Consider the following 57,142-nt stretch of genomic DNA (forward strand, 5'->3'; position numbering starts at 1 on the left):
GATGCGGCTTCAGGTCTACTCGCCCGAGGCGGCGTTCAGCCCGCAGTCAGCATGATGGCGGTTTCCCAGGGATCGCGCAGCACCCTGGTCTCACCCTCAGCCTCGACGCCCAGACTCGCTGCCCGCGCGCGCACTTCGATGGCCGCGCGCGCCGTGCCATCGCGGAGCACCAGCTATACAGCGTTGAGGCCAGCCATGCCCTCTGTGCACGGTACGGCGCGGCGCTGGGACCGAAGGAGGAGTAGGACATGGCGTGGCCGTCCCGTCCCATTGAACGTCCGAGGGCGCGGCTGGACTGCCTCACCCGGCCTGGGCAGGGGGCGGACGACCCGCCAACTGCTGCAACTGCTTGACCAAGTCAGTGTTGCGCTGTTGCGGCCTCTCCGGGCCAGGCGCTCCTTGCGCCGCGCCACGGCTCAGCCGCCCGAAGGGTCATCCATGATCATGACCGACACACTCGACCGCTACGCTCCCCACGCGCTCGCGGTGCTGCGCATCGCGACCGCCATCATCTTCATGTTGCACGGCACGCAGAAGCTCTTTGGCTTTCCCGCCCCGCCCAGCAGCGGACTTCCCGAGGTCTTTCCCCTGTTCTGGATCGGAGCGGTGCTGGAATTCGTGGGGGGGTTTCTCATCCTGCTTGGACTGCTCACACGGCCGGTAGCGTTCTTCCTCTCGGGCGAGATGGCCGTGGCCTACTGGATGTTCCACGCGCCGAGAAGCCTCTACCCCACGCTCAATGGAGGCGACGCCGCCATCCTCTACTGCTTTGTCTTCCTGCTCCTGGTCTTCACGGGACCGGGCGCCTGGAGCCTGGATGGTGCGCGTGGGGTGCAGGACGGCCGGGCGGCCAAGATGAGCTGACACGGGATGATGTGCAGGGATGCTAGGTTGTCCTAATTGGGCAGGGTAACCGCTGGGCTGCGAATTTGCGGGGCGAGGGCATCAGGACATCTCGGTGGCGTGGACAGTGTCGAGAAGCAACTCAGCCTTGCTGCCACCTTGCATCTTGTTCCCCTTTCGTTCCTCGCGCAAGTGCGAGGCACTACCGTCAGCTACCTCCGATCAGGCGAAGGCCTTGGGCCCCGCGCCTGTTGGTTTCTGCCACCCTGTAGACGGGTGACGACCCCCTTTCCGAAGGCCTGTCCGTCAGCCAGCCCGGAGTCGGTCCAAACCGCCACCTTCCGCCACGACGCCAGGATAGCTTGGTCCTCCTGATACTTTGCCTCGATCGCCACCACCGTATCGCTGCCGAGACGCAGACGGATCGGCAGGGCCGGCGCGTCAGTGCAGGCGAGCAGCACCTCCGCGAGACGCGCGGGATCGCCAAGCTGACGGTGGCTCAGCCTCGTCGCCATGGCACGCATCGTTCCGGCCGATCCGTCGCAGTCGGGGAACCGGGAGGGGCTGACCGACGACGAGGTGCCGAGGAAGTCGGTTCGGAAATAGCCGGGCTCCACCACGGTGACATGGATGCCGAGCGGCGCCACCTCGGCATGCAGCGCCTCGGACAGTCCTTCAACTGCGAACTTGGTGGAGCAGTAGACCACAGAGCCGGGTCACGGTCGGCGCGAGGCCCTCCTTCTGAGACAGGCTGCCCTGCGCGCAAGCGCTAACAGGCTCCAGGCCAAGTTTGGCACCGTCCAGCCCTCACGGTCAGGGCCGAAGACGATCCTCTTCGCACGCGATGCAAGACCGAAGACCGTGATCTTCATTCCCGTCAGGCTGCTGCCCTAGATCTGCGAGATCTCAGCAAAACTGGCCGTGCCTTCCAGAAGGCTGCCGTACCGGATGTTGTCCGCTGGCCGCGCCGCATGAGACCGGCTATGCCGGTGAGGCTGCGGTCAAGCCCTCAGAGTACATCCCAGTTGGCACCACTTCCGCAGCGCGTGCCACCGGCCGTGTGCGAGGCATCCAGGAGGCCCTTGCCCCATGAAGTTCCGATTCCTTGGGCTCAATGCCTTCGAGTGGAACTTCACGCTTCGCATGCCGTTCCGCTTCGGCGTCATCACAGTGCGCGATGGGATCCAGTGCGTGGTGCGCGCGCGCATCCGCACGGAGGATGGCCGCGAGAGCGAAGGCATGGCCGCCGAGACGCTGGCCGCAAAGTGGTTCGACAAGAACCCCGGCCTGAACGATGCCGACAACCAGCACCAGCTTCGCCGAACGGTCGAGATCGCGATGACGGAGGCGCTGGCCGCGCCAGCGCATACGGCCTTCGGTCACTTCGTCGCCAGCTATCTCCCGCATGTCGTGGCCTGCGGCGCGGAGGGGCTCGATCCGCTCGTAGCGAGCTTTGGCCGGGCGCTGGTAGACCGCGCCGCATTCGACGCGCTGCTGCGCCTCGAGGGCCTTGCCTTTCACGAGGGGCTGCGTGCAGATCTGGGCGGCTTCGAACCCGCGCGCTTAGCACCCGAGTTGGCGGGCTTCGACGCGCGCGCGATGCTCGCCGCCACGCCCGCGCCATCGCGGATCCACGCGCGACATACCGTTGGCCTGCTTGATCCCATCACCAACGCGGACCTCGCTGAGCGCGTGGATGACGGCCTGCCGGAGACGCTTGAGCAGGTTGCTGGAACTTACCGCCACGTCTGGTGGAAGCTGAAGGTCGGCGGCGACATCCATGCTGACGTGGACCGGCTGTGCCGCATTGCCTCCGTGCTTGATCGGCTGGACCGATATCACGTCACGCTCGACGGAAACGAGCAGTACGAGGATGTAGCCGGTTCGCTCGCGTTGTGGCGCGCCATGCAGGCGGAGCCGCGCCTGAGTCGGCTCTGCGCCTCCGTGGCTCTGATCGAACAGCCCGTGAAGCGGGCCCGCGCTCTGGAGAAAGGCATGGATGCGCTCGCCGCCGAGCGGCCAGTGATCATCGACGAAAGCGACGGGCCTCTTGATGCCTTCGTCGTAGCGCGTGGGCTCGGCTATAGTGGCGTTTCGACAAAGGCGTGCAAGGGGTTCTGGCGCTCCCTGATCAACTTGGCGCGCTGCCGCGCTTGGAACGCAGATTTGGGCCACGCACGCTACTTCCTTTCCGCCGAGGACCTGACGACCCTCGCCGGTCTTTGCGTGCAGCAGGATCTCGCCCTCGTCAGCGCGCTTGGTCTGCCGCACGTCGAGCGTAACGGCCACCATTTCATCGCGGGCTTCGCGGGGCAACCGAAGGCCGATGCGGCGCGCTTCCTGGCGGCGCATGCGGACCTATACTCGGACACGCCACGCGGCCCGCACTTGTCGATCCGAGCCGGCGAGATCGACATCGGAAGCCTCGCTGCGCCGGGTTTCGGCAGCGCTGTCTTGCCTGATGTCTCGACGATGCGACCGATGGCGAAGGCCGCCTGGCCGGTCAGTTCACAGTGAGGCGCGCCTCGCGCACCACCCGCCCCCATTTTTCGGTCTCGGCGCGGAGGTAGGTGGCAAGTTCCTCAGGCGTCGAGGTCAGTGCATCCGCGCCCACCTGCGTCAGCCGGTCCTTCACGGCCTGAAGGCCGAGCGACTCCCGCAGCACCACGTTCAGCCGCTGGACCACCGGGGCGGGCGTGCCGGAGGGCACCAGCACCGCGCCCCACGAGGAAGCCTCAGCACCGGGTAGGCCGAGTTCCGCCATCGTCGGCACGCCAGGGAGCGCCGCATGCCGCCGTGCGCCGGTTACTGCCAGAGCGCGCACGCGCCCGGCCTGGATCATCGGAAGCGCGCTGGCCATTTGATCGAGCATCACCTGCACATTGCCGGCAACCGTGTCGTTGAGCGCAGGAGCCGAGCCGCGATACGGAACGTGCTGGATGTCCGCGCGTGCGACGAGTTTGAACAACTCCGCCACCGTGTGCGTGGAGGTGCCGTTCCCGCCCGAGCCATAGGAAAGCCGGCCCGGCTGGGCGCGGACGAGGGCCAGGAACTCTTGCGCGTTCTGCGCCGGCACGCTCGGGTTCACGATCAGCACGTGATCCGTCCCGAAGGCGAGGCCAACCGGAGCGAGGTCGGTCAGCGGGTTGAAGCCCATGTTGGTGTAGAGATGCGGGTTGATCGTCAGCGTACCCGTGGTTCCCATCAGCAGGGTGTGGCCATCTGGCGCGCTGCGCGCCACGGACTCGACGCCGACATTTCCGCCCGCACCGGTGCGGTTCTCCACCGCGACGGCCTGGCCGAGCCGCTCGCCCATTGGCTCGGCAAGCACGCGCGCGACGATATCGGTGGCACCGCCGGCCGCGAAGGGCACGACGAAGCGAAGCGGGCGCTGGGGCATCCAGCCCTGCGCAAGCGCGGGCTGCGCCAAGGTGGGGATCGCGAGTGCGGGCAGCGCCAGCGCGGCGCGGCGGGTGAGAGACATCTGCGTTTCCTCCTCGTGCTGCGGCCGTTCTCCTGGACCGCTTCTCGGAATCAACTGCTTTTCGCGTGCCGCTCCTTGATCACCGCGAGCACGTGATCCGGCTCCTCGCCCCACCAGCGGCGGGAGAGAAGCTCGACTTCCGTGAATCCGTTATAGCCGGCTGCTTCCGCCATGCGCCGGATGGCCGCAATGTCGATCACGCCATCGCCCGGCATGCCGCGATCGAAGACAAGGTCGGTCGTCGGCACCAGCCAGTCGCAGGCATGAAACGCGGCGATCCGCCCTTCCGCACGTCGCATCTGCTGCTCGAGATCGGGATCCCACCAGACGTGATAGACATCCACCGCCACGCCGAGGCCCAGGCCCAGCCTGTCGCACAGATCAAGCGCCTGTCCGAGGGTCGAGAGAACCGACCGGTCCGCGCAGGTCATGGGATGCAGCGGCTCCAGCGCGAGCGTGACGCCCGCCGCGCGCGCCGCTGGCAGGATGGCCTCGATCCCCTCCCGCACCATTGCGCGCGCTCCCGGCAGATCCTTGGAGCCAGGTGGCAGCCCGCCGCAGACCATGACGAGGCACCTTGCGTTCAGCGCATGCGCCTCGTCAATCGCGCGCAGATTGTCCTCGATCGCGGCGGCGCGGCCGGCAGGGTCGGCTGCGGGGAACATGCCGCCCCGGCACAGCCCCGTCACCACCAGGCCCGCGTCGCGGATGCGCCGCGCAGCGGCCTGCACGCCCATCGCGTGCAGCACGTCGCGCCACGGCGAAATTCCAGGGATGGCGTGCCGGGCGCATCCCTCGATGCAATCCGCAAGCCCCCAGCGCTCCTTCACCGTGACGGTGTTGAGCGAGAGCGGGATCGTAGCTCCGTGCGGGATGTTCACGGGCTGCTCCTGACCGCGCCGTGGCTCCGGTGCGCCGTGCTCGCGCACATCATGCCAGCCCGTGGAGCGCGAGAAGCTGGCGCATCCGCGAGACGGCGAGATCCGGGTCGCGCAGCAGGCCGGCCTTGTCCGCCAAGCGGAACAGTTCGGCGAAGTGCTGGATCGAGCGTGTGCTTTGCTGGCCGCCAACCATCACGAAGTGGTCCTGATGGCCATTCAGCCAAGCCATGAACACGACGCCTGTCTTGTAGAAGCGTGTGGGTGCCCTGAAGATATGGCGGGAGAGCGGCACCGTTGGCGCCAGGATGCCGTGGAAGGTCGAAAGGTCGTTGCGCGAGAGCGCGGCGAGCGCCCCGCCCACGGCTGGCGCAATCGGGTCGAAGATGCCCAGGAGCGCGTCGGAATGGCCTTGTGCGTCGCCCGCGATCAGCTCCGCGTAGTTGAAGTCGTCGCCGGTGTACATGCGCACGCCCTTGGGAAGACGGCGGCGCATGGCAATCTCCTTCTTGTCGTCCAGAAGGGAGATCTTCACGCCGTCCACCTTGTCGGCGTGGGCGGCGATGACGTCGAGCGCGACCTCCATCGCCTTCATGTGGTCGGCGTGACCCCAATAGCCTTCGAGGGCGGGGTCGAACATCTCGCCGAGCCAGTGGATGATCACTGGCTCCTTCACCTGTTGCAGCACGCGGTCATAGACGCGGACGTAGTCGTCGGGCCCACGTGCGGCCTTGGCCAGGGCGCGCGAGGCCATGAGGATGATCCTTCCGCCCATGCCCTCCACGGCGGCGCATTGCTCTTCATAGGCACGGATCACGTCGTCCACCGATACGTCCGGGCCGGGTGTGAGGTGGTCCGTGCCGGCACCGCTGGCGAGCACGGCGCCGGGGGTATCCTTTGCGGCGTCGAGGCTCAGGCGGATGAGCTGCTGAGCCGCTGTCCAGTTCAGGCCCATGCCGCGCTGCGCCGTGTCCATGGCCTCCGCAACGCCGAGCCCGAGCGACCAGAGATGTTTGCGGAAGGCGATGGTGCGGTCCCAATCCACCTTTGCGTCGAGCCATGGATCCTGCTCGGCGAGGGGGTCAGCCACCACATGTGCGGCGGCGAGGGCCACGCGTGGGAAAGGCGGTGTGGCGCGCGGGAAATCGCGTCCAGGCGAGAGTGTAAAGGCTTCCACGCCCCGCTCCGTGGGCAGGCGGATCGTCGCCATGTTCAGGCCTCCAGGTTCGGCAGGTCCACCCAGCGACGCTCCTTCCAGGATTGCAGCCCCGCCATCGCGAGTTGCACGCCCTTGGCGCCGGCGAGCAGGTTCCAGGGATACTCCGCGACCTCACCTGCCACGTAGCGCAGGAACAGCTCCCATTGCACACGGAAGCCATTCGGATAGGACTGCGTGTCAGGCACCTTCTGCCAGCCTTCGAAGAAGTCGATGGCCTGCGGGACGTCCGGGTTCCAGACGGGCTTGGGCGTATTCACCCGTGCCTGTGTCCAGCAATCGGTGAGGCCCGCGACCGCACTGCCATGTGTGCCATCGACGTGGAAGGTCACGAGGTCGTCGCGGCGCACGCGCGTGCACCAGGAGGAGTTGATGTGCGCGATGGCCCCGCCCTCGAGCTGGAAGGTGGCGTAGGCCGCGTCATCGGCGTCGGCGTCGTAGAAGCTGCCATCCTCCTGAACGCGGCGCGGAATGTGCACCGCCCCCAGGCAGGAGACGCTCTTCACGTTCCCGAAGAGGTTGTCGAGGACGTATCGCCAGTGGCAGAGCATGTCGAGGATGATGCCGCCGCCCTCGGCGAGTTTGTAGTTCCACGAAGGTCGCTGCGTCGGCTGCAGGTCGCCTTCGAAGACCCAGTAGCCGAACTCGCCGCGGATGCTGAGGATGCGTCCAAGAAAGCCGCTGTCGATCACCATCTTCAGCTTGCGCAACCCCGGAAGAAACAGCTTGTCCTGCACCACGCCGTGTTTGATGCCGGCTTCCTGCGCGAGGCGCGCAAGGTCGAGCGCGTCCTCCAGCGTATCGGCCGTGGGCTTCTCGCAATAGACATGCTTGCCGGCCGCGATGGCTTTGCGGATGAGGCCTGCGCGCATCTGCGTGGTGGCAGCGTCGAAGAAAATTTCGTCCTTCGGGTCGGCGAGACAGGCGTCCAGATCGGTGCTGACGCGGCTGATGTTGTGCGCCTTGGCGAGCGCTTCGAGCTTCGCGCGGTTGCGCCCGGTGATGACCGGGTCGGGCATCAGCACATCGCCATTCGCGAGCCGGACCCCACCCTCGGCGCGGATCGCGACAATGGAGCGGATGAGGTGCTGGTTCATGCCCATGCGCCCAGTGACGCCGTTCATGATGATGCCGACGCGCCGTTCGGCCATGGCCGTTTCCTCCGAAGTAACTAGTTGGTTACTTCGGAGGAAACGACTTCTGATGTCAAGGACGAAGGTATCCGAGCACCATCTCCACCGCGTGCGCCTCCCGCGCCGCGAGCGCGGCCTCGCTGCCAAGGTCCTGGCCGAATATCGTTGAAAGGGTGTGCCGGTTGGCGACGGTGAAGTGCCCTAGTGCAACGATGGAGAGGTAGAGCTGCAGCGCATCCACGTCGGCGCGGAACTGGCCCTGGGCGGCACCGCGCGCGAGGACGTCGCGCAGCATATCGGTTAAGGGGGAGTAGAGGGCGGGCACGTCGAGGCTGCGACGAAGATAGGCGGCCTTGTGCAGGTTCTCCTGGTTGAGCAGCGCGACGAATTCCGGGTGCCGGGCCGTGTAACGCAGGTTGAACGCGACGAGCCGCGCCATCGCCTCTCGGGGCGGCAGGTGCGCCACGTCGAGCGCCTCCTCCTCCGCGCGCTTCGCCGCATAGGCGGCCTCCAGGGCGGTGAGCCACAAAGCCTCCTTCGCACCGAAGTACGCGTAGAGCATACGCTTGTTCGTCCCAGCGCGTGCCGCGATCTCGTCCACCCGCGCGCCGGCAAGACCCTTGGCGGCGAACTCGGCCAGCGCGGCCTCGAGGATCCTTTGGCGCGTCGCGATCGCACGAGCGGAGAGGGGGGCAGCAGACATCATGCGGCTGATGTGACCCCAGTGTCGTGCGGACGGAAAGGCCCTGGTAGTTCTTGCCCGCGTCTTCGAGCCGTTCTTCACGACGAAGGCGTTGGGCAGCGATGCGGTGGAATGTGTGCTTTGAAGCGGCGCGAAACGTGCTCGCCTAACCACCGCCGGCCTCTGGAGATCTCAGCTTCGACGAAGCCCCACCGAGCGCCGGCGGTGCTAAGGTCGGCTCGGTTCGAACACGATGGGGCGTGCGGTGCGGCGTCGAAGGACTATCCCGTGACCATGGCCCCGGTCATGCCGGGCGCCCTCCCATGGCTCGGCAAACTGCCAGCGCTTGCGCGCAACCCGCTCGCCGTGTTCGAGCAGGCGAGGGCATTCGGCAACGTTGTCCGGATCCCCACCCCGCTGCACTTCCCGCTCTTCGTGTTGGCGGATCCCGCGCATATCCGCCGCGTACTGCAGGAGAACGCTGCCAACTACCGCCGGACACCGTTCCACGACCGCCTCAAGTCGGTGCTGGGCGAGGGCGTCCTCACCAGCGAAGGGGCGCTCTGGCAGCGGCAGCGCCGCCTGCTGCAGCCCACCTTCCGGGCCGAGCGGATCCGGCGCTTCGTCCGTGTCATGGCGGATGCGGCGGCTGAGCTGGCGGACCGATGGGAAGGGCAGGTGAGCCGGACGATCGACGTCTCGCAGGCCATGTCGGACCTCACCCTCGACATCGCCATTGGCTGCTTGTTCGGTGGGCAGCAGCGGGGCGGCGACGCGCGGATCACCGCTGCCGTACAGGAGGTCCAGCGATGGATCTCGGTCCGTTTCTGGTCGCTCGCGCCGGCGTGGACGGAGCGCCTGCCCACCCCGGCCAACCGGCGCTTCCGCCGCGCCCTGGCCGTGCTCGATGAGGCGATTGGCCGCATCATCTCGGCCCGGCTCGCTTCGGGGGAACTAGGGGACGACCTTCTCGGCATGCTGCTGGCCGCGCAGCAGGATGGCGGGACGGGCGTCGACGCACGGCAGGTGCGCGACGAGGCGATGACCATGATCCTCGCCGGACACGAGACCTCCGCGGCCGCGCTCAGCTGGGCCTGGCACCTCCTCGCCCTTTGCCCTGACGCCGAGGCTGCCATCCGGGACGAAGTGGCGCGCGTGCTCGGGCCCCGCATGGTCCCGATGCCCGACGACCTCGGTCAGCTGAAGTTCACGGAGGCGGCGCTGCAGGAGGTGATGCGGCTCTACCCGCCCGCCGGCTGGTTCCCCCGCCTCGCTGTAGGGCCGGACCGGCTCGGCGGTCACGACATCCCGGCCGGTGCCATTCTTGCCTTGAGTCCCTGGCTGGTGCAGCGCGACGCACGCTTCTGGCCGGATCCGGAGCGGTTCGACCCCACCCGCTTTGCCGGCGGGGCCCGGCCCGCGCCCTACACCTATTTCCCATTTGGTGGAGGGCCACGCACCTGCCTCGGCACCCACTTCGCTATGACCGAGATGCTTGTCGCGCTTGCGGTGATGGTGCCGCGGGTGAGTCTGCGCCATGCCTCCCGCGCGCCCGTCGAGCCGCAGCTCCTGATTACGCTGAGACCCGCAGGCGGCCTGCCGATGCAGGTCGAGCGCGTGTCTCATTGCTGAGCGAGAACCACTATCCTCGTCGTGGACGTGGCTGAGTGTCTGCCCGGCCTTCCCGTACCGAAACGGCCTCTCCAGCGGCGCTCATCACTCTCTCCAGGCGCGGCCATCTGGAATCCCGTCATGTAAGGAGCCTGGGCCTTTATTCGTTCAGTCGGCGCCAGATGGGCTCGCCCCCATCCTTTCAAACGTAGAGCGCAACACTGCCTCAATCTTGGGGGCCATCGGATTTCGCGTCTTTTGAGCACGGCGCAGCATGCTGGCAATTCGCCGCTCGACCTCTCTCACGTCGTGGATCGCCGCCTCACACAACTCTCGCATCTCATTGATCTGCGGGCGGAAGCGGCGGGTGCGCCGCCAATGCCGCGCGGCTTCCTCAATTGCCCAGGCCGGGAACTCCCCCAGATCCTCCGCCCAGTCATCAGCAATGCATTGCTCGACCGAGGCGGCATGACGGTCGGAGCGGAAATGCGACAGAAGCGCCAGCACCCGGGCCAGGAGCCAGCCCCGCTCCGCAGGCTCCAACCAGACGGAAAGCTCGCGGGACACCCTCTCCAGCTTCTCTAGGATTGCATCGTCCTCGATGAGAGGCGCTTCCCAGCGCTCCACGCACCGCGCTGGTCCGCTCTCGGGGAAGAGCATGCGCCGCTCGACAACGCCCCGCTCGATCAGCACGCCGACCCAGGAGGGCAGGGACCACGCTACCGGCTGCTCCGCGGCAAGAGCGCTACCCGAGCCATGGACGGGATCACGCGACGCTTGCTGCAACACGCCCATCATCGCCTCCCCATGAGAAAGACTGGCCGAACCGCTGGCGCATGCGCTGCCGCCGCCCACGCCCCCAGGCGCTCCTCGGCCCAGTCCGTCTTGCCGCCACCGCTTCGGACACGGCCCGGCTCAGCCGGGGGCGCCTCCTTAGCGAGATCCTCGATCAACCAGGATAGCCAGGCGGCACCGATGCAATCCGCCCGGTAACGATAGCCTTTGGCTTGGCAGCGATGCACGAACTTGGCCGTATGGCGCGACAGATCCATTCGGGGGGCGAGCCGTGCCGCCTCGCCTAGCTCGTCGGCCGAAGGCGCCCAGTCCTTGGGAACGGAAACCAGCTCGCCACGTGGGTCTGCCCTTTCGTCCGTGGATCGCGAAAGCTCCGTCGCGCGCGGCGCAGCGGGCGGGTTTTGATTCTGTTCAGCCTTCGGCTGATTCCTGTCACCTGGGTGACACCCCCTGTCTGGCTGGCGACCAGCCCCTGTCGCCGCTTCGACAGACCCCTTCGCCGTCACAGGGAGATACTCGACGATCCGGTAGCGGCAGCTCGACATACCCCCATCGTTGCGGCGCCACTGGGTCTTCTCGACAAAGCCCAGCCGGGCAAGATCAGCAATGATTTGGTTCACCCAAGGCCGCGAGCGCTTGAGCCACCGCGCCAAGGTGCCTTGGGACGGAAAGCACCAGCCCTGATCGTCCGCATAGGTCGAAAGCGCGGCGAGCACCGCGTAGCGATCTGCATTCATCTCCGGGTGCTGAAGCCACCAGACGGGGACTTTGCCCCATCGCGCTCCACTTCCGTCTGATCGTTCCATGCCGCACCTCACGTGACGCCCCAATGGGTCTTCGCGGCCAAGAAACGACGTGGGAGGGAAGGGCAGCAAAGCCCGCTTGGTAGGTTTGCGGTGCACCGCAGGAGGTTATCGATGCACCCCAGTAGGTTTGTGATGCGGCCGAAGTAGGTTCGCCGTGCACCGCGGTAGGTTTCCGGTGCAGCGATCCGCCGCCCTTGCGGGAGACTCGGGCGCCCCCCGGCCCGCAGGTCCTTTGGACGCGGCACGCTTCAGGGCATGATCTGCTCTAGATGCTGATGACGGGCCGAGGTTTCCGAAAATCCTTCCAAAACAACAGGTTGAGTGGCCTCTCCACCCGTCCTGGGCGCCGGCCCTCAAGGTGCACGGCAAACCTACCGCCTCGGCGCGGCCTGATGCACCGCGAACCTACCGCCTCCTCCCAGCCGCACCATCAACCTACTGCCTCAACGGGCTGCACCATAAACCTACTCTCTTTCCCACCTCATAGCGGGGAAGGCGCTATCTTCGCTCCGTCATTGAGAATGTGCTGACTCGAGGCTTCAACAAACTGGGACTGCATCGAAAGCGTCCCTTCGGGTGCACCATAAACCTCCTGAACGGGAGGGGCTTGGACGGTCCATCCGCACCGCAAACCTACTGTGCCGCACCGGAAACCTACCGAGGTGCACCGCAAACCTCCTGTCTTCGGCAAAGCGGGGAGGGCGGCCGCACCGGAGACCTACCGCCAGTGCACGGCAAACCTCCTGCTTGGCCTGTAGGCCTCCACGTCGGGGTGCTGGCGGGCTGAGGAGGGACGCGATTCCAGCCCGAACCTCCACACCGAGTCGGTAGACGGTTCCGACGGCGTCCAGGATCCCACTGCAACGCTTTTGGTGAGGATCGGTGCATCGCAAACCTACCGCTCGGCGCCTCCGGAAGGGCCGAGGTGCACCACAAACCTACCTCCGCTGCACCGCAAACCTACTGTGCCGCACGGCAAACCTACCGAGGTGCACCGCAAACCTACCGAGGTGCACCGATAACCTCCCGTCGGAGCGGAAAGACGCGGCGTTCGACCTCCACCAATGCCTCGAAAGCAGGATAAAGGAGGGGCAGGAGGGTCCTCATGAGCAAGTCCCCGGTTCGGCGCCAGCCCGTCTCCGCCAACCACGCCCAGCTTGCGCTGTGGGAGACCGATGATCCCAATCGCACGAACATGGTGGCCCTCTATGATATGGCGCCTCGCTTCGTGTTCGAGGACCGCGACGCCTTGCAGGGCCGCAGCCGCATGATCGAGCGGGACTTTTCCTTCGGGCAAAAGCGTTACCGAATCACGCTCAAGCCCACTCAGATCCGTGCGCAGGACGGCACCATCCAGGAGCGCTTCCTGTCTGAGCGCGAACAGATCGTCGAAGAGGTGATCCGACGCCTGGCCAGCAAGCGCGGCCGGCTCGCGATCCACCACCAGAAGGTACGCTTCACTTTCTCCCTGCATGAGGTGCGCACCGAGCTGAAGCGCGTCCGCCACGCCCATTCCTATTACGAGATCCAAGAGGCCATCACCCTGCTGTCCGAGGTGCGGCTCGTCATTCAGGACCTCGATGCCAAGGGCTCACCGGTCCTGTCCTCCGCGGCTTTTCCGGTGCTGGGCTTCCGGCGCAAGGACTCCGACGACGGCGAGACTTTTGTCGAGTTCAACCCGCTCGTCAGCGACGCGATTCGACTCTTGGAATTCACGCAGGTGGATTACGAGACGCTGATGACCATCCGCGACCCGGTCGCGCGCTGGCTCTTGAAGCGGCTGCACAACGAGGTCAGCCACACTCGCCAGCCGGTCCAGCAGATTCTGGCGAGCGAGATCCGCCGGGACTCCGGAATGCCGATCTGGAAGACCACCCGCAATCTGCTCCGGCGTGTGGCCCAGGCCGTGGATGTGCTGAAGGACGCCGGCGTGCTCGACCACGTCGAGACCGAAGAATTGATGCAGGGCCAGAAGAAGGTGGATCTCCTCTTCACCATGTCGGCCTCGCCAGACTTCATGGCGAAGATCCATGCGTCCAGCCGCATTGCTCGCGAGAACAGGGAAGCCTTCAACGCCATCACCAACGGGCGCCAGCCAGTCGATGGCTTCGCACCGATCTCCATGCAGCAAGTGACCCGGCTGCGGGCTTCGCGCCGTTCGGCGGCTGCCGAACTCCTTGAAGACGGGACCGAGGAAGAAGCTGAGGACGCCTAAAGCGCGGAATAAGCGAGGAGCGGCGCCCGGCGCCCGTTCCGCATGCTCAGGCCCCAGACCTCGTACCTAAGGATGAGGACGACGGTGGATCCGTAGAAGCGAAGGGAAGCTGGAACTGGGGTGCTGCCATGTGGCCGGTGGTCTTCGTGGCAGAACACCGGCCGCTCGGGCGGCGCCGGCGCTTAAGCTGTGGGTTCATGGGCTACTGACCGTGAGGTGGGAGCCTCGCCAAAGAAGAGCGCTCCGGCCCCTCGGGAGTAAGGCCGGAGCGCGAACGCCTGAACCAGAGGGTGAGTGGGCTCAGGCGCTCTTGCGGCGCACCATGCCGAGGCCGAGTAGGCCAGCGCCGAGCAGGGCGAGACCTGCGGGGGCGGGCACCGGGACGTTCGGCGTCCCAACGGAAATCCCGAAGAAGGTTTCGTTGCCGGCTTGGGCGCCCGTCAGCGTGGCGGCCAGGCCGATGCGGTTGGTGCCCGTGGCGAAGAAGGGCTGGGCGGCGGCCGCCTGCTGCTGGTCGAGCTTGAAGGCGAAGCCCGAGTTGCCGGTGCCCTGGAAGGTGGTGGGGAAGTTGACTGACGAGAAGGCGCCCGAGTTCCACAGCGCGGTGCCGGTCGAGCTGTAGATGGTCAGCACCAGGTTCGTCAGGGTGATGCCATTGTTGCCACTGTTGATGCCCGGCTCATTGGCGTTGAAGACGATGCGCAGGTCGGCTGCGGTGATGGGGGCGAGGCTGCTGAGGGCCACCGTCTGCGTCTGCGAGTTGCCGGTCTTGGCGTCGCCCGTGATGACGTCCTGGCTGCCGTTCCAGCTGACGGAGCCGGTCTCGGTTCCATTCTTCTGCACGGTGAGGATTGTCTCGACGGCGCCGATGCCGGTGCCCTGCAGGTCAATCACGCTATCGAACACGAGCGAGGCGTGGGAGGGCAGGGCAACTGCGCTGGCGAGAACAGCAGCGCAAGCGGCAGTCTTCAGGAGATTCATCTTCGCTTCCTTGTCTCTCGGGCGGACCTTGGAGGGCTGGGCCGCGTGCCGTGGATCGGTCCACGCCAAGGGAGAAGCAAGCAACATGCCAATTCTAATAATGTAATGATCCCAGGAGGTTGATGACTGCGGCGTGATGCATCCGCACGGAGTGTCAAGGAAAGCAACACATTCCTGTAAATGGAGATGGATCGCCAAAGGGGCACACAGTCAGCGACGCGGACTGCATTCGGCGCCAGCAAAACATTGGCGACAAAAAAAAGTCTTGCCGCCCACGAATTGTGCCTGCAAGCTACCACGTCTCCCAATATTGGAAGACGCTTTAGAATCTGCAAACTCGGCCCTCGTCGCCACAAGGCGACGGGGTTTTTTTCCGTATCGCACCATGAAGCTAAAGGCCCCACCCTGTCGCCTCGCGGGCGGCGGGATGAGGCTTGGTAGTCCCTTCAGAAGACAGGCATGAGTAAGTTGTTAGTCTGATAGTGCTTCGGAAATGTATTGAGCCGCATGAGACCCTGCGGTCCAGGTGCCGTCCTGAGCATAGTGTTGGAACTGGAAGCGGATATTGCCGAAGCCCTGGTCAAGTCGGCTCTTGTAGTTCTGCGCGATCGCCGGCCTACCGATGAGGATCGGCGCCGAGCCGCTGAGGATGCCGTCTTCGGTGAAAAGGGTGGCTATCGCACCGGAGTCCCTTCGGTCGCAGGCTTCGGCAAAACGGTCCATGAGGACGTCGATGGCCCGCCGGACACCTGCCTCAGCACTTGCCTTCGTGCCGTGGACTATGAGCCCGGCGGGGCCGCTAGGACGAGAGCACGTCGGAGCATGAGCTGCCTCCCGTGTTGGCCCGTCCGCTCGCACGCTACTGCGTCTCACCGGGTAAAAGCTGCCAAATTTCGTTGCAAGAGCATCGAGCAGGCCCATTTCTTGGCCTCGGCTTCGAAGCGACCGTGCATTCGAGGTTGAGCGTCTGGCATAAGGGCGCCTTATTGCCTTCAAGCCCCAGGTGCGCGGTCGCCGGCTAGACGATGGCAGGGAGTGTTACTTCTTCGAAGCGCGGTACGTGAGGCCGCTCTTCCGCCGTCGTTTCGAGGAGATTGCGAAGCGTTGCCGCCAAGGCCTTCAGCGAGACCGCCTTGCTCTCAAGCCGCTTGATTTCCGCCGATGCACGCCTCCGCACTTCCTCTGGGGTCGCGTCGCAGCCCCAAAGGCTGAGCAGTGCTCTCACCTCTACAAGCGGCATGGCGAGTTCGCGTGCATGCCGTATGAAGCGGAGCATCGCCACGGTCCTCTCGCTGTAGCTCCTGTAGTTGTTGGGCTGCCGCTCGGACTGAACCAAACCAAGCGCTTCGTAGTGCCGAATCAATTTGGCGTTTACCCCGCTGCGTCGGGCCGCTTCGCCGATATTCATTGGGCCAGGGTCCTCTGCCGTTCTGCTTTGCCCCTCAGCAACATCTGTGCCGGGCCGATTTCTCTCAGCTCTTCAGGTACTTACAGTGCGGAGGTGGCTAAGTTTTCATGCGGCGTAAAAAAATCCGTCACCGTGCTGGCTCACGAGATGGCGAGCGGATTTCGGGATCTGAGGAAAACCTGGGCGCTTTCAGTCTCATTTCCCGAGGTTCGATTCTGTTGGTCTGTACCACAGCCGAGCCCAATCTGGTGCTGGCTCTGCAGGCATCTATGCGGGTATCTGACCACGGGCCCGCATGTATTGCAGAAGCCAAAACTGGTTGCGGAGCATGAATGAAAATTTTCTGCCCCGCCTTTGGTTGAAAACGAACCGTGTGGCGTAATTTTTTTTGGTGGCCGCGCAACCAAGTGAATTCTCTCCGTTCTTTGTGCTTTCTTTACAATCCTATCCTTCCGATTGATCGGATGTGAAAAAGACATTTCCTTTCAAGCGCTTAAGTCTTGGCACAGTGCTTGCTTTATCCAAAGCAACGGGCAAACGCTCGTTCCGACACCTCAAGCGGAATGGTTCCAGTCCTGCGAGGCGCGGATAACAACAGTGCAGATCTAAAGAGGACCCAACATGAAGAAGCTAGCTCTACTGGCCACGACCGCCGCCTTTGTCGGCCTGAGTGCCCTGGCCCAAGCGGCGCCGACGACCATCATCACCTTCGCCCAGAACGCGACGACCAACACCATCACCGCCACCGCCAGCGGTGGCACCTCGACGACCCTGAGCGGATCGGACGTGGCGATCACGGTTTCCGGCTATTCGGACAGCGTGCCGACGCCCTTCACCGCCTTCCTGAACCTCAACGCGACCAGCTCGGGTTCCGCGTCTCTGGTCGCTGGAACTGACGTCTTCCAGCCCTTTGACGGCACCTTCACCATCACCTCGGGCGCGGGCGGCACTGGTACCAACTACCTGTCGGGCAGCTTCTCCGACATCGCCCTGGCCGGCTCGCGCGTCGCCGGTCCCGCCGGCGGCTTCCAGGCCAGCCTGATCGCGACCGATCCGCCGGGCTCGGTGAGCTTCACCTCGGACAACATCCCGGCCTCCAAGCTCCAGGATCCGTCCGCGATCGGCTTCACCTTCACGGCACTCACCCAGGCGCTCAACATCTGCGGCTCGACCATCTGCAGCTTCACAGCAAGTGTCAGCGGCAATGGCAGCGCCTCGCAGGCCGTGCCGGCTCCGGCTGGCTTGGCCTTCCTCGGCATTGGCCTGCTCGGCCTCGCGGCTGTTCGCCGCAAGGTCGCGGTCTAAAGACACTCTGCTTCCTCTACCGGCATGAACTAGGGACGGCCCTGGCTTTCACGAGCCGGGGCCGCTTTTTCTCGTGAAGCCCGCGGCCAGTAAGCCAGTGGCGCGGCGGAAGGCCTAGAGTTGATCGAAGAGGTGGCCCGAGGGTGGGTGGGAGGCACCACCAGCGCCTGCGCTGGATCCGTCAGTGTCGCCATCATGATGGGCAACCAAACGCCCGCCCCGGCCACGCGGAAGGGAAGCAAGTCGATAGCTACCAGAAAGCGGCCCAAGAAGCGGGGCTGAGAGGGCAGGGATGTGCAATCTCTACAGCATGAGCAGCAATCAGCGGGCCCTGGTCGATCTGATGCGGGTGAGCCGCGACCGCACCGGAAACCTACCGTCGCTGCCGGCCATCTTCCCGGACAGCATGGCGCCCGTGGTGCGGCAGGCGAAGGACGGAGAGCGCGAGATGACGATGATGCGCTGGGGCATGCCTGGGCCAACCCAATATGGCGGTCAGCCGGTCACCAACATCCGCAACACGGCCAGTCCGCACTGGCGCCGCTGGCTCGGGCCGGCGCATCGCTGCCTGGTGCCGGTCACCTCCTTTGCTGAGTGGGAGGACACCAAGCCCAAGAAGACGCCTGTCTGGTTCGCCCTCTCCGAGGAGCGGCCTCCCTTTGCGTTCGCCGGGATCTGGACGAGTTGGAAGGGCACTCGGGGGCCGAAGTCCAATCCCGTGGAGGGCGAGCACGAGGTGTATGGCTTCCTGACCTGCGACCCCAACAACGTCGTTGGCCCGATCCATCCCAAGGCCATGCCGGTGCTGCTCACCAAGCCGGAGGAGATGGAGACTTGGCTGGAAGCGCCATGGGAGACGGCCCGGGAACTGCAGCGGCCGCTGCCGGATCCGGAGATGATGATCGTCTCAAAGGGCAATCGAACGGACCCGGCATAACCCATGAGATGCTATCTCTACGAGTGCCCCGCGACGCTGCCGCCAGAGGGGCGGCGGCTTTAGGCAAGTTCCGCCATCATGCCCATGTTCCAGGATGCGCTTTCGAGTTGGCGGCGCAGCAGCCGATGTGATCCATCTCATTGCGGCGCTGGTAGCGCTCGGAGTCTTTCGCGGCCTTTTCTTCCGCAGACTTCTTGGCTGCCTCCAGGCTGCGGTGCTGACTCACTCGGACCACCCGTGCCCCCGCCTTCAGGTCGAGCCGTTGGACGGCGGCCTCGCAGTCTTCCCGGGAGCCATAGACGTAATCGCCTTCATTGGCGAAGCCGCGGGGGCTCAACCAGTAGCAGCAGTAGGGGTGAGCCGCTTTCGTCGCCATTGAGGTGTCCTTTTCAGCTCTCGCCTGTGCGACAGCGCCACGCAGGTCTCCGACCTGTGTTGGTAGGGGCAAGGCCCGTGATGTCCGGATAAAGATTCCCCAAGCGAATGGGCCACACGGGTTCGCCAAGCACCCAGCCACACAAAATCGCATTCTACTGGTCGCATCATCTCAAACCTGCGATCAACAGCTCGGCTTCACAGCTCCCTTTCATCGCAGTGGCGGTCGTCACGCCACTCCTACTGGCTCAGCTTGGCTCGGGCTCGCCTGCCCAGAAGATCACCATGGGACCCTCATCAATCGGTCATGTGGGCCTAGGACGGTGAAATCGGCGCTGGAGCGCGCCTCAGTCGCTCGCCGACCCGTCCAGCTTTGCCCTTTCATCCTCGGCGAGATCAAAGCGCTCTCCTGCCGCAGGGGCTGCTGTCTCCCGACCAGCCACGCTCCTTGCCGCACGCTTGTCTGCCTTCGCCGCAGCCTTGGTCTGCTTGGCGCGCTCGCGGTCCTTGCGTTCCATTCCGTAGTTCGGCTTCCGCATCACTGCTCCCTATTAATCGGGCAAACATCCCGCCTGGATGGTCTTTGCGCACAAGGCGTTCCGCTATCCCCGCTCTCCTATTCAGAAGAGATCGTCGAAGCCTCAGGTCCTCTGCGCCCCTGCACGACCTGCATCCGCACACTTTGCCCCTCGCTCAGCGCCTGCAGGCCACTCCGCTCGAGAGCGGTGGCATGCACGAACACGTCCTTTCCGCCATCCGCTGGCGCCACGAACCCGAAGCCCTTCGCAGCATCGTACCACTTCACGGTTCCCTGCATCTCCTGAGCCTCGCCCGAAGGTGGCATCGACGGGCGTGGGTCCCTGGAGCGGGGTGGCGGACGCTCTCCGCCACGCGGTGAGGCTCCCTCGGCAACACTGAGCACCTCAGTGACCTGCAGCCCCTTCTGGCCTGGACCGGTCCGGACCTGCAGGACGGCTCCAGGCTCGACCTGCTTGGTGCCAGCTCGCTCCAGGACGCTCGCGTGGAGGAAGGCATCGCCACCGCCGCCCGCGATCTCGACGAAGCCGAAGCCCTTCTCGGCGTTGAACCATTTGACGGTCGCCTCGCTCTCCGGGCCAAAGCCTGCGGGAGAGTAGGCTGACGCGCCGCGGCCGGCATCGCGGGGAGGTGACCATACGCCCCCAAAGCCCTCGTCCTCGGATCGGCTTCTGCCACGGGACTTGCGGTCCCTTCCTGCATCTCTCTTCAAAACCACAATCCTTCCAGCAAAACTACCATCAGGAGGGGGCTGTGCATCCCGTCGGCTTGCGTTGCGGGCCGATGGGAAAGAGGCACGACGAAACCCTCTCCGTGAACCGTCAAGCGCGCCGCCAGCCAGCGGTTGCAGCTGCGTGAAGTCGCCTCTCAAGTGGCCTCACCATATGGTCTGCTCTTGATCCAAAATTCGATCGAGCCGCGCGGCCAAGTGGGTGTGACCTGCCATGCGCGCATAATCAGCGGCACTGCGGCCCTGTGCGTCACGACGCGACGGGTTAGAACCCCGCTCCAGCAGAAGCTCAACCACTGCCTGATGCCCGGCGGAGGCCGCAACCATCAACGGCGTCACGCCTTCCGGGCCATCAAACGCCGCCGGATCGCCCGCTGCCGGCAGAAGCTTCCCCAGCAGCGCAACGTCGCCGGACGCTGCCGCCGCAAGTAGATCGGCTTCCCTGGACCTCGCCATTTCGCCTGCTCCTCTCCAGTATCCACATTCCCACATCGGAAGAGTCACATGCGGGTTATATCAACTTGAGCGACCGCAATCAGGTTGGCTTCTCGTGGTGCGTGGGTGCAGCTCCTTAGCGCTTATCCGGCACTCACGAGACACGGGTTGGCTCCTTGCCAGGCCAGCTCAGGCGTTCACTCCAAACGAGTTCCATATCCGCGTTTCGATCGCTGCACTGCAGCCCCTTTCGAAGCGCTCATCAAAGCAAGTTCGCCACGGTGAACATCAGCTGTGTTCACCTCCCGTACGTTCCTTGGAAAGCCTCTGAGAGGATACCGACGCCGAGGGGAAGGTCTTTCGTGGAAGGCCCCCAGCAGGCCGCCCTCCTCGGCGCCACATAGGCCCTACTTGGGTCAGGCGCAGCTTGCGAGGTGCGTCCCGCTTGGGGTCATGGCGCCGCCTGCGATCGCTCTGTCGCCTCTAGGGGCGGAGTTGAAGCGTTGGGCCGCCCAGCGCCAGGCTGGATCCAGCGGCCGAGCAGCGCGATTGCGCCAAGTGCGAGCACGAGGCCCACTATGGTTGCCGCAATCACCAACTCGGGCAGCGCGCCATAGTCGCCGCGCTCCACCGGAAACGCCATGTTCAGGCCGCGCGAGATCACGTTACCCGCCTGCAGCGCGAGATTCATGAGCGAGGCCACCAGCGCAAACCAAGTCGCCTGCCGGCCCGGCGGCGCGTGGACCGCAATCAGCGTCAGCATAGGAATCATGCCGAGCTGCGCGAGAGGCGCGGAAAGGGCGGTATCCACCAAGCCAATGGTGCGCGCGCCGAAGCCGAGATGTGCCGCCGTCCACTCATGCAGGCCGAACAGCATGCCGATCGTCGGCAGGGACATCACCGCGCCGAGCACCGCCAGCCAACCCAGCACGCGCCCCAGTGACGCACGCACGATCCACCCACCGAGAATGAGGGAGCCCGCAATCGCGAGCCCGGTGCCGATCTGCGCAAGGACACCAAAGAAGCCCTGGTCGTAGCCGAGCACGTCGATCTGCCACCATTGCAGACCCGGGCCGGGCGGAGGGGCAGCGCGGAAGGCGAAGATCACCACGGCTGCCGCCGCCATCGCCAGCTGGGTTCGCGCCGGAACGCCCGCCATGGTCCGCCGCAGCAGCCAGGCAATGACGCCGAGCGAGACCGCCAGCCCGATCTCCGGTGCGAAGGGCGGATCGAGGAGGCCGAGCGCAAGAAGCATCCCCGCGAAACCTGCTCCGCCGCCGAGGATGCGTGGATCGGGCCGCTCCCGCGCATCTGCGTGCTGCGGCGCCTTCTCCTCGCGCAACAAAAGTGCCCCGAAAATTGACAAGAGCGGCACCGTGGCGCCGAGGAGAAAGACCGTTGCGACCGGCAGATGCTGCGCCGCCCATCCGCCAAGTCCTGCTACCGCGAACGCTCCACCCATCAGCGCGACGCGGCCGAGAACCTGAACCTCTCCAAGTTCAGCTTGCACAACCGCCGGGTCTCGTGGTGTGCCGTCGGGTGCGGTACGGTCGACCACCTCTGTCGTCAGTGCATCCGCCACACAATCCTGAACGACAAGGCCAAGCACCGCGAACAAGGAAGCCGCGACATAGACCGCCTCGGTCGTGAAGGGGCCGGTCATCCGAGCGGCCGCCGCCGCGAGAGCCAAGTAGGCCGCTGCCTGGGCCAAGGCGCCGAGCAGGATGTAGGTGCGCCTGCGGGAACCGAAGATCGGGACCGTGTCGACCAAGTGCCCGAAGACCATCTTCAAGGTCCAGGGCACGGTCATCCAAGCCGCGAGCGCCAGCAGCGCCTGCGGGGAGAGGCCAAGGCTCTCGCGCACCCAGAAGGTCTCCGCGATCGCGGCGAAGCCGCTGGCGCCTGCGGCGGCATAGATCAACAGCGGTGGAAGGGTGCGTCGGCTGACGCGGCGCAAGGGCGTCAGCAAGCCTCTCTTCCTCTCCTTTGGCTGAGGTTCTGCCGTCATCGCCTTGTGGGCCCATGGAGCAGCATCAGGGCGCGGCAGCCCGCGCTGGCCAGGCGGCCACTATCTGCACGCACTGCCGTATGGCGACGATCTTGCTGGCCGTCTCCAGAGCCTGTGAACCAGAGGTGGAGGACGTGTCTGCCCAAAACATCTGTCCGAATAGAAAGCAGGAGGCCAATCTCATGTGCGAACGAAGTTCAGAAGCTTGTAGGCGCTTTGGCGTCCTCGAAGTGCGGCACTGCGGGGCGCTTTCCCCGCTCAGCGGTCTCCGCCAGGTTTCGGAGGGCGCCCGCCACCGCCTGCAATGATGCTGCTTTGCGCTCCAGGCGCTCTACCTCAGCACGTGCACGTTCCTGCACGGCGTCCGGGTCGTTGTCTACATCCCGCCAGAGCCCAAGCATTTCCCTCACTTCGGGGAGCGGCACGGCAAGTTCACGGGCATGCCGGATGAAGCGGAGCATCGACACGGTTCTCTCGCTGTAGCTCCTATAGTTGTTGGGCTGCCGCTCGGATTGAACCAGACCAAGCGCCTCGTAGTGCCGGATCATCTTCCTGGTAACGGCGGCACTCGCCGCCGCTTGGCCGATGTTCATGCCACGCCGCCTCCTCGTTGAGTCTTGCTGCGCCTCTCGGAGCGGAAGGTCTGCTGAACCCTCTGGGAACGGCAAGCGAGAAGGGGGGTGAAAAGTTGCCAAGTCGCAGTGTAATCCCCGCGTTTGGGCGAGCTGACCCAAAGCGTCGCGTCACTCGAATTTCGCCGAAGCCTTGGATGTGTTTCGGTCTTGCTCGCGTCGCAAACGTCCAGTCGGGCTTGCCTGTGATGGCCAGACGAAGCCCCGCTCGAAGCAAGCCCAAAGCTTCTGAGGCTATGAATTGACCCTCGGCCTCGAGCCGCCGGCTGTGCCGGTGAATTGCGCGCTGCCGCCGTAGTCCTGCCGCATGCTTTCGCACACGAGCGGGCGCAGATCTCCCCAAGAGCGGCAATCTGCATGCGTCGGAAAACTTTACCAATCTCATAATAGGGAGACTATATTTCTGATATTATTATAGAATTTTACTGGCACGCTGCTTGCGAAGCTTTGACGCCACAAAAAAGAGGCGCGAAGCGATGTTTTCGACGAACTCTTCCGGCGGCGCGGTGTCCTCCACCGTGCAGGATTTCCAGTCGCGGATGGGCGTGAACACGCATTTCATCTGGAAGCACTGGGGCCAGGGGCCCTACTCCGACCCAGATCGTATCGTTGATCTGATCCGATTCACCGGCATCCAGACCGTGCGTGACGGCATGATCACGTTGCACGACCCCAAGCTGCCTTTTGCGCGGATGTACGAGGCGGGGATCAAGTGGAACTTCATCATCCCCGGGCGCGAGGAAGTCTGGACTGGCTGGGATTTCTTCTCCCTCCAGATCAAGCTCAGCCAATTCGCGGAGCAGTATCCAGGCGGCATCGCTTCGATCGAAGGCGCCAACGAGATCTGGAACTGGCCGGTGGCCTACAGGGGAGGGACTGGCCTCACGGCTGCCAAGGCGCACCAGAGCGACTGGTACCACTTCGTGAAGAGCCACCCGGCACTCAAGCACCTCCCTGTCTACGATTTTACCGACCTCACCAGCTCAGGCCTCGCTGATTACACGAACTTCCACCACTACGGCCCGATGGGCCAGCAGCCCCATCTGATCTTGAAAGATGCCTTTCGGGACTACCCGCAGATCGCCGCGACGGGGCGGCCAATGGTGTGGACGGAGTTTGGCTGGCCAACCGGGGATCAGGTCGGTCAGAATCCGAAGGACTATCCCCCAGGTGCCCTGCTCCCCAGTGAGCCCTACCGTTCCGTCGATGAGGCCACCCAGGCACGCTTTATCCTCAACGGCTTCGCTCAAGGCTTTCGGCACGGCTTTGGCGCCACCCAGGTCTATGAGCTGGTCACGCCGTGGCCCGGAAAGGAATCCGAGGGGGTCTTCGGCAATGGCGGCCTCTTCAACAGCGACTACTCGCCCAAGCAATCCGCCCTAGCCCTCAACCGCTTCAACGCGACCCTGCGACAGGATGACGGCGAAACCTCCCTCCATTTGAATCTGCGCTTCAGCCTCGACACCGCCGACAGCCAGGTCTTCAGCCAGGCACTCCGGAGCGATGGCAACTCCTTCAAGATCCTGCTGTGGCGCGAGCGCGATCTGTGGGACGAAGGCCTGAACGTCCCGGTCAGCCACGCCCCCAGCCGGATTGGCCTGTCGCTCTCTGGCGAGGCCGCTCTTTCGGTTGCCAATCCCTTGGCCGGCTCCAGCGCCGTCTGGGATGGCAGGGGACCTCTGTGGCTGGGCGACGACATGCTGGTGCTCGAGGTCAATGGGGTCGCCCCTGCGGCCGACGGCAGCCTCTCCCTGGCCCTAAGCGATTATGGCGCGGTCGCAGATCTGCCAGCCAGCGCTAGTCCAATGCACACAGGGAGCCTGGGCTATGACACCGCGTTGTTTCGCGGGCCGCGCAGCGAATACAGCATCACCACTCGCGACGATGGCTGGCGCGTGGTTCAGGACAGCGTCGCAGGTCGCGACGGCACCAGCCTCGTCGCTCCGGAGGTTGAATGCCTGCAGTTCGCGAACATTCCCGCCTTCCGCTTCTTCCACACCGAGGCAGGCGGTCATCTCTTCACCACCTCCGCTGTGGAAGCCGCTCATGTGAGGGAGAACTTGCGGGTCTACCGAGACGAGGGGCAGGCTTTCCTGGCGGCTGACGAGGGCTTGCCCAACGCCGTGCCGGTCTTCCGCTTCTTTCACACGGAGGCGGGCGGCCATCTTTTCACCGCCTCGGCGGCCGAAGCCGCGAGCGTGCGCACGAGCCTGCCGCATTATCGCGACGAAGGCATCGCCTTCCACATGTCCGCCACTCCAGGCGAGGGCTTGGCGCCGATCTTTCGGTTCTTTCACACCCGGGCAGGCGGGCATCTATTCACCTCGTCCGAGGTGGAAGCGGCCAATGTGCGTACCAACCTTCCTCACTATCGCGACGAAGGCATCGCCTTCTACGCGCCGACACGTATCGCTGATGATCTCTTCGGATAGGTGAGAAGGCTCTCACCGCAGCTTCTCTCTCAAGTCGCGATCCTATCGACTGCGGCCGCTCTCGTTACACTCAGCCTTGGAATGGTTGAGGCCTGAAGGCGTTTGCGCGGCACCCTCGGCTTCATCGCGGGCGCAGTGGTCAACGGTCCTGACCTTCGCCAGGGTGCTGGGCACCAACGTGCTAGACAAGATTGCAATCCAGGTCTGACATAGCTTCTGGACCGTGGCCGAAAGCAAGTCACATCCAGCCACCATGGCCTTCACATCAAACATCCAGATGAGAAGCCGGGGCCTCGGCATCAGGGCCAGCCGGAGGTAGCCTGAATGTTGGGCTCGACCACCGGAAGGCCTAGCTTCCTGTTGTCTCCCAGGACATATGAGCCCGGCATGACCACTCGCATGAACGACAACGCTTATCCTGGCACCACCGTCGTTGCGGTGCGCGCCTTTTGGATCGCCCCTGATGGCTCCATCCAGGAGGCCCGGGGCGGCAGCGGCCTTCTTGTCGGTCGCAACGATGTCCTCACCGCCTCACACGTGATTTTCAACTCGGCCAGTGGCAAGCGCGCGGACCGGATTGAGGCGCACTTCTCCTTCTCACCCAACGAGTCCCGCAGCGAGGCCTATGGCCTGCAGGCTGCCAACGCGATCCATTTCAAGGAATTCGATCTGGATAAAGACGGCCTCCTTTACACGGGCGACAGGAACCCGCTCACCATGAGCGATTCCGAGATGGATATCGCGCTGCTTTCCTTCAGCATCGCGGTAGGCGACGCCTTTGGCTGGCTCGGGCTGAACGCCGACTTTACCTCCGGCGCCGTCGAGGTCATGGGCTATCCAGCCAGCGGCGGGAACTCCCTTCAGCGCGACGACGGTACCGCCTGGCGTGATCCGGTGGACGCCACCATCCGCCTGAATCAAAACCTGGAGATCCGGGCTGGCAACTCCGGCGGTCCGATCGTGGCGTGGAAGGACGGCATGGCCACGGTCGTCGGCATCGTCTCGACCCAGGGCGCGGCCGCGTCGGTAAAGGATCACCTGGATTGGATCGTGCCGGAGATTGCGCGCAACGACGCCGCCATCACCGGTTATGTCCCCTTGCGGCCGGACGGCCAGTCCCGAGTTGCAGGGCTGGAGATCACCGACACTTCCTCCGACGCGGTCATCACCAAGTCAATCCACCGCTTCTTCAACACCGAGAAGGGCGGGCACTTCTACACCTCCTCGGCCCAAGAGGCCGCGATCGTGCGCGAGACACTGCCTCACTACCGCTATGAAGGAGTGGGCTTCACGGCCACCAGCGGCGCAGAGGACGAGGTGTCCGTCTTTCGGCTCTTCAACAAGAAGACCGGGATGCACCTCTATACGTCCAGCCTTCATGAGGCCAACACGGTTCTCCGGACCCTGCCCGAATTCACATACGAAGGCGTGAGTTTTCATGCTTATGCCAATAGGGGCGAAGGCCGCGACGGGGTGTTCCGCTTCTTCAATACGGTGACCGGCGTTCACCTCTTCACGACCTCAGAAGTGGAGCGGGATCACGTGCAGGGGACCCTTCCGGAGTTCCGCTTCGAAGGCATTGCCTTCTATGTCGATGCGGTGCTCTAACGGGACCACCCGTATTGGCAGAAGGAGCCCCGACCTCTGCCCAGGCAACCGGCAACCAACTAGGCAGTTTATTTGCTCGGAGGGATCAGCGACCCTCCTGACAGCGAGATGGCCATGACCACCGCCCGCGATGTCACCCTCGCCCGCCTCGCCTCCGCCGCCTATTCCGACACGGGTCCGCCCTTACCCGCGGGTTTCACGCCACTGCCGGCCAACGCCCTGGCCTTCACGCCCGGCTCGGGAGCGAGTTTTGCCGAGGGCATTTACCACAATCGGAACGCAGCGGCGCTGGTGGCCACCGGGCCACTGAACGGCGTACCGACTGTCGTCCTGGCTTTTCGGGGGTCTGACGACCGCGAGGACTCGATCAACTCCCTGCGCGACATCAACGCCGACTATCCGGATTTCGCCCCGTTGATCAGTGCGCTGGATAGCTACGTGGCCGTCACCGGAATACGGAACGTCGCCGTCACCGGGCATAGCCTTGGTGGTGCGATGACGCAGCTCTACATGTCCCAGCACCCCAATGGCGCGACCCAGTACCTTGCCGTCACTTTCGGCTCGCCAGGTGCGTTGCTGGACGAGGCAAACGACCCACGCATCGTCGACTACGTGATCGCCAGTGACCCGGCCGTCTATCTTGGCGAGCACCGTGCGGATACCGGAGCAGAGCTGCGTGCCAATCCGGTGCTTGCCGGAGGAGCCGCGTTCATTGCCGCCGACACCTTCCCTGGCCTCACGGTAACCGACGCTCTCGCTTCGTTGCCGTCCTTGACACGAGATTACGAGAACCGCGGCATCACTGTGCTTCTCCCCGGCCTCGACGGAACTGTCGATCCGGTTTCCGACTTCGGCGAGCTGCTGCGGGCAGACCCTGCTAACCACCGGGTCGACCTCTACACTCTCAGGGTGGCTATGGAGGCGGCGGGCACCACTGGCCGCAATCCTGCCCCACTCTTCGACCGTGACTTCTACTTGGCGCGCAATCCCGATGTCGCGGCGGCCGGCGTTGATGCGCAGACGCATTACGAGCAGTTTGGCTGGCGGGAAGGTCGCGACCCGGATGCGTCCTTCAAGACCAGCTTCTATCTCGCCTCCAACCCGGATGTGGCCGCTGCTGGGGTCAATCCCCTCGAGCATTACAGCACCTATGGCTGGCGCGAGGGCCGAGATCCCAACCCATATTTCGATCCTGCCTTCTATCTAGTCTCCAACCCGGATGTGGCCGCTGCCGGCATCGATCCCCTATTGCATTATGAGATGTGGGGCTGGATCGAGGGGCGCGACCCGGGGCCCTCCTTCGACACGACGCGCTACCTAGCAGCCAATCCCGATGTCTTGGCTGCTGGCATCGATCCGCTTGGGCACTACCTTCAGTTTGGAATTGAGGAGGGACGCATCTTCTAGCTGGCTGTCCGCAAAGGACAGCCCCGTGGCAGATGTGAATGCCTAGATGAACTCTTGGAGCACGAGAGTTCAGTGTCTCGTTTCAAGGCATGGTAGCTTTTCCATGCAGGCACAACTTCATATGAGTTGGTTGCTATCGAACCGGCCGGCTCATAGCTGGTCCGCGTTGTCGCCAGCCAAGTCCTTGGCCCTCGGGCCTTCGTTCTGCCTGTGTCCGATCAGGAATGGCTCTTCGGTGAATCCCTCCGCATAGGAAACCTTAGCGCGCAGAGCGTGTTTGATGGGTGGTAACGCTTTTTCTCCATTCTTCCTCAACCCTCTTTCCCGCCGCCCTAACAAGGCGGCGGGTTTTTTCGTCCTCCGGGGTTGGGCTCCGCTCGCTGCACTGGATCTGGAGTTCTACGGATGTTGCGCTGCGCCACGTTCGCTATCGGATATTGGCAACGCGGAGTGGTCGATGAAGGTCTATTTGGACGAGGACGGGCACCGACGGCTGATCGGACGTGCCGGGATCCCCGAGGATGTGGGTGCGGTGCATCGTGAATGGCTCTTTGGCGGCGCGAGCGCGATCTACGAAGACTTCACCATTGGCAGCGTGACCCGCTTCGGCCCTGATGGGAGCACCACAGTCGAGCGCGTGGTGATCCTCAGCCCAATGCAGCGCGCCGACTTCCTGCCCGGCTGGGCGCCCTTCGCCTCCTGAGATGGAGGAGCCACGCCATCCAGGGCGGATGCTGGTGGAGGACGTGCTGCCGCCGCTCGGCCTCACCCTGCCCCAGGCAGCCGCGATGATGGGCCTGTCCTATCAGTTGCTCTACAAGCTCAGGAATGGACGCATCGCCATCTCGCCGGCGATGGCGCTGCAGCTCGGCAAGCTGACCGGCATGGACCCGCATGTCTTGGCTCAAGGTGCAAGCGGTCTATGACCTCGCCACGCTGGCGCCGCAGATGGCCGAGGAGTTGGAGACGATCCCGACTTTCCGGCCGCCCACCGTCTCGAAAGACCGCGCTCCCATGTCAAAGCAGAGGGTGCGCAAGCGCCGTGACTGCAAGGCCTAGTTAAGCGGCGCCCTGCTGCGTGACGCACTCTGGCCAAGTCCTGGTGGTTTGATCGACGTTAAGGGTTCCCTTGTTGCCCTGGACCGGGCGGCGCGCGGAGACAGTTAGGGCAGCTGGGCGAGATAGTGCGCCAATGCCGCGATGTCGGCGTCGGAGACTCCCTGCATCACCTCGTTCATCTGCGTGTCCGGCGCGACCCGGCGATTGTCTCGGTAATCAGCCAGGGTACGGCGCAGGTAGTCCTCCCGTTGGCTGGCGAGGCGCGGGAACAGCGCCTCACCGTGGTAGTCCGGCCGATGGCAGGAACCGCATCGCATGCGCTCTGCCAGCGCCTCACCGGTTGCCACCGTTCCCGCGTCGCGTTCCTCGCGGTACGGCGGAGGCGCGGCCGGCATCCCGGAGAAGAAGGCGGCAAGGTCCTCGATCTGTTGATCGGCCAGACCTCGCACGAAGTCGGCCATGGGTCCCGACACACGCCGCCCGGCGCGGAGGAGGACCATCTGTGCCACGAGATACTCGGCCGGCTGGCCGGCCAGCGAGGGGGTCCCCGAGGTGCTCGCGACCCCGTTCCGCCCGTGGCAGTGGGTGCAATAGCGCGCGGGATGTGACGCAAGTGTCTGGCCCCGTTCGGCGTCGCCTGCTGCCCACGCCGGGGCCTGCGAGAAGAGGGGAGCGATGGAGGCGGCCAGGAGAACCGCTGCCTGGACCGCGCGGCGCACCGCCGGGCGCCGGCGATCCTGATTGCCGGTCGATTTCCCTTCCGCGCGGGGTTGTTGCCAAGCTGCTCGAGCCATGTTGCTGGGCCCTAAGGCACCGCCTAGGCTATCTCGCTACAGGCGGAACCATCAACGTCGATCGGACCACTAGGACCGACGACCCCGGTGTGCCGCGCCCGGTTTTCGGGAGATCTGAGCCAGGGCGCTGCTGCGCCTTGCCGCTGACCGCTGGCCTTCAATTGCACGTAAAGCTCAGGGGGTGCGCCAGGAAGAGCAGGAATCGGCGCACCGGCGAACTGTCAGCCCGTGAAGCAGCAAATGAACTACCCCATCCAATCCTGCGGAATGGATGGAGTTTCGTGAGCAGGCGGGGCAACCCCCGCTCTCTCTCGCAGGGTCGGTTCCCGCCCCGATTGCATCTGCCCCAGCACCCAGTTCAGGGCAACGCGGCCTGAGGCCGCATCGCGCGGCTCCACGTGCCCGCACGGGCAGCAGTGCATCCTTTGGCTCAGCGTCTTCTTTTCGACACGCAAACACGCCGGACACCTCTGGCTCGGCTTGAGGGTGCGTGTCGGCACCTCGACGATCTCCGACCCGGCTTCCGTCGCCTTGTATCGGAGAAGCGCCAGAAAGGCCGCTGGCGCGGTGTCGAGGATCTCACGGTTGAGCCCGGCCTTGGCCCGCACGTTCCGTCCCGGCGCGTCGGCTGTGCCGCAGGCCGTGGCGGTCATGTTCTTGACGTTCAACTCTTCGGTCGCGATCAGCGCAAAGCGCCCGGCCAGTTCCGCGCTCCGCTGGTGCGCGAAGTCGCGCCGCCGATTGGCGAGGCGCTGCCGCAGGCGGCGGAGGTGCCGTGCGGCTTTGCGACGGTTGTTGCTGCCGCGCTTCTTGCGTGCGACGGCGCGGGCGGCGATGCGAATGCCGCGCTCGGCCTGCTGGCCGAGCCGGGGGTTTGCAATCGACCTGTGCGTGCCGTCTGTCAGGGCCAGTGTTGCGAAATCGGACACGCCCCAATCGAGGCCACAGGCGGCAATGCCGCCTGCGCGGATCGGCTGGCACTCGACGGTCAGGGACAACGACCACACCCCGTCCCGGTGCAGCACCTCGCAGGCCTTGATCGTTCCGCCCGTGCGGGCCTGTCCCCGCGCCTTGACGACACCGACGCCTTGCAGGCGCAGCTTGCCGTGCTTCCCGTCAGCGCCGGGCACGAAGCGCCAGCCGTCGCCGTGCGACTTGAACCCAAAGCCCGGAAAGGCATGAAGCGACTTGAAGCGCGGGAAACCCGCGCGCTCGCCACGCTCCTTGACGCGGCGAAAAAACGCCTGAAAGGCGATGTCGAGCCGGCGCAGGGTGCGCTGCTGCGAAGAACAGTTGGCGGTCGCAAACTCCGGGCACTCGCGGCGGAGGTCGGTCAGTTCCCGGCACTGGTCCGCATAAGACAGAGACACCCGCCGTCGGCGCCAGGCGGTGATGCGCTGGTCGAGAGCAGCGTTGTAAAGCTGCTGGTGCAGACGAAGCAGATGGAGCAAGGCAGCGGCCTGCGTCTTGGACGGGTAGAGCCGGTAGGTGACCTTGCGGTGTTCCACAGGCACGATGTTGGATTGGTCGTCATGGCACAGCAAGAGCTAGACGCCCTCCATCACTGCGTTTTCGCCCTGCACTCCCATTTGGTTCTTGTGACCAGGTTTCGGCGGAAGGCGCTCACGCGACCGATGCTCGACCGCTTCGACGTGCTGGCGCGTGGGCGGGTCGAGGCATGGGGCGGGCGCTTGATCGAGACAAACGGCGAGCCAGAGCATGTCCATCTGCTGTTCACCCTGCCCCCCAAGCACGCGCTGGCCGACATTGTGAACGCCCTCAAGACCGGCACAAGCCGCAGGCTGCGCTCGGAGTTCCCCGAGGAGGTGCGGCGGTTCCCCACCAGCCCATACTTTGGAGCCGGTCTGATTGCGTCATCTCCTGCGGCGGCGCCCCGTTGGAGATCATTCGCCGCCATATCGAGCAACAGGAGCGCCCGGAACTATGACCGCCCGCGGAGCGGTGCGGCACTCCCCTCCCTCCAACCCGGAGGTTGGAGGGAGGGGAATGCCGCGAAGCGGTGGGCTGCGCCGGGTGCGCAGCCCTCGACCTGTGTCTTTGAAGCGATAGCGATGCGCCGGAGGTTACAACAATAGAACCCGCTCGGGCGAAACCCTTATGATGTCTCAACCTTCTAGTGACGATTCCGAGGGAGACGACCGGCATGAGCGTTACTCCGACCTTTCTGGGCGTTGCAGGCCAGACGGGAGTCTACCGAGTGCCACTGAGCGCATTTGGTCTGACGCAAATCCGGTCGCTCAGCGTCAATGATTCGGGGCAGATGGGCCTTGGCGTCGGCGCTGCCTCGGGCCTCGATTTTGACTTCGTCAAGATTTCCAACCTCTTGGTCGAGGACCCGAACGCGGCTGCCGCGATTGGGTCAGTCATTCCCTTCAATTTCGGCGGCATAGTCTTCAGGGCTGGTTTCGTCGCGCCGGTTCCAAATGGTTCGGCGCCTGAACTCAATAATCCCTCTCTTTTTGGCGCGACAGCAGGCAATCAGGGCGTCAATCTTGCGTTGGCCACTCTAGATGTCCGAGACGGTCTAGCGGTTACGACCACAGGCGGTGCTGTCGCCCTCGGAGTTGGGGGATCTATTGGCTTCCGTTTCGATGTGCCCTTCGACCCGCGAGGTCTTTACCTTTATTATGGTGATGTGAGTGCCAACGAAGGGTCGTATGTCAACGCCAGCTCCACGGCGGCCGTCCCTCTGCCCTCACACGTGACAGTCAAAGGGACGGAGGCTCAGGATCTGATGAGCCTCACGACCCCCGTCAATTCGCATTTGGTCGGGACCAGCGTCGCCATGGTCGGGCGCGATGGCGAAGATCTTGTGAATGGCGGGAACGGGAATGACCGTCTCGCAGGAGCGGCCGGCAATGACCTGATCGTCGGCGGCGGAGGCTTTGACACGGCCTTGTTCCGCGGTCCGCGCTCTGAGTATCGCTTCCAGACCCAGTCCGACGGCTCAGTCGCCATCCAGGACCAAGTGGCTGGGCGCGACGGAACCGATCTCCTTTACGGCATCGAGAACCTCCAGTTCGGCAATGTCGTGACCTATCGGTTCTTCCACACACAAGCTGGCGGCCATCTCTTCACCACCTCGACGGTCGAGCGAGACTCCGTGCTGCAGAACCTGCCGCACTACAGATACGAAGGTGAGACCTTTTTGACCGCCGACCAGGGGTTTCCGAACGCAGTGCCAGTCTATCGCTTCTTTCATACGAAGGCGGGTGGCCACCTCTTCACCACATCGACGGTCGAGCGAGACTCCGTGCTGCAGAACCTGCCGCACTATCGGTACGAGGATGTTGGGTTCCACATGTCGCCCGTCGCAGGTGAGGGGCTCGTGCCGATCTACCGGTTCTTCCACACGCAGGCTGGTGGTCACCTTTTCACATCCTCGGCTGTGGAGAGAGACGTCACGCTCAGCACCTTGCCGCACTACCGCTACGAGGGCGTGGCCTTCTACGCTCCGACATCCGTGGCAGACCAACTCTTCGGGTGAACGCCAGGGGAGCCGTGGCCTCGCGTATGCCGGAGCAAGGATTCTTGGGCACCGGCCGCGGGCAGTTCTGTGGGAGGGGTATCGCGCCGCTACCTCCACGCGCTCCCGCAGACTTGGCCAAGCTTCGTGATCACAGCTGGGCGAATGAAGGTGCTGCTGAGCATGCCTAGGGGCAGGCGGCAGCCTGCGCGAAGGGGAAATTGGCGGTGGCTTCAGCAGCCACTTTCGACGGCATAACTAGAAATCAAGTCCTGGCTCCGCGTGCCCTGCTAAACACGACGTTTTCATTCCTTATCATGAAAAACTGCCCGAGTGCCGATAGCGGAAGGAAAAATGCGTTGGACTGAAACCTTAACCTTATGTTGCGAATTTATAGGAACGTTTCGGCGTTGAGGTTTTCCCACATGAGCGTCCCTTCTCCGACCTTTATCGGTACTGCTGGCCAGACAGCGATCTACCGAATACCTCTGGCACTGATGGGCCAGTCACAGATCCAGGCCTTCAGCATCAATGACAGCGGTCTTCTGGGTTTGTCGTCGGGTGCGCAGTCAGGGTTCGACCTTGACTTCGTCAAGATTTCAGGCGTGCTGACCGACGATCCCAATGTGGCCGCCACACTTGGGTCATCGCTCACCTTCAACTTCAGCGATATCACATATCGCGCCGGCTACATCGCGCCAGCGCCCGCCGGCTCCACCGCTCCGTTGAACGGCAACACTCTTTTCGGTGCGACGCCTGGAAATCAAGGCGTGGACCTCGCGGTCGCGACCCTGGATGTCAGGGACGGCTTGAACGGCAATACGCCCGGTGGCTCCGTCTCTCTCGGCATCGGTGGATCCATCGCGTTCAAGTTCAACGCCCCGTTCGACCCGCAGGGCCTATACCTGTACTTCGGCGACGCGGGCGGCGCTGACCGCTCTTTCGTCGGTGTGAGTTCGACGCCAGCTTCCCCGTTCCCCGCCCAGGTCACGGTCAAGGGAACCGATGCTCAGGATCTGATCAGCCTCACCACCCCTGCGAATGCGCACCTGATGGGGACAGGCGTCGCCATGGTGGGGAATGGCAACAACGACGTCGAGATCGGTGGGAACGGGAATGACCGCCTCGCGGGCGCGGGAGGTAATGACCTGATCTTCGGTGGGGACGGCTTCGACACCGCGCTGTTCCGTGGACCGCGCTCCGAGTATCGCTTTCAGACCCAGCCCGACGGCTCGGTCGCCATCCAGGATCAAGTGGCTGGGCGCGACGGAACCGATCTCCTTTACGGCATCGAGAACCTTCAGTTCGGCAATGTGGCCACCTACCGGTTCTTCCACACGCAAGCTGGTGGCCATCTCTTCACGACCTCGACCGTGGAGCGCGACTCCGTCCTGCAGAACCTGCCGCACTACCGGTACGAAGGGGCGACCTTCCTCACGGCCGACCAGGGTTTTCCCAACGCAGTGCCGGTGTTCCGGTTCTTCCACACGCAAGCTGGTGGACATCTGTTCACCACCTCGGAGGTGGAGGCCGCAAGCGTGCGTGCGAACCTGCCGCACTACCGCGACGAAGGTGTGGGCTTCCACATGTCACCGGTCCCAGGCGAGGGTCTCGTCCCGATCTACCGCTTCTTCCACACGACGGCCGGTGGACACCTGTTCACGTCCTCCACAGTGGAAAGAGACGTTACCATCGAGACGCTCCCGAACTACCGGTATGAGGGCGTGGCCTTCTACGCACCCACCACCGTGGCAGATCAGCTCTTCGGGTGAAGCAAGCTCTGGGGCCGGGTTAAGAACCGGCCCCAGCGGCCCGAAGCGGACTGATCCGCGGGCTTATCGCCATTGCTGCAGCGCGCCGCTGCGTATGCTCCTCAGATCGCGATCTCGTAGTAGTCGTGCGCGACCGCCCGCCCGCCAAAGCCTTCTTTCTGGTTGATCAGGCCGTCGTTCAACCACCGTCCATCAAGTTCGGTGGAATTCCCGAAGTCGAACCACCGTTTGCTGGCGAAAACCTCATCAAGGAGATGCAGGAAGAGACGGTCGAGGCATCCGCAGGCGAAACCCTCCGAGGTTGCGGCGGCATACTGGAGATGTGCCACCTCATCGGTCTCGTAGATGACCACACCGCCCAGAAGCGTCCCTGATGCATCACGCGCGGTGAAGAGGCGGATGTTCCGCTGGAAGAGGCCATGGAGATGCCGGATCTCCGCGAGGCTATGCACGGGCTTCGTGTGATAGCGCGAGGCGAGGTGTCTTTCGAGCAGCTGCCAGAAGCCCTCCCAGCCCTCGTCCTCTTGAATAGACACTCCCTTCTGCAGGGCCTTGGCGGCGCCACGCCGCCGGCGCTCCTGCGGAACAGGGCGCCTTGCCATATCAATCGTGCTCAAGAGGTCCCTGCGAACGAGAACCGCATCGTGGCGGAAGAGCGCGTAGCGATCCTCTTCCGCCGGAAGGCGATGATAGATGTGAGGGATCGTCTTGTAATAGAACGTCTCCACACCGCGCGACGCAAGCCACCTGCGCGCTGCGTCGAAGCCCTCAAGCATGAGCGGCGTCGTCATCCGCTCGGAGACAAGAAAGCCGCCATAAGTCAGTCCATTGTGGCTTGCGATGCCCGCTTCGGTCGTGTGCGCCGGAAGAAGAGCGACGATCTCCGCCCCTCGTCGCAAGATCAGCGATGCATCGTTGAAGCGGTCCGCGTGGTATTCCATGTAGCGCCGCTTGTGCAGGAACGTCGCATTCTTGCTGCGTTCCACGAAGTCATCCCATGCGGCTGCAGAGGAGGGCGCGTAAGGTTCTACGGTGATCTCAGCGACGATCTTTGTCATCATTTTAATCGCGCTCGAGCACCGCGAGACCGACGCCGGTCCTGCCATACCCATTGCCATTGTAGAACATGTAAAGACTTCCACTTATTTCCTGCAGCGCGGCGTAGCATTGCATTTCTGCGTCCCATTCCCCTGCGGCGCTCTCAAAACCGGTGAGGTCATCGCGCCGGGTCCAGGTTCGGCCGTCGCGGGAGACAGCGTATCCGAGCCGGTAGCCGGATATCGCGCGGATGGAATACCAGAGGGTCCACCGGTCGGCACCGAGACGCTGAAGCCATGGGCGTCCGAAGCCCAGCTCATCCTCCGCTGGCTGCAGCACTGGCTGCCCCTGGAGAGGCCAAGTGATCCCGTCCGGAGAAGTGACAGTCCTCAAACTGTACTTCGGCTGTTGGCGACCCGCGGCGACTGTGAAGTCCCCGCCGCCAATATACCATGCGTCCCAGGACCGTTCTTCTGAGGGTGGCCGAACCAGCGCCGCGGTCCGGAAGAAGCGCTCACCTGGGCCCCTGTCCATCGCAGGCACATCCTGCAGGCGGGTGAACGGACCTTCTGGGCTCGGAGCTTCGGCGACGCCGGTGAACAGCGTGTAGGGCACCTTCACCTGCCTCTGGTAGCCGACATAGTAAAGGCGCACCCTTCCGTCGGGCAGTTGGACGAGGCTCGAGGGATTGACGCCGTTGTCATCGAAGCATCCTTCCGGCCCGATATCGAGGACAGGCTCCTTTGCCTCGCCAACGAGGCGCGTCGGATCCCGGCCATCCAGATCAATCCACCCGATGCGTGACACGATCGCCTCATCGCAGCTGGCCAAGTAGAGGCGAAGCCTTCCGTCCGGCAGCCACGTGGGAGTGGGAAGCATGGCATGGGTCCGCGCCCAGGGAAGATCTCCGGCCGGCTTCCACAGGAATCCGAGCTTGCGCCACTTCATGGCTTTTCAGGCGCCTCACCGCGGAGACGGAAGAAGCGCCGCGTATCCACCCGCGACGGCACGGCCTCCGCAGCGCGGAACATCTGCCCCACCTCGGTGCTGCGGGACAAGGTGACGCCAGGCCCGACCCAGCAATCTTCGGCCAGGACTGTACGGTCCGCGAGCGCGCTGTTCACGCCCAGGAAGGAGTTCGCACCAACACTGCACAAGCCAGAGATCACCACGTGCGAGGAAATGAACACGTTATCCGCGATGCGGCTGTGATGCCCGATGTGGTTGCCAGACCAGAGCACAACGTTCCGTCCAATGGAGACGTGCGACTGCACGACGTTGTTCTCGAAGATGAAGCAATGCTCCCCAATCTCGGCGCTAGGTGCGATGAAGGCCTGCGGACTTACGAACGAGGCGAGTGGATAACCCCGCGCTCGCGCGGCTTCGACGAGCCTCGCCCTCAACCGGTTGAGCAGGGTGTAGACGACTGCGACGTGGACGTGATGGGTTGCTGGGGGATGGGTCTCGTGGAGCGTCTCGAAAGGCACGACCGGAAGGTCCTGGAGCCGATCACGCGTCAGATATGCCTGCTCAACTGCGAATGCCACGACGCGGTACTCCGTGTAAGCCTCGAAGTACTCGTGGGCGACCTCTGCGAAAGCGCTGTCGCCAATTAGCACGAGGTCACTGGTCTTATCCGGCATCGGGCTGTCCCCTAGGGCTTGCGGATCAGGATGTCCTCACGCCGGTTGGACATTGGCAGTCCCGCCGGCTGAGGAAGAAGCCAGGCGTCGCTGCCCGCGGCACGAGCGCGCGCTACGATGGAAAACAACACCGCGTCGTCCATTTCTCCTGACGGATCTAAGTGAACTCCAAGGTTCGGGACTTCGTCGCGTCCTATGTAGCTGCGGTGGAAGGCGTGGCCGGCCTCGCTTGCCAGGAAGCGGCGGCGCATCGAGGCGTTGGGGAGATCACCGAGCAGCATGGACCCGCCACCGGGGCGAAGGAGCCGCATTGCAGCATCAATGAAGCCGAAGAGCGGCTGATCTGCGAACACATAATGAAGAACGGAGTAGCAAATGATCGCGTCGATCTTCCCTGCGATCCTCTCCAGTTCGTGCGCACAGTCGGGAAAGGGGCCTGCCACCTTCGTGACCAGTGGCCCATCTGGGAGTGCCGCGAGCATCTCGGGTGAGTCCACCAGCCAGAGATGATGCCCGCGCGCCTGGCAGTGGTCGATGATGCGCTGTGCGAGCGGACTGGAGCCCGGGCCGATGTCCAGAATTGTCCTTGGCCCCGTCGCCTGCGCGATCTCGGGTAGCTTTGCGCAGATATCGTCAAGGATTGCCTGGTCGCGGCCGGCGCGCACACTGTCCGGAAAGCCAACCTGCTCGTAGGCGCTGAGATCTGTTCGAGCCGCCAGCTCCCGGAATCCCTCATAGGTCAGGCGCGCGAAGCGGCGGGCCTTCTCGCGATCCTTCTCGTCCATCGCCTTCTGTCCCCGCTCGACCTGCTCAGGGTCTGATAGGCAGGGACCACGTGAGAAACAAGCGCCTTGCCGTCACGCCCCGGCCAGACGCCGCGCCTCCGCCTCCCACCGCTCCGACTGGTCCCGGAACCAGTCCCTGGCCTCCTCGACCTGACGGAGATAGGCGCGGATCTCCTCCAGTCCCGCTTCTGCACGCAAGGCGCGCTCTTCGACGTCGCTATAGGCACGCTGCATTTCTTCCCGTACGGCCGCACTCTCAGCCTGGCGGCGGCTCTGCATCTGGTCGACAAGGGCCGCACGTGTCGGGTCGTTCTCGGCAAGCACCTGGAAGAACCGAGGATATCCATAGCCCATTGCTTCAAGGATCGCTGCCTCGCGTGCGTTTCCCAGGGCCCGGTAGAGTGCTTCGACACCGAAGGCACGGATCCAGGGGTGGGGCTGGGAAAGCGCAAGGACTGCGAGAGCGCTGGCGGGTGCAAGTCCTTGTCCAATGCTCTGCTTGGTTTCCGGAAAGACCTCTTGGAGCAGCGCCACGTCTGACCATCCGAGGAAATTCTCGAGGATTCGCGGCAGTTCCCAGTGGATGCGTGCCACCTTCCCGGGAGTGTTGGCATCCATGTTCGCGAGCTGGTCTCGGATGCGATATCCGACGAGTGGCTCCTCAATCAGCGCGATCTCGTAGCGGAGACACAGGCGGATCCAGAAGTCGAAGTCTTGCGTCTGGAGTAGCCTCGGGTCGAAGTCGCCAATCACATCGAAGATCTCGCGTCGGATCATCGCGGTGGGCGCAGCCAGGCAATTTCCCTCAAAGAAGAAGTTGCGAAGTGCGGCAACACGCGACATGTCCCGCGGCCGCGCCATCTGATTCGCCTCCCGCGCGATGGGCTGCCCGTCCTCACCGACGTAGTGCATGTGGGAGAAGACTGCTCCGACCTCAGGCCGGGCCCGCAGCAGGCGGATCTGCTTGCCGACCTTCGTGGGCTCATACAGGTCATCCGATGGCAGGAGACAGATGAAATCTCCGCGCGCATTGCGGATGTTGTTGTTCGCCGCGATGCTGGGTCCCTGGTTTCGATCATGGCGGAAGAGACGGATCCGGGGGTCCGAGAACCGAAGGACCTCGCCCACCGTATCGTCCGTGGACGCATCATCGGTGATGACGATCTCCAGATCCTGGAAATCCTGAGCGAGAACACTTTCGATCGTCCGGCCGATGTAGTTCGCATGGTTGTAGGAAGGAATACAGACGGACACGGCTGGCTTGCTCATTTTTCCACTCCAAGCTCGCTGCAGATGATGGCGCTCTCGCTTGCTCTGCCGCACCGCCGTATTTTCTCCCGCGCTTCGATCTCAAGAAGTCACCAAGCGCGCGGCCGATCTGGCCTAGCCTCGTGCACCGCAGACGGCGAAGACCCGGGCGTAGGCGTCCATCATCTTGCGCCTGTCGAACCGTTCTTCCGCGACGAGACGGCAGCGCCGCTTCAGGTTCACCAGCGACGATGGTTCCGCGATCCAGCCGCGAACGAGGTCCGCAACCTGCGCCTCTGCGTCGTCGGATAAGAGAAAGCCGTTCGCGCCGTGCTCGATGAGTTCAGGAATTCCCCCTACCCGTGTGCCAAGGACCGGAATGCCGCAGGCATTGGCCTCCATGACCACATTGGGCCGCCCGTCGACCTTGGAGGGAACCACCAGCACATCAACGGCGTGGAGCGCATCCCGGACATGCGGAACATAGCCGCGAAAATCGATCGCGGCCGGGGCACTTCCTGCGGCGACGCGGGCCCTGACTTCGTCCGCCATGGCTCCCTCGCCGTACATTTGGAACCGGACGTCAGGGAGGCGTGCATGGACCGCTTCAGCGAGGCTGACGAAACGCAGCGGATCCTTCTCCGGCGACATACGTCCGACATATCCGACGACGAGATCCTGCGAGGCGGCAGCAGGAGAACGGGGTTTGAAGACATCAAGGTCGATGCCACTGATGAGCACATGGACCATGGGCTCGGTCTTGGCGGTGTTCTGCAGCATGAATTGCCGCATCGCCTCGCTCTCGACAATCACACCGTCGAAGGCCCCCTCGAAGAGGAAATGCGCGACCGTGTGCCCAACCGGATTGTAGAGAATATCGAGCACATGGAGTTCCGGATGCTGCTCACGAACCCTTGCAATCTGGCTGTACGCCTGGGGCGCGCCGATCTGCAGAGCAAGGCTGATATCCCGCTCGCGGATCACCCTCGACAGGCGCTCCACGCCGTAAACTCCCGGAGCGTCCGTCATATTGACCAGCCGGTCATCGGCAGAGAAGTCGGCACATTCGTCCCAGGTGTAGCCCACCGCCTCTGGGTAGAAGTAGGCCAGGGTCACATCGAAGCCGCGTAGCCGCATCTCCCTCAGGATGGAGAGGGAGAGGGCGCCCTTCACGAGGAACGGAAGAAGCGCGAGAATCCGGCAAGGCTCTGTCGGAGAAGCCTGCGTGGATGACGAAGAGAAAGATTCTCCCGGCTGCACTGATCCACCTCTGCTCTGTCTTGTTGTTCCGCTTCCGGCTGGGCCTGCAGGTTGCTCTCGAGGGCCGCGCAGCGATCCAGGAGGGCGCGCATCTCCGCCTCGTGGCGGTCACTCTGGGATTTCCAGTAATCGCGCGCTTCCTGGTAGGCGCGAATGTCGGCCTCAAGCTTGTCGCGGTAAATGCCACTAGCATGAAAATCAAGCGTGCGCACTTCGGCCTGCACGAAGGCAAAGGCCATCAGGCGCCGGCCAACCGCCTCGAGTTCGGGCGCCGACGCACCGAGCAGCTCGCTGAATGCGGCGTAATCGGCAACCGATTGCGGGACGACCATCAGGCCGAAAAGTCGCTCACGCTCGCGCGCCGACAGATTGGCCAGCTCGGCATGTGAGGTGAGCCACGCAAGGATGCCGTGCAGTTCCGTCCAAACTGCGCGACGTTCGATCGCTGGCAGGAGGTTGCGGCGGGCGGCCCAGGCCATCTCAAGGAACGACTGTAGGCGGTTTCCATGAGTTACGCCGCGTGCGTGTAGGCGATAGCAGGTCAGCCTCTCGGGAAGAAGCGCAAACCTGCAGCCGTCCCGAAGCGCGCGCGTCCACAACTCATAGTCGGGTGCGCGGACCATGTTCTCGTCGTCGAGGCCAAAGCGGAGATGGGCGGAGCGCCGGACCATGGTCGAGGAGCGGCACAGTGCGTTGCGACCGATCCAGGTGGAGACGGCGTTGAAGTCCCAGTCCCGGTTTGTCTCCGCCTCGAGCTTGTCGGAGTCCTCGTGGGGGAGACCGTTGCGATCGACAAAGGAAACCCACGTCCCCACGACGTCGAGCGCCGGCTGCTGCGACACCAGCTTGAGCTGTACCTCCGCCTTGGAGGGGAGGATCCAGTCATCCGCGTCCAGGTTCACCAGCCACTCGCCCCGGGCTGCCTCGACGGCCCGGTTATAGCTCGCGGCGCCGCCGATATTCCGCGGGTTCCGCAGGAGCCTAATCCGGTCATCGCGGAATGCCTCGATGACCTCGCAGGATCGGTCGCTCGAGCAGTCATCGACGACGACGACCTCGAAGTCCTGAACGGTCTGGGCGCGGATGCTTTCGAGGGTCTGACCGATATAGCCCTCGTAGTTGTACGAGAGCACGATGTAGGAGAGGAGAGGGGCGTCCTTCATGGAAGACAGCCGGCCACCCGGTCCATTTCCGCCGCACTCAGCTCCGTGTGAAAGGGCAAGCCTAGGACACGGGGGGCGATTGCCTCCGTGACCGGAAGGGAGGCCCTAGGGACCTCCGCGAAGGCCGGGTGGTGGTGGGTCCCCAGCCCCCACCACCGGCGCCATTCGACCCTCGCCGCGTCCAGCCGCGCGGTGGTTTCATGCGCCTCGCCCTCCGGGAGGACGACGTTGAGCGTCATGGTCTGCCAAGTCTCACCCGCTCCGTCTTGGAGACGGCTGCGGTGGCCCCCCAACCGCTTGCGATACCCAAGCGCCAGGGAGCGGAGCTTCTGAAGTTTCGTCGGAAGCGCATCCAGGGCTGCCAGGCCAACAGCCGCGGCGTATTCCGACAGACGCGTGTTGCCACCTCGGATGGCAGAGAGCCTCTCGCGGCCCAGGAAGCCGAAGCCCGTCATCGCGGTCATCCGGCGGGCCAGTTCCTCATCGGAGGTGAGGATCGCGCCACCTTCACCGATTCCCAGGACCTTGGTCGCGTGAAGCGAGAGGCAGACAGGAGCCACGCCGACCCCGCGGATCGCCGTGGCCGCCGCCGCAGCGTCGAACACCACGGGGATCCCCGTCTCCGCTCGGAAATCCTCCCAGGCCCCTAGATCGGGCGGTGCGCCGAAGGCGCTTACCACGAGAACGGCCCCGGGGCGCTCCGGGAGGCTGAGCAGAGCGCGGCGCGCGATATCAGGCGTGAGCGTCAGGCTCCTCTCGTCGATGTCGAGAAGGAAAGGCGTCATGCCGGCATTGGTCACGGCATGCGCGGACGCGATGAATGTGAAGGAAGGCATAAGGCATAGCCCCTTCCCCCCAGCGACGGCGCGCAGCGCCACCTCGATGGCCGCGGTCCCATTGGAGGTCAGGGTCACCCCTTTCGCCTGCGTCATCTCTCCGAGGCGCGCGGAGAACTCCTGCGACAGCGGACCGTAGTTGCTGTACACCTGGGCCGCATCGATCCGTCGAAGGTAGGGTATCAGAGCGTCGGTCTCGGGGAGCCAGGGACGCAGGACCCGCACATGCGTCGATCCCTCAAAATTGTTCAAGGTCCGTGCCCTCCGTCGACCTAATGGCAGAAGAGCCCCTCGGCTGGCGCGATCCGTGCTCAGGCTCGTCGCGACGCTTTAGCTTTGTCGGTCTGGCCCGACAAGGCTGACGCTCGGACCGCCCAGAGGGCACGCCACCACACCGCCTCGACCCAGAGCCGACCTTCCGGAAGCTGAGAAGGGGCATCACATGGCCCCTCCGCTATGAGTCGCCTTTGGTGAGCGGACGGGCAGGCACGCCGACGACCACGGCGCCGGGTGGCACGTCGGACGTCACGACCGCTCCTGCGCCGACGGTGGCCCACGCACCGACCCGCCGACGCGGCAGGACCACCACGCCTGTTCCCAGATTCGCGCCTTCCTCGACAATGGCTCCACCGGCGAGATGACAACCGGGTCCAAGGCTCGCGAAGTCGCCAATCCGGCTGTCATGCGCGATCGTGCAGCCTGGATTGATGAGGACGTGCTGGCCGACCTCGGCGTCGACCGTGATGGAGGCGGGCCCGAGGAGCATGACGCCGTCCCCGAGGCGACTGCGTGCGCCGATCACCGAAGCGGGGTGAAGCGCGGAGACGAAGACGCACTCACGAAGCTTGTCCCTTGCCAGCCTCATACGGGCCTGCCCGTCGCCAACAGCCAAGACAGCCCTCCTGGTTGAAGCCCAGGCTTCGAGGTCATCCCGGACCGGAAGGCCTGCGCAGGCTCCGGCGGCAAAGCTCGGCTCGACAAGGAAGCATTCGACCTTCTGACCCGAGGTTTCGAGGACCCAGGCCACCTCGCGGCCCAGCCCCCCCGCACCCACGATTCTCAGCCCGTCTTCCATCATTCGCCCCTCAGCCGCCTCACGGTCGCCCGGCATCGGGAAGTCGCGTGGCGGTCATTCGTAACTCCGGCCGATCCGGTCAATGAAAAGGTTCGTCGGCGCCACGAGAATGTCCCGCATGGCGCTCATTCGTACGAGGGAGTCGGGCCGCATGCGCACCAGATGGAGCGTGTCGCGTACGATCCGGTGGCGATACCCCGCAGCAATGGTGTCCATGTTGAAGGCCCAGTCCTCATAGCCGAGGCCTTTCTCGATCTCCACTGACTGGTACCGGACGCGCTCGAAGAGCCGGCGCGGTGCGAAGCAGAGCGAGGTCCAGTGATTGCGAAGAGCCAGGGTCTGCCAGTCCGCACCAAGAATGTCGTCGTCGCGGTGGACGAGCCAATAGGGCTCTGCGGTCCCGAAGAAGACCGACGCCTCGGGATGCCAGACGACGTCCTCGCCGGATTCCTGCGCGGCCCGGTAGGCCCGGAGGAGCCATTCGTCGCCCCAGATGTCGTCTGCATCGAGAAACGCGATGTAGTCACCCCGTGCGTCGGCAATGGCCGCGTTGCGGGCGCCACCAAGGTCGCGGCAGGAAACTTCAACCAGCCGGCCTGGAGGGGGACAGAACTCCCGGGCGAATGTCCGCGTGAGGTCGTCAGGGCTGTCGAGAAGCAGGATGACCTCAGCCTCGAGGCCCGCCCCATTCAGAGCCGCAAGATTTCGCTGGACGCTTCGGAGCGCGGAATTGGCCAGCCACTTCTCCCTGTGCATGTTGATGACGGTCGTGACCTTCACGGAGCATCTCTCCTGAGGAGCTTGGCAAGCATGCCCCAGTGCTCGCTTTCTGCCTCATGGCGCATGTCGAGTGGCAGCACGCGTGCGGCGACCTCTCTCGGAATGCCGTAGGTCACCCGCTCTTCCTCGGTGAGTCCATAGCTCCCAACCAGCAGCAGATCCGCGAACTCAAGATACGAGAGGGCACTGGAGAGCGCAGCGTGGCGGCGCGACTCTTCTGGCACAGGTAGGGCGACGACAATTCGCAGATGGCGGCGGAGCTGCGCGTTGTATCGGCGCAGGACGTGCAGCCCGATCTCCGTTCCGAAGGCAACCACGACCGGGGGCCTGACAGACCAGAGAAGGGACGCCACAAGCGTCTCGCGCGTCTCGCGCGAATTGGGCGGATCGAATTCTGCCAGCGACATCCAGTCCAGGTCGGATGGGAGGCCGAGGCCGACCGAGGGAATGTCTTCGTCCGCCGCAAGGGCGAGGGTGTCCGGCGGACAGCCTACCTCCTCCGCGACGCGCGCGAGGGCGCAGAGGAATTTGAGCGTCGCCGGATTGTCGATGCGATCGACGAGAACCAGGACGTCTGGCCGCGATCGTAGCGACTGAAAGACCTCGCGCCACTTTCGGTCCAGTGAATGCCTCGTATGTGGTAGGAAAGGGAGGTCCGGGAGTGTGCCGGCGAGGGCCGCAACCCCTGGTTCTGTGACGGCATGCGCGGCCACCGTCTGCGCTGCCAGATCGAGGAGGGCCTGAGACGGGCTCCATCCACTCGCCTCGATCTGCGCGCCGCGCGCCCTCGAGACCTGCGCAGCCTCTACGGGACATGTCCGCAGACCGAGTGACGCCCCGATCCGCAGGAAATGCTCGAGGGGCGTCTCCGGTGCCGTCGGAGGCTCTGCAAGCTGAGACAGGTAGAATTCCGGGTGGAAGCCAGCAGAAGGCCTCCGTCCCTCTGGCCCCCCGTGCTGCAGGTAGTGGGAGAAAGGTTCCACGCCGGCGCGGGCTACATCGGCGTAGGTGCTGAGGTACCAGGAGACGTCGAAGGCGGGCGAAGGGTCACGCAACTCCCTCCAACCATGGTCGAGGTAGTGCTCAAGCGGGGCGATGCCCGCCCGAGCCACGTCTGGCTGAGACGCAAGATAGAAGGGCGCGTCGAAGGCATCCTTGAGCCGCGTCCGCAAATCTGGACCTTCTGCGGTAGCAGGCACAGCGGCACGCCTGCCGGGCATGAGGCGCCGAATGATCGCGCGCCCGACCCTTTCGCGAATCCTCACGGCAGCGCCTCCTGCGTACGGGCATACTCCCGCATGGGGCTGAGCGCTGCCTCAAAGGCGGCGGTCATCCGTCCGAGATCAGCCTCGGTCATGGCATGGGAGCGAGCCCATTCACGCATCTCGGCAAGCAGCGCAGGTTGCTCGTGGATCTGCCTCAACACATCCAGCATCGCCGGGACCTTGCCGGCCTCCACAAGCCAGCCAGTTCTGCCGGGAAGAACCAGCTCCGGCAGGCCGCCGACTTCCGAAGCCAGGATCGGCGTGCCGACGCCCAGTGCTTCCAGAGCCACGGTCGGCCGGCCATCCAGAAGGGAAGGCAGCACGAGGACGTCAAGGTTCGCGAGAAGGGAGATGGGGTCATCGACCAAGCCGAGGACGCGTAGCCGGCGGTAGGCCGAGGGCGATGCTGCAATCCTGGCTTCAACCTGGGCGCGCTGCGGGCCCGTCCCCGCCATGATGAAGTGAAGATTCCACTCCGGCGGGCAGGCAGCGACAAGGTCGAGGAAGCCGAGAGGATTCTTCTCCTCCGACCAGCGGCCCGCGAAGCCGACCACCGTTCCGCCCTCGGGGAGGCCAAGGGCACGGCGCGCGGCAGTGTTCCTCAGAGCCGGGTGGACCCTGCGAAGGTCGATCCCGCTCTTCACCAGGCTGATCCGGTCTGCCTTTTCTCCATGCTCCAGAAGCCAGTCACGCACCTCGCCATTCTCTACAATGGTGAGATCGATCAGCCTCGCGTAGCGGCGGTTGTCGCTTGTATGCCCGACGGTGTTGAAGAGCAGATCCACCACCTTGAGGTTCGGGAACTGGATCCGGATGCGCCTCAACATACGGTACGTGAAGGTGCTGCCGACGACCAGCAGTGTGCTGACGCGGCGCCCCGCGATCGTCGACATGACGAAGTCGGCCCAGTCTTCCTCCTCGAGGAACCGCGGCAGGTGAAAGACCCGATCCGTGTGTTGCGTGAACCATTCGGTCGTGTCGCCTGCCTCGAGGCCCGGGCTCAGCGTCGAGATGACGTTGATCTCCCACCCCTCGCCGACGAGATGGCGCACCACTTCGGCGAGGAGTCTTTCTGCTCCGCCGAGGACAAGCCAGGGGACGGCAATCAGCAGGACTGGCTTGGTGCCAGCCTTGGCCGCAGGCCGCGGCAGTGGCGGAAACGCGTTCCTTTTCGCCTTCAGGGCCCGCGACGTGTCTAGGACCTCGTCGGTCAGCACATCCGCGTTCCCCGCCCGGACCAGTGCCGCTTGCTTGTCCATGGGCAAGACGGAGGCGCTCCGGCTCAAGCTGGCCGGATGTACCCGGTACCTGAGCAGGTAGTCATCGGCGAGGTTCACCACCTTCGCCCCAAGCGCCACGACGCGAGTCCAGAAGAGCCAGTCCTCATGGACATGCCCGGCAGGGCCGCCCGCGTCATCCCGGAACCCTCCTGCTGCCTCCCAGAAGTGGCGCCGGAAGGCAGCACAGGTCAGGACGTGATTGCCGGAAAGGAGTGTTGCCAGGTCAGGGCGGCGCACGATCGAGAGCTTTCCCGTCTCCGCTCCGAACATCTCCATGCCGGCGGAGACGACATCTGCACCCCGGCGCTCAAGAAGATAGGCTGCCTTCTCGAGGTAGGTGGGATGCAGCATGTCGTCCGCATCCAGGCAGACAATATACTGGCCGCGCGCATGGGTGATCCCGAGGTTGCGGTTTGCGCCGACCTTGGAGGGCCGAGGCTGCATCAGCACCTGGACCCTTCCATCCGCCAGGGCGGCGACGCGAGAGGGCGTCTTCCCATCCGTCGACCCGCCTTCGACGACGATGATCTCGTGGTTCTTCAGGGTCTGTGCATGCACCGAAGCGACTGCCTCAGCGACATAGTCCCCATAGTTGAAGCAGGGGATGACCACGCTGAACAATGGAGGGGAGCCGCTTGCAGCTCTGGTCATCGGCTGGGCCCGCCCGCGAAAAAGTTCGAAGATCCCGCCGCGGGGGCCGACCCTTGCCGGAGGCTCAGTTCAGGCGGGAAGGGAAAGGGGGGCGTTGGCACAAGAAGACTCCGCGGCCTAGGACGCCAGGCGCTCTGGTAGCACCGACGCCGCAAACTCGGCCATCACCGCGCGGATGTCGAAGGCGGGAGGCTCGATCCCGTGACCCTTCAGTCGCTCAGCACTTCCGTAATGACGGCGGACGGAGGTGACGCCTGAGCGCCCCGGATCCTCAAGGACCTCGACTGGAAATGGGCACTGCCGCACCAGCTCATCAACGAGGGCTCGCAGGCGGGTTGGCATCCCAGAGCAGACATTAAGCACTCCGGTGATATCGGTCCGTCTGGAGAGTGCGAGCAGGACCTCTGTCACCGCATGAACCGAGAGGAAGTCCCGCTCCGTGGAAAGATCGCCCGTCCGAAGCACGCCTCCGCTCGGAGGCATCGTTGCGACCTGACGCCCAAAGGCACCTAGCGCGAGATGTCCTGGCATCTGCGGCCCCACGAAGTTGAAGAGGCGAGCGACCACGAGGTTCTGCCCCCTGTCCAATGAGGCCAGCGCGTGATGGGTCTGCGCGAGCTTCGTGATGCCGTACCCGTCGCGGGGCCTGTGAGGTGTGTCTTCCGTCACAGGAAGTGCGCTGTCCTCGACTGGACCATACTCAGCAGCTGAGCCGGCAAGCACAATGCGTGCGCCGGGCACTGCTTTGCTGGCAGCGGAAAGGAGCGTCGCGCCGTAGACCGCGTTGATGCGGTAAAGCTCTTGCAGGGAACCGACCACCGCGCCCGCAAGATGCACGATCACCTCGGGTTGGGCCTTTTCGAGGGCATGTTGCATGGCGGCGGCATCGCTCGGGTCCTCGAGCGGCAGCCACTGCTCGTCAGGCACGGATTCAGGCGCGCTTCGCCCCAGCGCCCATACCGGAAGGTCCAGAGCCTGCAATGCTGCGAGCACATGCGTGCCCAGAAAGCCGTTTGCTCCGGTGACCAGGAACCGCGGCCGGGACATGGCTATCCTTCGTTTGAGAGAAAGATGTTGCGCGAGTTCTGGAAAAGCTCCTGCGCGGTGGCGTAGTCGTCGGGTCTGCCGATGTCGAGCCACCTGCACTCAGGCGCATGGCAGTGGACATGGTGGTCGTCGCGCACCAAAGCTCGCATGAGGTCGGGCATATCTAGATACACGCCCGGTTGAACATAATTTCGCACCGCCTCGCGCTGAAGCACGTAGCAGCCCATGCTCACGAGGTGCGGATAGGATGGCTTCTCGATGTAGCCGGTCATCCGCATCTCGGGGTCGGTCTCAAGAAGACCAAAATCGATCTTCACCTCCCGACGGAAGCTCGCAACCGTCGCTGCGGCGCCGGTCCGTCCATGCTCCTGCAGCATCAACTTGAAGTCGAGCGTCGTCAGCAGGTCACCATTGGTGACAAAGAACGTGTCCCCGACCTCGTCGAGCACGGCACCGAGAGGGCCTGCCGTGCCCAGGGGTTTGTCCTCGAGGCTGTAGCGGATCCGTAAGCCAATCCGCTCTCCTTCGCCGAAAAAAGCCCGCAGAAGATGGTGAAGGTGATTCACGGCCAGGATCACTTCCTCGACCCCAGCCGCGCGGAGCTGACGCAAGAGGAGTTCAAGGACGGGCATCCCCTCGCCAAGCGGCACCAGGGGCTTTGGGAACAGAGCCGTATAGGGACCAAGCCGTGTTCCCCGGCCCCCCGCCATGATGACTGCCTTCATCGCGCTTCTCATCAGACCGTGTATGCCGTGGGGCGGTAGAGGTTCTGATGCTCCCGCATGAAGTCGATGGTCTCGATGAGGCCGTCATTGAGACCGACCCGGGGCGTCCAGCCGAGGAGACGTTGCGCCTTCGAGTTATCTGAAACGAGACGCATGACCTCGCTGAGCTTCGGGCGCAACCTGCTGCTGTCCTGGGTGAGGGGCTTCTCGCACTTCATCAGCGTGAGGATCCGCTTGGCGATGTCACCGATCGAGGCCGTTTGGCCGGTGCCGAGATTGATGGTTTCGCCGGCCACGCCATCAGCGCTCCCTGCCAAGATGAACCCAGCCGCAGTGTCGGAAACGAATGTCATGTCGCGTTCGGGGTCCAGCGCGCCAAGACGGATCTCGGACCCGTCGGAAAGTGCCTGCGAGATGACCGTTGGAATGAAAGCGCGGGCAGATTGCCGCGGGCCGAAGGTGTTGAACGGCCGCAGCGTCACGACCTCCGTCCCGAAGGAGCGCCAATAACTCTCAGCGATCTTGTCGGCGCCGATCTTCGATGCCGAGTAGGGCGATTGTCCTTGCAGGGGGTGGTCCTCATCGATGGGCACGCGCTGCGCGGTGCCGTAGACCTCCGAGGTGCTGGTGTGCACGACGCGCTGGACGCCGAGGCGACGTGCGGCCTCCAGCACGTTGAGAGTTCCTTCCACGTTGGTCCGGACGTAGGAACGGGGAGCGACGTACGAGAATGGAATGGCAATCAGCGCAGCGAGGTGAAGGATGACCTCCTGGTCCTTCGCGGCGCTGAACATGAAGTCGCCATCCTCGACATTGCCCGCGACGACTTCGACTTCTCCAAGGATCTCGCGAGGAAGGAACTGCAGATTCCCCCAGCTCGACAGCGCGTTGTAATGCACCATGGCGCGGACCTTCGCCCCGGCCCGCACCAGACGCTCAGTCAGGTTGCTCCCGATGAAGCCTCCGGCGCCCGTAACGAGAACCTTCTTGCCAGCAATGCGCTTCTCCGCCTCGAGCAAACCAAGCGCCATCTTCAGATCTCCAGGAAAAACCGCGACCACACTGTCGAGCGGGTCTTCTCTCGCCGGATTTCTCGAAGCGGTCAAGGCAATGACCATTTGCCGGATTACTGTCTTTCTCGTACCTTAATTACCTATTATTGCTCGAAGTATTCGAAAGAATCGTCGCGCCGGTCGGCGGATGCAAGTCCCAGTGTCTGCGGGCACTGGACGAGCGCTAGACTTCCTGGCCCTGGCCCCTGATCTATGAATGCGAGGGGGTCGGTCTCAGAAGTGCTTTGTTGAGAGATAGTATGAGCCAACCCTGACTGCTTCGTGCTGCGGGTCTGGGGGCTGGCGCAGGGCGAGGGAGGCGGGGCCCATCAGGCCGAAAGCAGTCCAGGTCTGTAGGTTGCGGCACGGTGTGAACGACAGTCATCCTTTCAGGTGGTCGAGCAGGGCTCTAACGATCTGCCGTTCTCCTCCCCCCAGCGCCTGCTCCATCGACCCCGATAGCCGCGCGGATCGAAGCGCGTCCTGGACGCGAGGCATCGTCAGTTCCGCGAGTTCGGAGAGCAGCCCGAACGGTGCATGGCGACTGAGCCAGTTGAGCAGGTGGGGCTCCTCTGGCCAACCTGGACGCTCGAGGAGCAGGCTGGCCTTTCCGTCCAGGGCCAGTTCGGTCACGATCCCGTAGCCCGACTTGCTGACGACGAGATCGGCGGACGCCAGGAGGTCCCTGAAGGTGAAAGGAAGATCCTCTACCCCCATGACGTGGCCAGGCGCGGATCGCCACCGATGAGGGACCAGGAACAGGGTTTCGCTCCTTGTCTCTAATGCTGGTGGCCGCGCCACGTCCCAGTCGCCGAAGGCGAGCAGCACAACTGAAGCCGTTTGTGATGGAAGGTAATCGAGGAGCGCTCTGCGGACATTCTTGCCTCGCGTTCCGAGCGCTGCAGTCAGATCCACGCCGCGTACAGCGGGCATTGGCATCCTCGGCGCTAGTCGGAAGCACAGGTCTGCCCTTCCGTAGCCCTTTGCGATGTCATCGATGATGGCCGAAAGTCCGTCGTCGTGTGGGAAGAGGGCTAGGAGAAGCTCGTCCCAAGACAAGGAGCAGACCAGACAGCTTGGCACGCGTGCGGCTGACGCGGCCTCAAGCGCCACGTACCCCGCGTTTGAGACAACGAGGTCGATCTTCAAAGCAGTAACCTGGCTTGCAAGCTTGGTGATGTGCCGCGCCAGATCGGCATGGAGTTCCTGGTAATAGAAGCGGGTGCGAGTGAGATCGACCTGCAGACCAGGGGACATGATCAGACCATGATCCGTCTGGGATGGCAGAAAGTCTGCAAGGGGTCCAAGTCGCGCCTCGACCAAGCTTCTCGGAAGCCCAGAGCGCGCCAGAACCTGTAACCCGGGCTTCGAGGCCCGCAGACCAGCGACGATGGCTGCTGTCTGCGCGAGATGCCCCCTTCCGTGCGCAGAGATGTCGAAAAGGATCCGGTCAGGCAAGGAGCGTCCTCGGTATGGGCGGCGTTGTGCTGCATTAGGGCCTCTACTCGGGTGCCGTCGACAAGCCGCCCGGATACTGGCCCCTCTCAGCGCAGCGGACTGTCCCATGCCTCGCGGGGCAGGTGTGGCCTCGGGGAAGCGCTGCCCTAAACTTGGCAAGCCCTCGATGAAGGTGCCCTGACGGATGTTGACATTATGGTAAGCACAGCGTGTGCTTGCCCGGAGAGCAATGCCATGAAGGCGAGGCCAAGGGGGAAGACAAGGTATGGCAACCATCCGGGCAGGATCGGGCTTCGCGCTGGATTTTCGTGACCTACGTATCAGTGATTGGTACTACGGCCTCACACTCACCACCTCGTCCAGCAACTATGCGGCCGGAGACTACCGGAATTTCGGGAATCCGCAGGGCCGGACTGAATTCTACGGCTTTGGCTTTACCTATGATGCCTTAGGCTACCCTAATGGAGGCACTCTCACGGGGTTCCAGGAAACCAATGGCGGTGCTCTTGCACTGCGGGCTGATGGGTTTTCGGGGGCGGTCACGCAGTTTCTGAGCTGGTCGCTGTTCGGTCAAACCGAGACCGCGCTCTCCACGATGATGTCTGGCAACGACACGCTCTTCGGATCACCGCTAGCCGACTTCGTCCGGGGTTATGGTGGCAACGACTCCTTCTCCATGGGAGCGGGCAATGACGTTGTCACGGGTGGCCTCGGCAACGACACCATCCACGGTGAGCGCGGTGTCGACACGGCGGTCTTCAACGGTCTGCGGTCGCAGTACACGGTACAGTACGCCGGGCATGGGAACCGCTACACGGTCTCGGGACCCGATGGCACGGATCTTTTGACTTCTGTCGAGCGGCTTCGGTTCTCGGACGGAGACCGCTGGGTCGAGGACGCAGCGGGGCAGTCCAACGTGGTGAACCGCTTCCTCAACACCTCGAACGGCACCCATTTCTATACGGCGTCCAATTTCGAGGCGGGCTCTGTCCGGACGAACCTGGCGCATTTCGAGAATGAAGGCTTGGCCTTCAAGGTCGCGCCCGTGGGCGCCAGCAATACGACGGACGTCTATCGGTTCTTCAACCCTCAGAAGGGCTCGCACCTCTACACCACGAGCACCGTCGAGCGGGACCACATCCTCACGCACCTGCCGAACTACCGATACGAGAACGTCGCTTATAAGGCTTACGCTACCGATCTTGGCCCGCAGGAGGAACTTTACCGCTTCTACAGCAAGCGCACTGACACTCACTTCTTTACGACGAGCGAGATTGAGCGCGACCACGTGATGAGCAGCCTTCCTGATTACGTCTACGAGGGCATATCTTTCTACGTAGACCCAATCTGAAGCGATCAGAGCTGAGCATAACACCCTCTGGGCGCTACGACCGATGCGCCCACACCTTCTTCAGCGCCATCACCCCCGCCGCCACCGTCACCTTCTGGCTCAACCAGTGAGGCCTGAGCCTAGCTCTTGGCGCTCGTGCTGCGTTCCGCCGCAGCAAAGTGAAAGGAAGGTCATCACTGCGTAACTGGAATGGGCCCCACCTTATAAAGCACGTAGTTATGCTGGCGGATGGACGCTCGGGCAAGCTCGAAGAGGTCGTCTCGTAGCAGTATATGCGCACGCGCCTTGTGACCGAGATCCGTGTATCTGTCCGTCGTGCCGGGAGCATCGTGAAGGAGTACAAAATGCGCCGAGGAGACGGCCCGGTCGATCGTGGCTGGGTCGAAGACATAAGGCTGCGACATGCCAACGAACGCGCCGGATTGCCGATAAATCTCGATGACGAAGTTGAAGTAGGGAATCGGGCTGTGGTTCAAATAGATGGCCGGCCCGTGCACTGGACTCTGCGCGATGATCGTGCGGCTAAAGTCTTGGACAATTTGGCTGGCCTGCGCCACATCGTCGACCGAGTAACTGTCCCCCGGCCAATGTATCCATCGCTGAACGGGCATCTCGAAGGTCACCGCGCTGGTCACGAGGAGGCCGGTGGCAACCGGTAGCTGCAACCATCGGTCCCTCATGGCGATGCGAAGGGCGAGCAGTACAAGGGCAAGGATGCTACCCGCGAGAGGAGCACCTAGCTGTTGCGAATACTGCGGCGAGATCGTAAGCGGCGCATAGCAGGCGAATACGATCACAACGATCGCGCAGGCCGCGGCCAAATCGGTGCGCTTCATGTGGTGCCGGGCGACGGCAACCAGGAATCCAAAGCCGATCAGGAGGAACGACGTCAGCCCGCCGCCCCAGGATCGCGCTGGAGTCGCGAAAGGGAGGTAAAACAGGAGGCGGTCCCGCAGCGCAATATCAGATTGCCAAAGCGGGTTGGAAAGCGCCTGCGTGATGTAGAAACGGAAGAAATCTAAGTTGGGCACCACGATGGCCGCGTAGACCAGCACCGGCAGCAGTACGAGACCTGCGGTGATTGCCAAGCGGCGCCTGTTCAGGGCTGAACGGCCCTCGATAGACCAGTCGCGAAGATGCTGGAGCACAAAAACGAGCCCTAGGAGCAAAGGGAAATAAAACGCCGTCGGCTTGCACAGAACAAAGAGCGCCGCGAGGAGGGCCGTATAAAGCCTTCGCCATACGCTGAAGGTCGCTCCGTCCACAAGGAACACCTCGACCACCAAGATAAAGAGGATCGCGCCGGCGAGAAAATCAGTTTTGAGGGTCGATGCGAACAAAAAGAAGGCCGGTATTGAAACGACACACAGCACAAAGCCAATGGGCGCAATGATGACGGCTCCGCGCAATGAGCGGAAGATCGATAAAACAACCAGGAACAGGTAAAATCCTGGGATCAGGTGAGGCGTCCAGATGCGGTCCCCACTCAGGAGCATGGCCAGCGTGCCGTGAATATTGGCCAAAGGAACGTGCGCGAAATTTAAGTTTGCAGCTGCCGCAAAAAATCCCGCGCTGCGAATGAGATGAGAATTGAACAAAGAGTTGTAAATGTAGGCGCAGTCATCCCAAGGGATGATCTTATCGGCGACACCGTTGCGCAGCATCTCGCGGATGACCATGGCCTGGACCGCGAAGGCGATCCCCGCAGCGAGCAAGACCCTTGGTCCACCAGATGGCCGGAGCCAGGACGTCAAAAGCCGTCTCCCTCAGCATGGTTCTCGATGGTAACAGTGGCCCCACGATGGACAAGGCGTGAGGCGGGCGTCCCAAAGGCAGTGGGGCCAAGCTGTCGAGTCTATGTCCTGGCATCCGTCGCCAGCGATCTCGCAGAGCACGGCGCGGCGGCCTCGTAGGCGGCCCGGGAAAGCGATCCGGCCACCTATCTCAGGATCGTTGCAGCGTTCAGTCCACGCGAGCTGGTGATGCTGCGTGAGGCCAAACCTGAATTCGGTGCGATGTCGGATGGCGAGGCGCGGGAGGAGATTGAAAAACAAAGCCGCCGACGGGACCTACTCAGGATCTGGCGAAATCTGACCAGGTAGAGAGGCCTTAGCAATCTGCGGGCCTTGTTCCAGTTCACCCTAGCTTGGGGGCTACCGGCTCGACAACCCGGGCCCGTGCCATACGGTTGGCGGAATATGCTGCGCCTTCGCGCCGGTGAGCGCGGTGTTCTTGAAGGGCAGAGGGCTCCTTGCGCGCATCTTGTCAACCAAGCCCCTGGTGTGGCTCGGCGAGATCAGCTTCGCGCTCCACCTGGAGCATCAGGTCACCATGAAGTGGTCCCACCTCATGAACATCGAAGGCCAGATGGATCCGGCTGGACCCGTTCTTGTAGTTGGCGCCTGTATCGCGCTGGCGGCCCTACTCCAACATGGTGTCGAAGTGCCACTGCACGCGCGACCCACAGGGCGAGGGCCCTCGTTCGGGAAAGCCCGCAAACAAGTCCTGCCAGAAGCGCAGGTTGGCTATGTCCCGAAGCCCACACCTCCGACCTGGCGGAAGTTGGCGTGCCACCATCTCGGTGCTGACACCCTTCTCTTGGCCACTTGATGCCGTCTTCCCGCGCCATACCAGTTTGAAAAGAGCGCAAAGAACCCTCCCGAGAGACAAGCCGCAACGCCGGCGACGGCATGTCGCATCTCCTTCCGAAGCAAGTGGGCTACTTCGCTTAACGCTCGCCATGACCGACCAATTACGGCCAGCGCGACACTGACGCGCCTACAGAACCGCGAGCGGGCAGGGATTGGGACTGGACATTTTGAGCTGTGGCATACAATTTGGGGTAGAGTAAGCATATATCCCGATGTGCTGCCGCTGATAATTTCCTAACCATTGCGCGAATGACCATTCACGAA

The 57,142-nt window shown here is 63.8% G+C and carries 51 protein-coding genes; 15 read left to right on the forward strand and 36 right to left on the reverse strand.

The genetic code is table 11. From position 1 onward, the window contains the following. Positions 1-438: 438 nt before the first annotated feature. A complete protein-coding gene (locus JTJ31_RS21170) occupies positions 439-864 on the forward strand; it encodes a DoxX family protein (RefSeq protein WP_236020507.1) in 426 nt (141 codons plus the stop codon). Between the two features lie 191 nt (positions 865-1,055). On the opposite strand, the gene JTJ31_RS21175 is transcribed toward JTJ31_RS21170, so the two are convergent. Continuing rightward, positions 1,056-1,550, reverse strand: coding sequence for an SDR family NAD(P)-dependent oxidoreductase (locus JTJ31_RS21175; RefSeq protein ID WP_207540740.1), 495 nt, complete (start codon positions 1,548-1,550; stop codon positions 1,056-1,058). A gap of 382 nt (positions 1,551-1,932) precedes the next feature. On the opposite strand from JTJ31_RS21175, the gene JTJ31_RS21180 reads away from it, so the two are divergent. Next, entirely contained in the window at positions 1,933-3,360 is a 1,428-nt protein-coding gene (locus JTJ31_RS21180) for an enolase-like domain-containing protein (RefSeq protein WP_207540741.1), read from the forward strand. Here the strand turns inward: JTJ31_RS21180 and JTJ31_RS21185 are convergent. From JTJ31_RS21185 to JTJ31_RS21205, 5 genes are read right to left on the reverse strand one after another with little or no spacing between them, the layout of a single operon-like run. After that, positions 3,347-4,327: a Bug family tripartite tricarboxylate transporter substrate binding protein gene (locus JTJ31_RS21185; RefSeq protein WP_207540742.1), complete on the reverse strand. Its 981-nt coding sequence runs from the start codon at positions 4,325-4,327 to the stop codon at positions 3,347-3,349. The two genes, JTJ31_RS21180 and JTJ31_RS21185, sit on opposite strands and share 14 nt — an antisense overlap. A gap of 50 nt (positions 4,328-4,377) precedes the next feature. After that, on the reverse strand, positions 4,378-5,208 hold the full coding sequence (locus JTJ31_RS21190) for a sugar phosphate isomerase/epimerase family protein (RefSeq protein WP_328805791.1): 831 nt from the start codon (positions 5,206-5,208) through the stop codon (positions 4,378-4,380). A 49-nt stretch (positions 5,209-5,257) separates the two neighbouring features. Next, positions 5,258-6,415: a dihydrodipicolinate synthase family protein gene (locus JTJ31_RS21195; RefSeq protein ID WP_207540743.1), complete on the reverse strand. Its 1,158-nt coding sequence runs from the start codon at positions 6,413-6,415 to the stop codon at positions 5,258-5,260. 2 nt (positions 6,416-6,417) lie between these two features. Continuing rightward, positions 6,418-7,572 carry a Gfo/Idh/MocA family protein gene (locus JTJ31_RS21200; RefSeq protein ID WP_207540744.1) on the reverse strand — a complete coding sequence of 385 codons (1,155 nt, stop codon included), beginning with the start codon at positions 7,570-7,572 and terminating at the stop codon, positions 6,418-6,420. A 55-nt stretch (positions 7,573-7,627) separates the two neighbouring features. Then, a complete protein-coding gene (locus JTJ31_RS21205; RefSeq protein ID WP_207540745.1) occupies positions 7,628-8,257 on the reverse strand; it encodes a TetR/AcrR family transcriptional regulator in 630 nt (209 codons plus the stop codon). A gap of 273 nt (positions 8,258-8,530) precedes the next feature. Here JTJ31_RS21205 and JTJ31_RS21210 point away from each other — a divergent pair, with 273 nt between their 5' ends. After that, complete coding sequence (locus tag JTJ31_RS21210; RefSeq protein WP_236020511.1) at positions 8,531-9,868, forward strand: cytochrome P450; 1,338 nt, start codon at positions 8,531-8,533, stop codon at positions 9,866-9,868. A gap of 147 nt (positions 9,869-10,015) precedes the next feature. Here JTJ31_RS21210 and JTJ31_RS21215 read toward each other — a convergent pair whose 3' ends face one another. Next, positions 10,016-10,642, reverse strand: coding sequence for a hypothetical protein (locus tag JTJ31_RS21215; RefSeq protein ID WP_207540747.1), 627 nt, complete (start codon positions 10,640-10,642; stop codon positions 10,016-10,018). Beyond that, positions 10,642-11,379, reverse strand: a complete 738-nt coding sequence (locus JTJ31_RS21220) for a helix-turn-helix domain-containing protein (protein WP_207540748.1) — start codon at positions 11,377-11,379, stop codon at positions 10,642-10,644. Before JTJ31_RS21220 ends, JTJ31_RS21215 begins: the two co-directional genes overlap by 1 nt. A 1,174-nt stretch (positions 11,380-12,553) precedes the next feature. Between JTJ31_RS21220 and JTJ31_RS21225 the strand changes: the two genes are divergently transcribed. Continuing rightward, the gene (locus tag JTJ31_RS21225) at positions 12,554-13,663 is read left to right on the forward strand and encodes a hypothetical protein (RefSeq protein ID WP_207540749.1); all 1,110 of its coding nucleotides are present in this window, start codon (positions 12,554-12,556) and stop codon (positions 13,661-13,663) included. A 300-nt stretch (positions 13,664-13,963) separates the two neighbouring features. Here the strand turns inward: JTJ31_RS21225 and JTJ31_RS21230 are convergent, their stop codons facing one another. The 3 genes from JTJ31_RS21230 to JTJ31_RS21240 all read right to left on the reverse strand — a co-directional run bounded on the left by JTJ31_RS21230 (position 13,964) and on the right by JTJ31_RS21240 (position 16,052). After that, on the reverse strand, positions 13,964-14,644 hold the full coding sequence (locus JTJ31_RS21230; protein ID WP_207540750.1) for a PEP-CTERM sorting domain-containing protein: 681 nt from the start codon (positions 14,642-14,644) through the stop codon (positions 13,964-13,966). A gap of 471 nt (positions 14,645-15,115) precedes the next feature. Beyond that, positions 15,116-15,565, reverse strand: coding sequence for a nuclear transport factor 2 family protein (locus JTJ31_RS25100; protein WP_268957116.1), 450 nt, complete (start codon positions 15,563-15,565; stop codon positions 15,116-15,118). Between the two features lie 97 nt (positions 15,566-15,662). Continuing rightward, positions 15,663-16,052 (reverse strand): MerR family transcriptional regulator, encoded by a 390-nt coding sequence (locus tag JTJ31_RS21240; RefSeq protein ID WP_207540752.1) that lies wholly within the window; start codon positions 16,050-16,052, stop codon positions 15,663-15,665. Between the two features lie 621 nt (positions 16,053-16,673). Between JTJ31_RS21240 and JTJ31_RS21245 the strand changes: the two genes are divergently transcribed. Next, entirely contained in the window at positions 16,674-17,357 is a 684-nt protein-coding gene (locus JTJ31_RS21245; protein WP_207540753.1) for a PEP-CTERM sorting domain-containing protein, read from the forward strand. 292 nt (positions 17,358-17,649) lie between these two features. Then, the gene (locus JTJ31_RS21250; protein ID WP_207540754.1) at positions 17,650-18,294 is read left to right on the forward strand and encodes an SOS response-associated peptidase; all 645 of its coding nucleotides are present in this window, start codon (positions 17,650-17,652) and stop codon (positions 18,292-18,294) included. Positions 18,295-18,370: 76 nt separating this feature from the next. On the opposite strand, the gene JTJ31_RS21255 is transcribed toward JTJ31_RS21250, so the two are convergent. The 6 genes from JTJ31_RS21255 to JTJ31_RS21280 form a co-directional block, all read right to left on the reverse strand. Beyond that, complete coding sequence (locus JTJ31_RS21255; protein WP_207540755.1) at positions 18,371-18,670, reverse strand: hypothetical protein; 300 nt, start codon at positions 18,668-18,670, stop codon at positions 18,371-18,373. A gap of 346 nt (positions 18,671-19,016) precedes the next feature. Further along, on the reverse strand, positions 19,017-19,208 hold the full coding sequence (locus JTJ31_RS21260; protein ID WP_207540756.1) for a hypothetical protein: 192 nt from the start codon (positions 19,206-19,208) through the stop codon (positions 19,017-19,019). Positions 19,209-19,285: 77 nt separating this feature from the next. Beyond that, complete coding sequence (locus tag JTJ31_RS25265; protein WP_328805792.1) at positions 19,286-19,924, reverse strand: cold-shock protein; 639 nt, start codon at positions 19,922-19,924, stop codon at positions 19,286-19,288. Between the two features lie 159 nt (positions 19,925-20,083). After that, positions 20,084-20,392: an ankyrin repeat domain-containing protein gene (locus JTJ31_RS21270; protein WP_207540758.1), complete on the reverse strand. Its 309-nt coding sequence runs from the start codon at positions 20,390-20,392 to the stop codon at positions 20,084-20,086. A 430-nt stretch (positions 20,393-20,822) separates the two neighbouring features. Continuing rightward, a complete protein-coding gene (locus JTJ31_RS21275; protein WP_207540759.1) occupies positions 20,823-22,340 on the reverse strand; it encodes an MFS transporter in 1,518 nt (505 codons plus the stop codon). A 236-nt stretch (positions 22,341-22,576) separates the two neighbouring features. Further along, complete coding sequence (locus JTJ31_RS21280; protein WP_207540760.1) at positions 22,577-22,972, reverse strand: MerR family transcriptional regulator; 396 nt, start codon at positions 22,970-22,972, stop codon at positions 22,577-22,579. A gap of 515 nt (positions 22,973-23,487) precedes the next feature. On the opposite strand from JTJ31_RS21280, the gene JTJ31_RS21285 reads away from it, so the two are divergent. From JTJ31_RS21285 to JTJ31_RS21305, 5 genes are all read left to right on the forward strand, one after another. Beyond that, positions 23,488-25,443 carry a hypothetical protein gene (locus JTJ31_RS21285; RefSeq protein ID WP_207540761.1) on the forward strand — a complete coding sequence of 652 codons (1,956 nt, stop codon included), beginning with the start codon at positions 23,488-23,490 and terminating at the stop codon, positions 25,441-25,443. 387 nt (positions 25,444-25,830) lie between these two features. Then, positions 25,831-27,051 carry a trypsin-like peptidase domain-containing protein gene (locus JTJ31_RS21290; RefSeq protein WP_207540762.1) on the forward strand — a complete coding sequence of 407 codons (1,221 nt, stop codon included), beginning with the start codon at positions 25,831-25,833 and terminating at the stop codon, positions 27,049-27,051. 114 nt (positions 27,052-27,165) lie between these two features. Next, positions 27,166-28,458, forward strand: a complete 1,293-nt coding sequence (locus tag JTJ31_RS21295) for an alpha/beta hydrolase family protein (RefSeq protein ID WP_207540763.1) — start codon at positions 27,166-27,168, stop codon at positions 28,456-28,458. A 457-nt stretch (positions 28,459-28,915) separates the two neighbouring features. Continuing rightward, positions 28,916-29,161, forward strand: a complete 246-nt coding sequence (locus JTJ31_RS21300; RefSeq protein ID WP_207540764.1) for a hypothetical protein — start codon at positions 28,916-28,918, stop codon at positions 29,159-29,161. A 28-nt stretch (positions 29,162-29,189) separates the two neighbouring features. Beyond that, positions 29,190-29,384: a helix-turn-helix transcriptional regulator gene (locus JTJ31_RS21305; RefSeq protein WP_207540765.1), complete on the forward strand. Its 195-nt coding sequence runs from the start codon at positions 29,190-29,192 to the stop codon at positions 29,382-29,384. Between the two features lie 237 nt (positions 29,385-29,621). Here the strand turns inward: JTJ31_RS21305 and JTJ31_RS25105 are convergent, their stop codons facing one another. Together JTJ31_RS25105 and JTJ31_RS21315 are read right to left on the reverse strand one after the other, a co-directional pair. Then, positions 29,622-30,311: a c-type cytochrome gene (locus JTJ31_RS25105; protein ID WP_207540766.1), complete on the reverse strand. Its 690-nt coding sequence runs from the start codon at positions 30,309-30,311 to the stop codon at positions 29,622-29,624. A gap of 245 nt (positions 30,312-30,556) precedes the next feature. Beyond that, complete coding sequence (locus JTJ31_RS21315) at positions 30,557-31,855, reverse strand: RNA-guided endonuclease InsQ/TnpB family protein (protein WP_207540767.1); 1,299 nt, start codon at positions 31,853-31,855, stop codon at positions 30,557-30,559. Between JTJ31_RS21315 and tnpA the strand changes: the two genes are divergently transcribed. The 3 genes from tnpA (at position 31,844) to JTJ31_RS21330 (ending at position 35,570) form a co-directional block, all read left to right on the forward strand. Then, on the forward strand, positions 31,844-32,407 hold the full coding sequence (gene tnpA / locus JTJ31_RS25430) for an IS200/IS605 family transposase (protein WP_207540768.1): 564 nt from the start codon (positions 31,844-31,846) through the stop codon (positions 32,405-32,407). The two genes, JTJ31_RS21315 and tnpA, sit on opposite strands and share 12 nt — an antisense overlap. Positions 32,408-32,475: 68 nt before the next feature. After that, entirely contained in the window at positions 32,476-33,819 is a 1,344-nt protein-coding gene (locus JTJ31_RS21325) for a hypothetical protein (RefSeq protein ID WP_207540769.1), read from the forward strand. 404 nt (positions 33,820-34,223) lie between these two features. Next, the gene (locus JTJ31_RS21330) at positions 34,224-35,570 is read left to right on the forward strand and encodes a hypothetical protein (protein WP_207540770.1); all 1,347 of its coding nucleotides are present in this window, start codon (positions 34,224-34,226) and stop codon (positions 35,568-35,570) included. Between the two features lie 101 nt (positions 35,571-35,671). On the opposite strand, the gene JTJ31_RS21335 is transcribed toward JTJ31_RS21330, so the two are convergent. From JTJ31_RS21335 to JTJ31_RS21410, 16 genes are all read right to left on the reverse strand, one after another. Then, positions 35,672-36,628: a GNAT family N-acetyltransferase gene (locus JTJ31_RS21335; protein ID WP_207540771.1), complete on the reverse strand. Its 957-nt coding sequence runs from the start codon at positions 36,626-36,628 to the stop codon at positions 35,672-35,674. 4 nt (positions 36,629-36,632) lie between these two features. Beyond that, complete coding sequence (locus JTJ31_RS21340) at positions 36,633-37,556, reverse strand: glycoside hydrolase family protein (RefSeq protein WP_207540772.1); 924 nt, start codon at positions 37,554-37,556, stop codon at positions 36,633-36,635. After that, entirely contained in the window at positions 37,553-38,251 is a 699-nt protein-coding gene (locus tag JTJ31_RS21345; protein WP_207540773.1) for an acetyltransferase, read from the reverse strand. The genes JTJ31_RS21340 and JTJ31_RS21345 overlap by 4 nt, the downstream gene beginning before the upstream one ends. An 11-nt stretch (positions 38,252-38,262) precedes the next feature. Then, positions 38,263-39,036 (reverse strand): class I SAM-dependent methyltransferase, encoded by a 774-nt coding sequence (locus tag JTJ31_RS21350; RefSeq protein WP_207540774.1) that lies wholly within the window; start codon positions 39,034-39,036, stop codon positions 38,263-38,265. A gap of 72 nt (positions 39,037-39,108) precedes the next feature. Beyond that, positions 39,109-40,359, reverse strand: a complete 1,251-nt coding sequence (locus tag JTJ31_RS21355) for a glycosyltransferase family 2 protein (RefSeq protein ID WP_207540775.1) — start codon at positions 40,357-40,359, stop codon at positions 39,109-39,111. 60 nt (positions 40,360-40,419) lie between these two features. Beyond that, complete coding sequence (locus tag JTJ31_RS25270) at positions 40,420-41,457, reverse strand: glycosyltransferase (RefSeq protein WP_207540776.1); 1,038 nt, start codon at positions 41,455-41,457, stop codon at positions 40,420-40,422. Then, positions 41,454-42,707, reverse strand: coding sequence for a glycosyltransferase family 2 protein (locus tag JTJ31_RS21365; RefSeq protein WP_207540777.1), 1,254 nt, complete (start codon positions 42,705-42,707; stop codon positions 41,454-41,456). The genes JTJ31_RS25270 and JTJ31_RS21365 overlap by 4 nt, the downstream gene beginning before the upstream one ends. Continuing rightward, complete coding sequence (locus tag JTJ31_RS21370) at positions 42,704-43,795, reverse strand: DegT/DnrJ/EryC1/StrS family aminotransferase (RefSeq protein ID WP_207540778.1); 1,092 nt, start codon at positions 43,793-43,795, stop codon at positions 42,704-42,706. The genes JTJ31_RS21365 and JTJ31_RS21370 overlap by 4 nt, the downstream gene beginning before the upstream one ends. Positions 43,796-43,997: 202 nt before the next feature. Continuing rightward, the gene (locus tag JTJ31_RS21375; RefSeq protein WP_207540779.1) at positions 43,998-44,621 is read right to left on the reverse strand and encodes a NeuD/PglB/VioB family sugar acetyltransferase; all 624 of its coding nucleotides are present in this window, start codon (positions 44,619-44,621) and stop codon (positions 43,998-44,000) included. A gap of 51 nt (positions 44,622-44,672) precedes the next feature. Beyond that, positions 44,673-45,398, reverse strand: a complete 726-nt coding sequence (locus JTJ31_RS21380; RefSeq protein ID WP_207540780.1) for a glycosyltransferase family 2 protein — start codon at positions 45,396-45,398, stop codon at positions 44,673-44,675. Further along, positions 45,395-46,570 carry a hypothetical protein gene (locus tag JTJ31_RS21385; protein WP_207540781.1) on the reverse strand — a complete coding sequence of 392 codons (1,176 nt, stop codon included), beginning with the start codon at positions 46,568-46,570 and terminating at the stop codon, positions 45,395-45,397. Before JTJ31_RS21385 ends, JTJ31_RS21380 begins: the two co-directional genes overlap by 4 nt. A gap of 89 nt (positions 46,571-46,659) precedes the next feature. Then, complete coding sequence (locus tag JTJ31_RS21390; RefSeq protein WP_207540782.1) at positions 46,660-48,594, reverse strand: glycosyltransferase; 1,935 nt, start codon at positions 48,592-48,594, stop codon at positions 46,660-46,662. Positions 48,595-48,711: 117 nt separating this feature from the next. Next, positions 48,712-49,641 (reverse strand): NAD-dependent epimerase/dehydratase family protein, encoded by a 930-nt coding sequence (locus JTJ31_RS21395; RefSeq protein ID WP_207540783.1) that lies wholly within the window; start codon positions 49,639-49,641, stop codon positions 48,712-48,714. Positions 49,642-49,643: 2 nt separating this feature from the next. Continuing rightward, positions 49,644-50,366: a nucleotidyltransferase family protein gene (locus tag JTJ31_RS21400; protein ID WP_207540784.1), complete on the reverse strand. Its 723-nt coding sequence runs from the start codon at positions 50,364-50,366 to the stop codon at positions 49,644-49,646. Between the two features lie 11 nt (positions 50,367-50,377). After that, positions 50,378-51,484, reverse strand: a complete 1,107-nt coding sequence (locus JTJ31_RS21405) for a GDP-mannose 4,6-dehydratase (RefSeq protein WP_328805793.1) — start codon at positions 51,482-51,484, stop codon at positions 50,378-50,380. 315 nt (positions 51,485-51,799) lie between these two features. After that, positions 51,800-52,876, reverse strand: a complete 1,077-nt coding sequence (locus JTJ31_RS21410) for a hypothetical protein (RefSeq protein ID WP_207540785.1) — start codon at positions 52,874-52,876, stop codon at positions 51,800-51,802. A 265-nt stretch (positions 52,877-53,141) separates the two neighbouring features. On the opposite strand from JTJ31_RS21410, the gene JTJ31_RS21415 reads away from it, so the two are divergent. Then, on the forward strand, positions 53,142-54,227 hold the full coding sequence (locus JTJ31_RS21415) for a hypothetical protein (protein ID WP_207540786.1): 1,086 nt from the start codon (positions 53,142-53,144) through the stop codon (positions 54,225-54,227). A 173-nt stretch (positions 54,228-54,400) separates the two neighbouring features. Here JTJ31_RS21415 and JTJ31_RS21420 read toward each other — a convergent pair whose 3' ends face one another. After that, positions 54,401-55,906, reverse strand: coding sequence for a hypothetical protein (locus tag JTJ31_RS21420; protein ID WP_207540787.1), 1,506 nt, complete (start codon positions 55,904-55,906; stop codon positions 54,401-54,403). Positions 55,907-57,142: the final 1,236 nt, after the last annotated feature.

Source organism: Sabulicella rubraurantiaca, from assembly GCF_017355885.1.
GTDB lineage: Bacteria > Pseudomonadota > Alphaproteobacteria > Acetobacterales > Acetobacteraceae > Roseococcus > Roseococcus rubraurantiacus.

Bases quoted from the DNA above. Each gene is read 5' to 3' on its own strand.
- JTJ31_RS21170 (WP_236020507.1), top strand. From the start codon at position 439: ATGATCATGACCGACACACTCGACCGCTACGCTCCCCACGCGCTCGCG.
- JTJ31_RS21180 (WP_207540741.1), top strand. From the start codon at position 1,933: ATGAAGTTCCGATTCCTTGGGCTCAATGCCTTCGAGTGGAACTTCACG.
- JTJ31_RS21185 (WP_207540742.1), bottom strand. From the start codon at position 4,327: ATGTCTCTCACCCGCCGCGCCGCGCTGGCGCTGCCCGCACTCGCGATC.
- JTJ31_RS21195 (WP_207540743.1), bottom strand. From the start codon at position 6,415: ATGGCGACGATCCGCCTGCCCACGGAGCGGGGCGTGGAAGCCTTTACA.
- JTJ31_RS21200 (WP_207540744.1), bottom strand. From the start codon at position 7,572: ATGGCCGAACGGCGCGTCGGCATCATCATGAACGGCGTCACTGGGCGC.
- JTJ31_RS21205 (WP_207540745.1), bottom strand. From the start codon at position 8,257: ATGTCTGCTGCCCCCCTCTCCGCTCGTGCGATCGCGACGCGCCAAAGG.
- JTJ31_RS21210 (WP_236020511.1), top strand. From the start codon at position 8,531: ATGGCCCCGGTCATGCCGGGCGCCCTCCCATGGCTCGGCAAACTGCCA.
- JTJ31_RS21215 (WP_207540747.1), bottom strand. From the start codon at position 10,642: ATGGGCGTGTTGCAGCAAGCGTCGCGTGATCCCGTCCATGGCTCGGGT.
- JTJ31_RS21220 (WP_207540748.1), bottom strand. From the start codon at position 11,379: ATGAATGCAGATCGCTACGCGGTGCTCGCCGCGCTTTCGACCTATGCG.
- JTJ31_RS21225 (WP_207540749.1), top strand. From the start codon at position 12,554: ATGAGCAAGTCCCCGGTTCGGCGCCAGCCCGTCTCCGCCAACCACGCC.
- JTJ31_RS21230 (WP_207540750.1), bottom strand. From the start codon at position 14,644: ATGAATCTCCTGAAGACTGCCGCTTGCGCTGCTGTTCTCGCCAGCGCA.
- JTJ31_RS25100 (WP_268957116.1), bottom strand. From the start codon at position 15,565: ATGGGCCTGCTCGATGCTCTTGCAACGAAATTTGGCAGCTTTTACCCG.
- JTJ31_RS21240 (WP_207540752.1), bottom strand. From the start codon at position 16,052: ATGAATATCGGCGAAGCGGCCCGACGCAGCGGGGTAAACGCCAAATTG.
- JTJ31_RS21245 (WP_207540753.1), top strand. From the start codon at position 16,674: ATGAAGAAGCTAGCTCTACTGGCCACGACCGCCGCCTTTGTCGGCCTG.
- JTJ31_RS21250 (WP_207540754.1), top strand. From the start codon at position 17,650: ATGTGCAATCTCTACAGCATGAGCAGCAATCAGCGGGCCCTGGTCGAT.
- JTJ31_RS21255 (WP_207540755.1), bottom strand. From the start codon at position 18,670: ATGGCGACGAAAGCGGCTCACCCCTACTGCTGCTACTGGTTGAGCCCC.
- JTJ31_RS21260 (WP_207540756.1), bottom strand. From the start codon at position 19,208: ATGCGGAAGCCGAACTACGGAATGGAACGCAAGGACCGCGAGCGCGCC.
- JTJ31_RS21270 (WP_207540758.1), bottom strand. From the start codon at position 20,392: ATGGCGAGGTCCAGGGAAGCCGATCTACTTGCGGCGGCAGCGTCCGGC.
- JTJ31_RS21280 (WP_207540760.1), bottom strand. From the start codon at position 22,972: ATGAACATCGGCCAAGCGGCGGCGAGTGCCGCCGTTACCAGGAAGATG.
- JTJ31_RS21285 (WP_207540761.1), top strand. From the start codon at position 23,488: ATGTTTTCGACGAACTCTTCCGGCGGCGCGGTGTCCTCCACCGTGCAG.
- JTJ31_RS21290 (WP_207540762.1), top strand. From the start codon at position 25,831: ATGACCACTCGCATGAACGACAACGCTTATCCTGGCACCACCGTCGTT.
- JTJ31_RS21295 (WP_207540763.1), top strand. From the start codon at position 27,166: ATGACCACCGCCCGCGATGTCACCCTCGCCCGCCTCGCCTCCGCCGCC.
- JTJ31_RS21300 (WP_207540764.1), top strand. From the start codon at position 28,916: ATGAAGGTCTATTTGGACGAGGACGGGCACCGACGGCTGATCGGACGT.
- JTJ31_RS21305 (WP_207540765.1), top strand. From the start codon at position 29,190: ATGCTGGTGGAGGACGTGCTGCCGCCGCTCGGCCTCACCCTGCCCCAG.
- JTJ31_RS25105 (WP_207540766.1), bottom strand. From the start codon at position 30,311: ATGGCTCGAGCAGCTTGGCAACAACCCCGCGCGGAAGGGAAATCGACC.
- tnpA (WP_207540768.1), top strand. From the start codon at position 31,844: ATGGCACAGCAAGAGCTAGACGCCCTCCATCACTGCGTTTTCGCCCTG.
- JTJ31_RS21325 (WP_207540769.1), top strand. From the start codon at position 32,476: ATGAGCGTTACTCCGACCTTTCTGGGCGTTGCAGGCCAGACGGGAGTC.
- JTJ31_RS21330 (WP_207540770.1), top strand. From the start codon at position 34,224: ATGAGCGTCCCTTCTCCGACCTTTATCGGTACTGCTGGCCAGACAGCG.
- JTJ31_RS21335 (WP_207540771.1), bottom strand. From the start codon at position 36,628: ATGACAAAGATCGTCGCTGAGATCACCGTAGAACCTTACGCGCCCTCC.
- JTJ31_RS21340 (WP_207540772.1), bottom strand. From the start codon at position 37,556: ATGAAGTGGCGCAAGCTCGGATTCCTGTGGAAGCCGGCCGGAGATCTT.
- JTJ31_RS21345 (WP_207540773.1), bottom strand. From the start codon at position 38,251: ATGCCGGATAAGACCAGTGACCTCGTGCTAATTGGCGACAGCGCTTTC.
- JTJ31_RS21350 (WP_207540774.1), bottom strand. From the start codon at position 39,036: ATGGACGAGAAGGATCGCGAGAAGGCCCGCCGCTTCGCGCGCCTGACC.
- JTJ31_RS21365 (WP_207540777.1), bottom strand. From the start codon at position 42,707: ATGAAGGACGCCCCTCTCCTCTCCTACATCGTGCTCTCGTACAACTAC.
- JTJ31_RS21375 (WP_207540779.1), bottom strand. From the start codon at position 44,621: ATGATGGAAGACGGGCTGAGAATCGTGGGTGCGGGGGGGCTGGGCCGC.
- JTJ31_RS21390 (WP_207540782.1), bottom strand. From the start codon at position 48,594: ATGACCAGAGCTGCAAGCGGCTCCCCTCCATTGTTCAGCGTGGTCATC.
- JTJ31_RS21395 (WP_207540783.1), bottom strand. From the start codon at position 49,641: ATGTCCCGGCCGCGGTTCCTGGTCACCGGAGCAAACGGCTTTCTGGGC.
- JTJ31_RS21400 (WP_207540784.1), bottom strand. From the start codon at position 50,366: ATGAAGGCAGTCATCATGGCGGGGGGCCGGGGAACACGGCTTGGTCCC.
- JTJ31_RS21405 (WP_328805793.1), bottom strand. From the start codon at position 51,484: ATGGTCATTGCCTTGACCGCTTCGAGAAATCCGGCGAGAGAAGACCCG.
- JTJ31_RS21415 (WP_207540786.1), top strand. From the start codon at position 53,142: ATGGCAACCATCCGGGCAGGATCGGGCTTCGCGCTGGATTTTCGTGAC.
- JTJ31_RS21420 (WP_207540787.1), bottom strand. From the start codon at position 55,906: ATGGTCATCCGCGAGATGCTGCGCAACGGTGTCGCCGATAAGATCATC.